The following is a 57,671-nucleotide window of genomic DNA, read 5'->3' on the forward strand; positions in this document are numbered from 1 at the left end:
CTATGAGCTATGAGCTATGAGCTATGAGCTATGAGCTATGAGCTATGAGCTATGAGCTATGAGCTATGAGCTATGAGCTATGAGCTATGAGCTATGAGCTATGCCTCGCTCTTTACGGCAATGGCGGCGGCAATGGCGGCGCCGATGCCGGAGCCGTCCTTGACCAGATTCACAGTGACTTGTTCAGCCTGCTCTCCCAGGGCTGCCGCAAGAGCGGCACGAATGGTTTGAGCGTAGCCGGGGATTTTTTCGTATAGGGAGCCGTCGATGGCAATGGCATGGGGAGAAGAACACTCCGGGTCGATGTGGCGGAGAATACCCAGATAGGTAGCCGCAATCATTCGGGCTGAGCGGGCAATCAGCAGTCCGGCGATTTGTTTTAGGGCGGTGCGCTGTTTTAGGGAAGAGTTTGGCAGCTTAAGCCGGTCGTTGAGCCAGTCTGAGATATCGTCCAGGGCAGGAGTGTGGTCGGACAACAGCCGGGTTATATCTTCACTAGTCAGAGCGTAAGGGGTGGCAAGGGGCTGGCCGGGTTTGGCCCTGGCCATTACCTCAGGGAAGAGGTCAGTGGCAATGAGCCGCAGCAATTCTCCCAGATAGCGGCCGGAAGCCATTTTTTCCAGACGCTGCCGACCGGGGTTATCGCTGGTTTTATCAAGAATGATGTCATAGTAGGTGACCGGAAGCTGATCAAAATTGCCGGATTCCAGATTTAAAATCATCGGCTGGCCGGTAAGGGGGGAGTGGGATTCCAGATAGGCGGTGTTATGTCCGGTGCCACAGATGGAGCCGATATCGGTAGACGGATGCTGAAAGGCTCCTGTTAGCAGTGTGCCTGCCGTATCGTTCAGAATTGCCTTGGGGATTACGTTGGGGAACCTGCAGCGGATTAAAGCTTCCTGCAGCAGCTGGTTCACATTGCGGCCTTCCATTCCGGCGGCCTTGATTTCTTTGGTCCAGTCAAGCAGAACGGCATGGTTAATGCTCTGCTGCCGGGAGGGAAAAGAAAAGGTATGTCCCAGATAACAAACAACACCGGGCGGAGCCAGTCTGCCAATGGCGGCGGCAATTGCATTAAATAGTGCTTCCGCCGAAGTATGGGGAGAAAGATAATCTTGCAGCGGCTGACAGGAACGGACCCGGACATCGGACCGCCCCTGGCCCAGCAGTTCAATCAGCAGCACCCGGACATTGGTACCGCCGAAATCCAGAGCCAGGTAGATGCCGGTTTCCTGTCCGGTAGGTTTGGCTAAATAGGAAGGCAGCATTTTAAGCGGACTGGATTTTTCTGTCAGACCGTCTTCTATGGCCTGGGTAAATGATACGGCTATTTGTTCAAGATGTTGATCGGAAATGGTTAGATGATTAGTTAAACGGGTGAGAAGAGGAGAAAAGGTAGTCATAATTCAACCTCCTTGCTTCTATTATACTACCTTCCTACTTATTTAGCATTTTCGCTGTTTCCCGTTTTGCCAATAACCGGCCGAAGCTTTTGCTTACGACGGCGTCAGTTAAAACTTCTTTTTTGTGTCTCTACCATGCAAATTGCAATAACAATGAGAATGGCTTCAAAAGCAACTACAACAATATCTAACGCTGCCAGATACCCATATGCTTTGGTTAAGTATCCCATTAACGGACCGGAAAAAAATGATAGAAAATAACTAGAGGCACCGACAATTCCTGTTGCTAAACCAATTTGATGCGGTTTGACGCCGTCTTGTGCAATTGTATATCCTAACACATAGATTGCGTGAAGTCCGATTCCCATCAGCCCGCCTACGAAGTATAATAAAAATGTTGAATTTTGCGGGATAAAGTGAAAGATGAGTACAGCGCAAAGGGTATTCAGAATTGCCAAAAATGTAATCATTGGTTTACGGCCAAAATGATCGGCGAAATAACCTAAAACAACAGAGCTTAATCCGCCGACGCCATAGATAATTCCAAAAAATTGACCGGCATGAGCTGCGGAGAATCCTTTATAGGTCATAAATAAGTAAGGTCCCATGGATGCGAAACCCCAATAAGGGATAATGTTTAAAATTTGAATCAGTACACCGAGCCACACAATTCGGTTAGAGCCAACCGTATGTAACGCTTCCAGCAGATGAGTTTGTTTGATGTCTTTTGATTGGTCTGTATAACGTGCTTTGAATCCAAAAATTAGTATTACAGCAAAAGCAACGGTGACAGCACCCATTGTCAGCAGGCCGCCACTCCAGCTTCCGGTTGTTTCGAGGTTCCAGCCGTAATAGGATGGCCCTGCATAGGCTCCTATTGAGTAAAAAGTCATCATTAAACCGTTTAACATGGCTCTGGCTGCCGGGAAAATTGATCCTGCAACCGAATACATGACAATGTTCCAGATCCCTTCAGTTGCCCCAAACGAAAACCGCCAGACGGCTGCTTCGATGAAACTGTGGGAAGTAGTTACCAGCATAGTCATCGTGCCGATTCCCATCATTCCCATAATCAGCATCCGCTTACGCCCAAAGCGATCCGCTAGATAACCTGCTGGAATATCAATCAATGCCTGACCTAAAGTGAAAATAGTACCTAATGTGCCAATTTGGATTGTTGTTAGTGCAAGCTGACTTGCAACTGATTTTAGTCCAACGCCGAACGATAGGCGATTTGCCGAATAAAAAGCATAGCCTAGCGCAAGTAAGAATAATTGTAACCAAATAATTTTAGGCAGTTTAAATAAATTTTTTTCCGACACAAGTAACCTCCTGTTGTACTGTTAATTTGCTAATGGTAAACGCCCCTAACGGTTTAAAATCGTTAGGGGCGTTTTACCGTGGGACCACCCTATAAAATAATAATTTTTATAAGCTATTTTCTTCTGTTTTAAAGTAAGTGCTACTCTTTAGTTTCCTTTGATGCCCAATAACCGGCTAAAAGGGAACCGGAGAAATTGTGCCAGACGCTGAAGATCGCTCCGGGGATAGCGGCAACGGGGTCGAGGTGGGCAATGGCCAGCGCCACCGCCAGACCGGAATTCTCCATGCCGATTTCAAAGGAAATCGCTTTTGCTTTTTTGTGGTTCATCCCCACTGCCCGGGAAGCACCATAGCCGATCCCCAGGCCGCAGACATTATGCAGGATAACAGCGAGGAAGGCGATGACTGCCACCGTAGCCAGCTTAGCGGCGCTCAAAGCCACCACGATAGTGATGATGGCAATAATCGATACCACCGAAATCAGTGGAATAATTTTTATCACCTTGTCGACAAAGTCAGAGGCAAAGGCCCGAATAACAATGCCCAGGGCCACCGGCAAGATCACAATTTTCAGAATATCTACCAATAGCGCCTCGGCTTGGATCGGTATCAGGGTACCGGCCAGCAGCAAAAAAATGTACGGGGTCAATATCGGCGCCAATACAGTATTAATACTGGAAACGGTCACCGAAAGGGCCGTATCGCCCTTGGAAATAAAAGTCATTACATTGGAGGCAGTGCCGCTGGGGCAGCAGCCGACCAGGATTAGTCCGGCTGCCAGCATCGGCGGCAGTCCCATAAGTTTGCCGACGGCAAAAGCAACCAGGGGCATAATGCAATAGCGGAAGACCACTCCACAGAGAACATCTTTGGGCCGGGTGAACACCAGTTTAAAATCATTCAGTGTCATGGTCAGGCCCATTCCCAGCATAATCAAGCCAAGAAGATAGGTGATCCAGCCGCCGTAGCCTTTAAACGGAGCGGGAAAGAAAAAAGCAATGACTGCAAACAGAATGACCCATACCGGGAAAAACCGCGTAATAAATTTAACTATTTTCTCAATAGTATCCATAATTTCCCTCCTATTTCAATACGGCACCGGTATTGGCCGATGTGACTAGCTTAGCATAGCGAGCCAGATAGCCGCTGGTGACTTTTGGCTTTGGCTGGGACCAGGCAGCTTTCCGTTTCGCCAATTCTTCATCGCTCACCTTTAATTCCAGCTTTCTGCCGGGAATATCAATTAAAATACTGTCTCCTTCTTTAATTAAGCCAATCGGCCCGCCTTCCATGGCTTCTGGTGAAATATGCCCGACACAGGCGCCGCGGCTGGCACCGCTGAACCGTCCGTCGGTTAATAGACCGACTTTCAGACCCATCCCGGTAATCACGGCGGTAGGATTCAGCATCTCCCGCATTCCCGGTCCGCCTTTCGGTCCCTCGTAGCGAATGACAACAACGTCGCCGTTATGAATTTTTTTAGCGGTAATGGCGTCGATCGCCGCTTCCTCCGAATCGAATACTTTGGCTTTGCCTTCATAGACCAGCATGTCTTCCGCCACAGCGCTTTCTTTGATGACCGAGCCGTAAGGGGCGAGGTTGCCGGTCAAAATGGCGATGCCGCCTTTATTCCGGTAAGGTGTTTCCACGCTCCGGATTACGTCCGGGCGGGTAATGGCCGCATCTTTGATCCGATCTTCCACCGTACCGCTGACGGTCAGCGCGTCGGTGTGAATAATGCCCAGTTTCGTCAATTCTTTCATTACCGCAGCAATGCCGCCGGCTTCGTTTAAATCCTGCAGGTGGTGAGAACCACCGGGGCTCATTTTGGTAATATAAGCTGCTTTGCCGCTGATCTCGTCGAATTTTGTCAAGGACAGATCCAGTCCCGCCTCATAGGCGATGGCTGGCAGATGCAGCACTGTATTAGTGGAACCGCCGGTAGCCATGTCTACGGCGACGGCATTTTCGAACGCTTTCATCGTCATGATATCCCGTGGTTTGATGTCCTTTTTTACCAGTTCGACAACTAGTCCGCCGGCCCGTTTCGCCAGCATCCGGCGGGCGCCAAAATATGCCGCCGGGATTGTGCCGTTGCCGGGAAGACCCATGCCCAGGGCTTCTGTCAGACAGTTCATCGTGTTGGCGGTGAATAGTCCGGCACAGGAACCGCAGCCGGGACAGGCGGATTTTTCCATGGCATCCAGTTCGGCAGCGTTGATTTTGCCGGATTCAAACAGGCCGGCTGCTTCAAACATGGTGCTGACGCTGACGTCTTTTCCCTGGTAACGGCCGGCCAGCATTGGTCCGCCGCTGACGACGACGCAGGGAATATTCAGACGGGCAGCCGCCATTAACATTCCGGGGACGATTTTATCACAGTTGGGAATGAGGACCAGACCGTCGAATCCGTGGGCAATCGTCATGGCTTCAATCGAGTCGGCGATGAGCTCCCGGCTAGCCAGGGGGTATTTCATGCCTTCGTGGCCCATGGCGATTCCGTCGCAAATGCCGATAGACGGGAATTCGATCGGCGTACCGCCGCCGGCGGCAACTCCCAGTTTTACCGCCTCGGCGATTTCCCGCAGATGGATATGGCCGGGAATGATCTCGTTGAAGGCGTTAACGACTCCAATGAGCGGCTTTTCCAGATCTTCCGGCGTATACCCCATCGCGTAAAACAACGAGCGGTGGGCAGTTCTGGTGGAGCCTTTTTTAACAATGTCACTACGCATTATAATTCCTCCTAAAATAATTAATAAAAAACCTCCTGTCTCTTCAAGTCAAAGACTTAAAGGGGCAAGAGGAATTTCTCACGGTACCACCCTTTTTCGCAGACAAAATCATCTGCATCTTATCAGGTCTAACAACCCTAGCAAAGTAACGATTGCACTCTTTTGGAGCCAAATCCGGCGCAGCCTACTTATTTTCAGCTTTGCAGTTCAGGAGCGAGAGTTTGTATATTTCCATTACCGGTTCGCACCAGCCACCGGCTCTCTGCAATGAAAGATGTACACATGTCTCCGTCATCACTTTTGTATTATGTATTCATTTATAATACTGTAAACTTTATTACAGTATAGGATTAATATTGTCAATTGTCAATATTAAATTTATCATTTTTATGAGCCATGAGCCATGAGCCATGAGCCATGAGCCATGAGCCATGAGCTATGAGCTACTTTTCCGGCAGCAGGACATGTTCCAGCAGAATACACAGCAGCATACCCGCCAGAAAGCCGTTGCTGAAGATGTAGCGCAGCCAAACCGGCAGACTGATAAAGGTGGAAGCCGGCAATGTCAGAATACCGGTTCCGACCAACAGCGGAATACCGACGACAAATACCCGCCGCCCGGTTAATTGAATCCGGGCGTAGTCCTGGAGCCCGAAGCACAGCATTTGGCAAAAAGATGCCAATAGTACGGAATAACCCACCGGGGCAGGGATGGAACTGAGAAATTGGCCGATTGATGGCAGCAGGCCCATGAGCATCATTAGGATGGAGAACAGCAAAAACGGCAGCCTGGCACCAACTCCCGTCAGGCTGACCAGGCCGGCGCTGCCCGAGTAGGGTACCAGGCCGACGGTAGCGCCGATTCCTGATAAGATATCGCCAATTCCGGTACAGGTTACGCCCCGGTCATAATCTTTTTTTTCAGCTGTGATGTCCAGGGTTCGCTCCATGGCCAGGATACTGGCTACCGAATTGGACAGTACCAGTATGCCGGTTAAAATGCAGATTAAAATGATCGCCGGATCAAAGGTGGGCGTACCCCAGGCGAATAAGGCAGGAATTTCTGCGATATTGCGGCTGTTCCAGCCAATACTGGGGGATATCCCCAGTAAAGCAGCGGCGATCCAGCCGATGGCGGTGCCGATGAGAATGGCAATGCTGCGAAAAAAGCCGTGGCATTTTAAATTCACCAAGATCACGACGGCAATGACCAGCAGAGATACGAACATCGCGGGAAAGCTGACGGCGTCCCCTTCCCGGGTGATGCCCAGCATACCCCGGAGAAAGGGGCCTGACAGCTGCAGCCCCAGCAATACCAGTACCGTTCCGGTAACCGGAGGGGTAAACAGTTTCAATGCCCGGCTGATTAACCCGGTCATGCCCATAAGAACCAGCACCATTCCGGCGATGATCATGCCCAGTTCCAAATCGCTGCGGAGCAGGGCGATATCTTTGCCCATGGTGGGAGCCATATAGCCAAGCGTCAGAAAGATGCCCCACCACATACCGGCCGGCCCTTCAATAATTGGCAGTCGGTGGCCGTATAGAACTTGGAGAATCGAGGCGGCTGAGGCAAAAAACATGATCCGCTGGGACAATTGGGCGCTGCCTGCCGGATCAAGCCCCAGAGCCTGACCGACAACGACAGGGATAACGGAGACGTTGACTAGGTTAAACGCCAGCCACTGGAAGGAATATAACAACGTACGGGAGGCAGGCAGCCGATCGTTCAGCTGGTATAAAATAGACATGGGATATTCCTTTCTGCAAAAGCCAAAGCGTGATACTGAAATAGAGGATATATATATTGTAACACAAATGAGAATTCGTGGCGAAATTAGGCGTATAAACCAAAAGCCTGCATTCCTAAAGAGTGCAGGGAGTTTTGGCAGCTAAAAACTTATTTTTTTGCGGACATGAGACTTCTGAAGAATATGAGCTACCGGATTGGGTCAGTATAGGTGTCATCGCGAGGCGTTAGCCGTGGTGATTTCAAAGCAGGATAGGCGACGGGCAAAGCCGGCAATCCGGATTGCTTCGCTGCCGCTCGCAATGACAGAATTTAGTGCCAAGTCCCAAGTCCCAAGTTCTACGTTCCAAGTGCTATGCGCCCTAAGCCCTAATTCTTTACCGTCGCCATCATGTCCCGGAACAGGGGTTCCCAATAAGTCCGGTCACTGTCGGGGCACAATAGGGCCAGACCTGTCAGATGCCGGTCCTGGGTGAAAACATAAACATTGGCGAACATGGGCAGAGGGAGTTTTTCGGTGACAATCAGCAGAGAGGTTAAATTGATCGCGTTGGTTTTGCCGACAGCGGCAGGTTTCAGGGGATACCACTGCAGCAATTGGGCGCCGTTTTCGGTTATGCTTTTACCAACCATTTCTTTGACGGCACCGGAAATCAGCTGCAAGCTTTTGGTATTGGCGCTGGCTTGAGTAAAAATATCCGCAGCAAGTCCCATATCTTTTGTGTCCTTGTAGATAATTAAGCGGGCATAATGCCGGGTGTCGTTTATATTGGCGGTTATATCGTATTGTGCGGCTATGGCAGCGGTTCCTTCGACTCCTTTTGCTTCGGTTGCTTCCACCGGCAGGGGCAGCAGCAGCGTACCGATGTCGGCAATTTCCAGGGGGGTGCTGATTGCAACCGGGGCGGCAAAAACGGGACGACCGCAAAAACCAAGCAAAACTAAGCAGAAAACTGTAATAATGAAACGATGTAGCCGGTTCATTGTCAATCCTCCTCTTTTTAGTAGTCAATGCAGAATATATTCCCGGCAGCAGTCAAAAATCCCTGCTAAATGGGAAATTAATGAAAAGAAATCGATACATGCGATAGTAAAGAAATGATTTAATTAGATATTTTTCTGAACAGGCAGGATTTGCCGGCAAATTTGCGAAGTAACAAAATTAACATATTTTGCAAGGGTAAGGATGGATGGAAAATGATTAAGCAATTATGGGAAATCCGGGAAGAGGTTAGAAATCGCTGCCCCCTTATTGTAAATCTTACTAATAACGTAGTCACAAATTTTACGGCCAATGTTCTGCTGGCGGCGGGAGCGTCGCCGATTATGTCCGAAGGAGCGGCGGAAGCGGAATCGCTGGCCGGAAGCTGCGATGCCCTGATTTTAAATATCGGCACGCTTCATACCCGCCAGATTTCTTATTTTTTGAAGGCCGGTGAATATGCCAATAAATTTAAAAAGCCGATTGTTTTTGATCCGGTGGGAGTCGGCGCGACTCCTTACCGGAATATGGCCGCCGCGCAGATTATCAATGATATCAAGCTGAGTCTGATTCGCGGGAATTATGGGGAAATCGGCTTTTTGGCCGGTACCGCCGACCAGGTAAAAGGGGTTGACAGCGCCAGTTCAGAGGCCAATGTGGAAAGTCTGAAGCAGCTGGCAGTCCAAACCGGGGCACTGGTTGCCGCTACCGGGCCGTTGGACTATGTCACCGACGGGGAGCGGGTATTTTCCAATGGCACAGGAGATCCCCTGCTGCAATTGGTTACCGGCACAGGCTGCGCGCTCAGTTCTCTGACCGGGGCTTTTCTGGCGGTGGCGGAAGATAAGCAGCTGGGGGTTTTGGCAGCCCTGGCTTTTTATGGGGCGGCGGCAGAGAAGGCGGCTGATAAAGCAAAAGGTCCGGGCAGTTTTGCCGTTAAATTTATGGATGCGTTGTATAATTTGACATATAAAGAGTTTCGCAAACTGGCTGCGGCGAAAACGGCAGCCCCGGGATTGGCGCCGGAGAATGGACCGGCGGAGGAAGCGGGAACGATTGTCGGCGGCGAAGGGGATTTTAACGAAAGGAAGTGAACCGATGGCCGATTATACCGAAACAGAATTGAAACTGCAGGTAACGGCTCCCGGAATCTGGGACGAGCTGCTGGTATCACCGCTGCTGGCTGCTGATGATGCTGAGCCGGCCGTCACCCGGAGTTTGGAAGCCAGGTATTATGATACAGCCAATCAGGCACTGCAGCAATCACGGCTGACTTACCGCGTCCGACGGGAAGGGGACCGCTGGGTGGCTACTGTTAAAGGGGATGGAAAGTCTGCCGGGGGGCTTCATTGCCGGCAGGAATGGAATGTGGCTGTTGAGGATGATGCGCCGGATATTGAGCCCTTTATGGCTACTCCCGTCGGTTTCCGGCTGCGGCAGGCCGTAGGCGGGGCAGAACTGCTGCCGCTGTTTATTACCCGGTTCCAGCGGCGAATTTTTAACATTTCCACTGCTGACGGCAACCGGATCGAGGCGGCTGCCGATCGGGGCGAGATTGTGGCTGGTGAGACAGACCGGCGGGAACCGATATTGGAAGTGGAGCTGGAATTGAAACAGGGCCAGCCGGTCGTCTTGCTGCAGCTGGGGGCGGAGCTATCCCGCCGATTTCCCCTGCTGCCGGAGCCGAGGAGCAAATACTACCGGGGATTGGTGCTAGCCGGTTTAACCAGGCGGGAGGACGGGAAAAGTCATCCGCCGGTTCGCTTGGCAGACAGCGATCCTTTAGGATCCTGTTTGGAACGGATCATGCCGGAATGGGTCCAACAGGTATTGGCGGTTCAGACGGAATTTCTTCGGCGGCCGAAAGAACCAGAAGCCCTGCATGAATTGCAGACGGCGTTACGGCGGCTGTGTTCTTTGTTGGCTTTCATTCAACCGCTGCTGCCGCCGAAGGAGTATATCCGGCATAAGGCGGCGCTGCAGCAGTGGGACCGGGAACTGGAACCCTTGCGAAAAATTGAGGAGCTTTGGACCGAATGGAGGTCAATTTGTCGGCAGACAGGAAATGAATTGGAACAGGTATTGGCGCTGGAACATCATCGCCAGGCCGAACGATTGGCAGCTTCGCTGGCGGCCGGAAGGACAACGCCCCTGCTGTTGGAGCTGTGGGGCTGGCTGCTGAAGTTGCCCTGGAAAAATTCGCTTCCGTCAGAGGTGTCATTGGATACGTTTGTCAGACAACGGCTGCCGCAATGGCTGGAATAATAGGCAAAGCCGCTGAAGCGCCTTTTCGGCACTTATCGCATAGCGCAGGGCTTTGACTAAAAGATTTTATAAAAAAATCAGCAGGCAGTCCGTGTGAAGGGCTGTCTGCTGTATAGAGACATGACTTCGTACTAAGCGAGGCCATGCCAAGTGGGGCTTAGTTATTTTGTACCGCGGGCTTCGTCCTGACTGACGGCGGCCTGGGCGGCTGCCAGCCGGGCAATGGGAACCCGGTAGGGCGAACAGCTGACGAAATCCAGACCAATTTGATGGCAGAATTCCACCGAACTTGGTTCGCCGCCGTGTTCGCCGCAGATGCCGATCATCATGTTGGGGCGGGTTTTTCGGCCGCCGGCCACGGCGATTTGCATCAATTTACCGACACCTTTGCGATCCAGTACGGCAAAGGGATTATCTTTTAAAATTTTCTTATCCAGGTAATAAGGCAGGAATTTGCCTTCGGCGTCGTCGCGGCTGAAGCCCAGACAGGTTTGAGTCAGGTCGTTGGTGCCGAAACTGAAAAATTCGGCAACTTCAGCCAGCTCATCGGCCAGCAGGGCGGCCCGCGGCAGTTCAATCATGGTGCCAATGCTGTAATGGAAGCTGACGCCGTATTGCTGCATGACTTCCCGGCCGATACGGTCGATTTTTTCTTTAAAGAAGGACATCTCGTCCTTGCTGATCGTCAGAGGAATTTCAATTTCCGGCAGTATGTGAAAGCCTTCTTTTGTCAGGCGGGCAGCGGCGTTAAAGATGGCCCGCATCTGCATTTCATAGACTTCCGGAAAGGTGATGCCCAGACGGCAGCCGCGGTGTCCCAGCATCGGATTGAATTCATGGAGCTGTTTTACTTTTTTCAGTAATGCTTCTTTTTCCGCCAGCAGTTTTGGATTTTTACCCAGGGTGCGCAGTTTGGTGGTTTCCACCAGCAGTTCTTCCTGGCTGGGCAAAAATTCATGCAGCGGCGGATCCAGCAGGCGGATGCATACCGGGAAGCTTTCCATGGCTTTTAAAATACCATAGAAATCACCTTCCTGCATCGGCAGAAGGTGGGATAAGGCTGCCTTTCTGTCTTCCGGGTTTTCCGCCAAAATCATCTGCTGTACATATGGCAGGCGATCCTGCTGCATAAACATATGCTCCGTGCGGGTAAGACCGATGCCGGTAGCGCCGAATTGGCGGGCCCGCAACGCATCTTCCGGCGTATCGGCATTGGCGCGGACATCCAGGTGTTTGGCTTCATCGGCCCAGGCTAATAAGTCCAGATATTCTTTGGACAATTCCGGGTCTTTCATGGGTACTTCGCCTAAAATAACCCGTCCGGTAGCGCCGTCAATGGACAGTAGATCTCCTTCCCGGACCGTGAGATCACTGATGGCGATTTCTTTTTTCGCATAATCAATTTTCAGAGCTTCACAGCCGCAGACGCAGGGCTTTCCCATGCCCCGGGCGACGACGGCCGCATGGCTGGTCATTCCGCCCCGGCTGGTCAGTACGCCCTGGGCGGTAATAATGCCGTGAATATCATCGGGAGTGGTTTCCGTTCGTACCAGCAGGACTTTTTTTCCGGCCTTGCCCAACGCTTCCGCGTCGTCCGCGTCAAAGACAACGGTTCCCGAAGCGGCGCCGGGGGAAGCGGGTAAGCCCTGAGCTACAATGTTGAGGGCTGCCGAACTGTCGATTTGGCGGTGGAGCAACTGAACCAGCTGATCCGGTTCTACCATTAACAAGGCTTCTGTTTTACTGATCAGTCCTTCGTCCACCATGTCATGCGCCACTTTTACGGCGGCCTGGGCGGTACGTTTGCCATTTCGGGTTTGCAGCATGTACAGCTTGCCTTTTTCAATGGTGAATTCGATATCCTGCAGGTTGCGGTAATGTTTTTCCAAAATACCGGCGGTTTGGGCGAACTGCTGATAAATAGCCGGCATTTCGTCTTTTAGTTTGGCGATTGGCTGAGGAGTCCGGATACCGGCTACGACATCCTCGCCCTGAGCGTTGGTCAGATATTCGCCATACAGAATATTTTCCCCGGTAGAGGGATTGCGGGTGAAGGCTACGCCGGTACCGCAATCGCTGCCCATATTGCCGAATACCATGGACTGGATGTTAACGGCGGTTCCCAGATCGTGATCGATTTTATTCAGGTTGCGGTAAATGATGGCCCGATCATTGTTCCAGGAACGGAATACGGCCTCCACAGCCATAAACAGTTGTTCGGTTGGGTCCTCGGGAAAGGGCCGGCCGGTTTTTTGTTCTACTAAATCCTTATAGGCAACGATAATATCCCGGAGGGATGTAGCGGAAAGTTCCTGATCATACGTTACGCCCTGACGGCTTTTCTGCCGACTCAGGATAGATTCAAAGTCGTGTTTGGGAATTTCCAGCACGACATCGGAAAACATTTGTATGAAACGGCGGTAGGCATCATAAGCGAAGCGCGGGTTATCTGTGTTTTTTGCCAGTCCGGTGACAGTTTGTTCATTCAGTCCCAGATTTAAAATCGTATCCATCATGCCGGGCATAGAAAATACGGCGCCGGAGCGAACCGATACCAGCAGCGGATTGGCAGTGTCGCCGAATTTTTTGCCGGTGGCTTGTTCCAGATGCCTTAACTTGTTTTTGACTTCGTCCGTCAGACCAGCCGGTAGTTTTTTGCCTGCGGTATAGTATTCTTTGCAGGCGTCGGTGGTAATTGTCATTCCCGGCGGCACCGGCAGATGAATATTGGTCATTTCCGCCAAATTGGCTCCTTTTCCTCCCAATAGGGAACGCATGCTAGCGTTGCCTTCCTCAAATAAATAGACAAATTTTGGCACTAACGATCGACTCCTTCACGGTAATATTCCAGCACTCTGGCGGCTGTTTCCTCAGTAGCTTTATTGGTAACGTCGATAATCGGGCAGCCGATTTTGCGCATAATAGTGTCGGCGTAATCCAGTTCTTCCAGAATACGCTCATAATTGGCGTAATCGGCATGAGGTGATAAGCCCATGGCCCGCAGGCGTTCCTGACGAATTTCGTAGAGTAAGGCCGGTTTAATAGTTAGTCCGACGACCCGCTGAGCCGGAACCTGAAATAGTTCCGGCGGCGGCGTAACTTCCGGCACCAGCGGTATGTTGGCCGCTTTGATTCCCTTATGCGCCAGATACATGCACAAAGGGGTTTTAGAAGCCCGGGAAATTCCGGCTACGACGATATCGGCCCGCAATAGGCCCCGGGGTTCTTTGCCGTCGTCAAATTTGACGGCAAATTCAATCGCCTCCACCTTGCTGAAGTATTCATCATCCATTTTGCGGATGAGCCCTGGCTCGTATTTCGGCGGCAAATCGCTGACGCTTTTTAAGGCTTCGATGATCGGTCCCATTACGTCCACAGAAATCAGATTCAGTTCCTGAGCTTTTTTCTCCAAAAACGATTTTAAATTTGGCCGCACCAGTGTATAGATAACAATACCGCCGGCTTCTTTAGCTTCCAGCAGCGCCTCTTCCACCTGACGGGCGGAAATCAGATAAGGTACTCGGCGGATATCAATATGGCCGGAATCAAATTGACTGGCTGCCGCGTTTACAACCACTTCACCGGTTTCGCCAATGGAATCGGACAAAATGTAAACGATGGGCATTTTATGATGTTCCAATTGCAGGCTAATGTGAAATCCTCCTTCTGCACCGTATTAGTTTTTATGCTCCACAAGCTGGACAAATAAACGGGTAATGTTGGTTTTGGTAAACCGGCCCACTACCTGATATTTGTCGCCGGCTTCGGTTTCCGCCACTTCTACTACCGGCAGGGAATCAACCTGGTGATTGATAAGCTTTTGCGCTGCCCGCAGCACCGATTCCTGGGGAAAGGTCATTACCAGGTTAGGCATGCGGGTCATGGTTACACCCACAGGTAATTCATTAATACTTTTGCCTCCCATGGCTGCTTTTAAAAGATCTTTGCGGGAAATAACTCCTTCCAAAAACCCGTCGGCCGATACGACGTACATCGTACCCACATCCTCAATAAACATGGTAACAATGGCATCGTATACGGAAATGCTGTCCCGAACCACGATGGGACGGGAATGTATATCAGCCACCCGGATATTGCCTAAAATCCCGGCAACCAGATCGGAAGGATCTTTGCCGGTACAATAGTAGCCAACCCGGGGGCGGGCACCCAGTAAGCCGGAACGGGTCAGAATCGCCAAATCAGGCCGCAGAGCCGCCCGGCTGAGGTTTAATTGTTCAGCAAGCTGACTGGCGGTAATCGGACCATGGTTTTTGACGATTGCTAAAATAGTCGACTGTCTCGGTGATAATTCGATGTAAGTCACCTGCCTTTAGTAAAAGTGCTACACTAATTAAATAAAATACTAAATATAATATACTACATTTAATTAATTATACCTGCAATAATCAAAAAAATATTGTATATGGGAAGAAAACGGAAAATCGCAGGATTTAGTTTGTTAAAGGCGAATAGATAATCCATTAATTGGTCAAGAGAAGGAAGGGATTGGGATGCCGTTTTTTCTGCGCCGGATGTTTTTAGTATGGGTTTGTTTTACCGTGCTCATGTGCTTTGCCGCTTCGACTAAGGCGGAAGCTTTTTCCCTGATTAGCGAACAGGAAGAAATATCCATTGGACGGGATGTGGGAAAGCAGCTGGAAAAGCAGTACGGCTTGGTGGACGATCCGGCACTGCAGGAGCGGGTGACCCGGATTGGCATGAAGCTGGTTGCGGTCTGTGACCGGCCCAATCTGCCTTACAGTTTTAAGGTTCTTAACTCCAAAGAAGTGAATGCCATGGCGGCACCAGGCGGATTTATCTACATATTTAAAGGACTGATTGACATGATGCCCACCGACGATGAACTGGCCGGCGTGATGGGTCACGAATTAGGCCATGTGGTAAAACGGCATACGGTCCATCAGATTGAGAAAAATATGGGGATGGGTATTTTATTTGGTGTTGTTTTTGGCGACCGGGGCGCTTTTTTACAAAATTTGGCGATGAATGCGATTATGGCCGGCTACAGTCGGGAAGATGAGCGTCAGGCCGATCAGCTGGGTTTCCTCCATTCCTATAAAGCCGGCTACAATCCTTACAGTATGCTGATCGGGCTGCAGAAATTATCGGATATGGACCCGGATCAGGCTCAGCATAATGATTTATTTTCCGATCATCCGGAGGGCCGGGCGCGGGTGGCTATGATTCAGGAGACAATGAAAAGCTACAAAATTCGTCCCACCGTCGCGGCGGCTGCCAACGGAGGAGCTCAGGTGGTGGATGGCAACTGGCAGCTGCCGATGATCCAGACGACGAGGAATGGCAATAAACCTCTTATCCGGGCCTATTTTGCCGCCGGTGTTTTGTATCGGTTGTCCCAACTGCCGGATTATAGCGCCGATAAATATATTACGGACAGTGATGATACGAATTTTACGATTTATTATGACGACGAAGCGGTCATTACCCTTACGCCAGAGGATGGCAGTGTTCAGGGAATGAGCGCTATGGATCTGGCAAGCCTGTATATCAACAGCCTGCAGCAATGGAACCGTTAGGGAAAAAACGGGAATAGTCTGGAGAAATGAAGCATATATTTGTGTTGCGTTGCAAATTTGGCAACCGGAACATAGATATATGCTTTTTTATTGCAAATGTAATTTGGGGCAACAGCCAAGACATGAGGAGGAGTATGATGCGAAAAAAAGAATGTGTGGCTATGCTGCTGGCCGGCGGTCAGGGCAGCCGACTGGGCAGTTTGACCAAAAAACTGGCCAAACCGGCCGTCCCTTTTGGCGGAAAGTACCGGATTATTGATTTTGCACTAAGCAATTGCCGCAATTCAGGACTGGATACGGTAGGCGTGCTGACCCAATACCAGCCGCTGGCGCTAAACCGGTATATCGGCCTGGGCAGTGCCTGGGACCTTGACCGGAAAGACGGCGGCGTTTTTTTGCTGCCGCCTCATACGAAAGAACTGGCGGCGGAATGGTACCGGGGAACTGCCGATGCGATTTACCAGAACATCAATTTTATAGAGCAATTTAATCCCAGCTATGTGCTGGTATTATCCGGGGATCATATTTATACTATGGATTACGCGCTGATGCTGGAATTTCATAAGAAAAACCGGGCAGAGGGGACGATTGCCGTTATGGAAGTTCCCTGGGACGAAGCCAGCCGCTTTGGTATCATGAATATCGGCGATACAGGCAGAATCAGGGAATTTTGCGAGAAACCGGACCAACCCCGCAGTAATCTGGCTTCTATGGGAATTTATATTTTTAATTGGAAAGTATTAAAGCGGCAGTTGGAAGAGGATAGCAAAGAACATCTTTCCGGTCACGATTTCGGTAAGAATATCATTCCCCGGATGATATCCAGCGCTCATTCCCTGTACGCATATCCTTTCACCGGCTACTGGAAGGACGTGGGAACGGTGGAAAGCTTCTGGCAGGCGAATATGGATCTGTTAGCGGATAAGCCAAGGCTGGATATTTATAATCCGGACTGGCGTATTTATTCCGTTAATCCTGCCCGGCCGCCTCATTATGCGGGAGTGGGGGCTAAGGTCACGTGCTCCCTGGTGGGAGATGGCGCTTCGATTTACGGGGAAGTCGATCATTCGGTTATTTTTCCCGGAGTGAATATCAGTGCCGGGACGGTTGTCCGTAATTCCATTGTCATGCCCTATGTCCAGATTGCAGCGCGGGTGCAGATGGAACGGGCGATTATCGGCAGGCGCACAATTGTAGAAGATGGCGCCAGGATTGGCTGGCAATTGGTTGGGGATTTCCCGGAAATAACGGTGGTGCCGGAGCATAGTCTGATTGCCGCCGGCCATTTTTATGGCCCGGCAGGACTGATTCAGCAAAAACAGGTGGTTTAGCCGGTAAGCGGGATCACCGGTGGAAAATTTTAGAAACGGGGTGCCGGAATGGAGAACGTGATGGGAATTATTAATGGAAATGAACGAAAAGAATTGCTGCGGGAAATCACAGGGCATCGACCGCTGGCTGCCATACCCTTTGCCGGGCGATACCGGATTATTGATTTTATATTATCCGGCATGGTCAACTCCGGCATTCAGAATGTGGGTATTTTAGTACGGGATCCATATCGCTCCCTGATGGATCATTTACGCTCCGGCAAGGAGTGGGATCTGGCCCGCAAACGGGACGGCCTATTTATTCTTCCGCCGTCCTCAGCAGCTAAAATTGGCGATACTGGCGATATTGAAAATCTGGTTCATAATTTAGATTACATCACCAGCAGCCGCCAGCAGTATGTACTTTTGACCGGCAGCTCCCTGGTGTGCAATATCAATTATCGGAAGGTTTTTCAGTTTCATCTGCAGAGCCATGCAGATATTACGATGCTGTACAAGGAAGAGGAGGGGGTTGAACCGGGATACAGGACCGTATTAACGTGCCGTAAAGACGGACGGGTAACCGGCATTGCCGTGAATCCGCCGTCGGCCGTGACGGGCAAGCTGTCCCTGGGGATGTGCCTGATGGCTAAAAAACTGCTGGTGGAATTGGCAGTCGGCTGCAAATCCCGGGGCGGTCAGGACCTGCTGCAGGACGGATTGATCCGGAACCTTGACCGGCTGCATATTTACGGCTATCCCTATAAAGGGTATCTGGCCCGTATTGACTCGATTGCCAGTTATTACCGCCATAATATGGAACTGCTGAACCCGGAGAAACGGCAGGAATTATTTTTCAAGTCCGGCTTGGTGTATACCAAAGTAAAAGACGGGGCACCGGCAAAATACAAAGCAAGCGCCGGCGTGGTCAACGCGATGATCACTAATGGCTGCGTCATTGCGGGACGGGTGGAAAACAGTCTGCTGTTTCGGGATGTGACGATTCATTTTGGCGCCTGCGTCAAGGACAGCATTATTATGCAAAAGGGCAGTATTGGCGAAAATGCTGTATTGGAAAACGTCATTTGTGATAAAGATGTGACCATTACTGCCGGGAAACGGCTTAAAGGGAAACAAAGCGTACCTTTGGTAATCGCCAAAGGTACGGTCATTTAACAGCGTAATAACCACTCGCTGGCGGGTGGTTATTATTATTAACAAAAGCTGACGAAATATGGCAGGATTTTACGGTTCAAAGGAGAAATTCTGAAATAATAAAATATTTTGGATTAGGATGAAAAATAATGGAGGGTGCCATGGAGAAAGAACGGATGACGAATCAGCAGGAACAGGCCAGAAGAAAATTCAAAGCCGTATTCATCCACAAATTGCAGACAATGCAAGGTAAAAGCTTGGATGAGGCGACTCTCCATGATAAGTACACTGCTTTAGGCCATGTTGTCCGGGATTTTATCAGCCACAATTGGATGCAGACCAATCGGCAGTATAGTGATAACGGAGAAAAGCAGGTCTATTATTTTTCTATGGAATTTCTTCTGGGGAAACTGCTGGACATGAATCTGATTAACACCGGGTTGAAAGATATCTGTCAGGATGCCTTGGCTGATTTAGGCATAGATCTGAAGGGATTGGAAAGGGAAGAGCCGGATGCCGGGTTGGGCAATGGCGGCTTAGGCCGCCTGGCTGCCTGCTTTTTGGATTCGCTGGCTGCTTTGGGATTGCCCGGCCACGGCTGCGGCATTCGCTACCGCTATGGATTGTTCGAACAGAAGATTGTCAACAAGCAGCAAGTGGAGCTGCCGGATAATTGGCTGAAGGACGGCTATCTGTGGGAATACCGCAAAACCGATAAAACCGTCACCGTGAAGTTCGGCGGCAATGTTCGCACCGAAAAGAAGAAAGACGGGCAGCTGGTCTTTTATCATGAAAATTATGAGGCAATTTTGGCTGTTCCTTATGATATACCCATTATCGGCTACCGGAACAATACCGTCAATAATCTCCGGCTGTGGAATGCCGAACCGGCTCAGGTGGAATTCGATTTATCGTCTTTTAATAAAGGCGATTATTTAAAAGCGGTGCAATATAAGCAGTCGGTGGAGAGTATATCCACCATATTGTATCCAGAAGATACCTTTTATGAAGGCCGCTTACTGCGGCTGAAACAGCAGTACTTTTTCGTTTCGGCCGGACTGCAGAGTATCGTCCGCCGTTTTAAGAAAAAAAGTTATCCGATCAGGCAGCTTGCAAAATATGTGGCCGTTCACATCAATGATACCCATCCGGCGGTGGCTGTTCCCGAGTTGATGCGAATATTAATGGACGATGAGGGACTGGGCTGGGAGGATGCCTGGAGCATTACTACTCAAACCATATCCTACACCAATCATACCATTATGCCGGAAGCGTTGGAAAAGTGGCCGGTGGATATGTTTCAGGCAATGCTGCCCCGGATTTACATGATTGTTCAGGAAATTAACGAGCGGTTTTGCCGGCAATTGTGGGAACAATATCCCGGGGAATGGGATAAAATTCATAACATGGCCGTTCTGGCCGACGGACAAGTTCACATGGCCCGATTGGCCGTTGTCGGCAGTCACAGTGTAAACGGGGTAGCGGCCATTCATTCCGCTATATTAACGCAGCATCTTTTTCCCGATTATCATCAATTTTATCCCGGGAAATTCAATAATAAAACAAACGGTATTGCCCACCGGCGCTGGCTGTTAAAGGCCAATCCGGGACTCGCGGGATTGATTACCGATACCATTGGCCAGGGCTGGATCAGACAACCGGAGGAACTGATTCGCTTGCTGGCAAGCCGGGAAAATGCCGCCTTCCGGGAACGGCTGGCAAAAGTAAAGCGGCAGAATAAGCAGGCCTTGGCCGGATTTATCCGGGATAAGTATAGTATTGCCGTGGATCCATCTTCGATCTTCGATGTGCAGATTAAGCGTATTCATGGCTACAAGCGGCAGTTATTAAATATTCTGCGGATTCTCGATCTATATAACCGGCTGAAAGCTGACCCGGCGCTGGATGTTCTGCCCCGTACCTGTATTTTTGCCGGCAAGGCGGCTCCCAGCTATAATATAGCGAAGCAAACTATCCGATTAATTAACAATATGGCAGCGGTGATTAATAATGACCCGTCCATTGACAATAAGCTGAAAGTGGTTTTTTTGGAAAACTACAGTGTGTCTCTGGGGGAAATATTGTTTCCGGCCGCCGATGTCAGTGAGCAGATTTCAACAGCCAGCAAGGAAGCATCCGGCACCGGCAATATGAAGTTTATGATGAATGGTGCCATCACCATTGGCACATTGGACGGAGCGAATGTTGAAATCCGTGAGGCGGTTGGGGATGACAACCTGTTTATTTTTGGGCTGACGGCAGATCAGGTTTTTGAATATTACAGTCATGGCGGGTACTCTTCCCGGGAACTCTATAATAGTGATCCCCGCATTAAAGCAGTGCTTGATCAGCTGGTTGACGGAGCTTTTGCCGGTGAAGCGGGAGAGTTCAAACTGCTTTATGAATCGCTGCTCGATCATAATGATGAATTTTTTGTGCTGAAGGATTTTAGTGATTACCTAAATGCTCAGACCAAGCTGGAACAACGATACAGAGACCAAACAGCCTGGTTGAAAATGAGTGTTGCCAACATTGCCCATTCTGGAATCTTTTCCAGTGATCGCAGCATTGCCGAATATGCTCGGGAGATCTGGAACATCCATCCGGTGGAAATTATCCGCTAGTTTGGGAGGAGGAAAAAGGAATGAATCTGTTGCCGCTAAGTGAGCAGAACATTTATTTGTTTCACGAGGGCACCCAGTATCGAAGCTACCAAATGCTAGGCTCCCATGTCACCCGGCAGAATGGAGTATCCGGCGTGAAGTTTGCCTTGTGGGCTCCCAATGCGGTGCGGGTAGGCGTGGTGGGAAATTTTAATGGCTGGCAGGCCGTACGGCACGAAATGCAGCGGATTGATCAATCCGGAATTTGGTCTTTGTTTATTCCGGAACTGGAAAGCGGTGAACTTTATAAATATGAGATTGATACTTTCGATGGGCGCAAACTGCTGAAAGCCGATCCTTATGCATTTAGAGCCGAACTTCGTCCCGGCACGGCTTCCCGGGTATGTGAGCTTTCTCATTATTCCTGGCAGGATGCTGCCTGGCAGCAGGTCAAACGGCAGCAGTCGATTTATGAACAGCCGGTGTTGATTTATGAGGTTCATTTGGGCTCATGGCGCCGGAATGATGACGGCGAGTGGCTTTCTTATCGGGAAATGGCAGATCAATTGGCCGATTATGCGGCAAAAATGGGCTATACTCATGTGGAACTGCTGCCGGTGGGGGAACACCCCTTTGATGGGTCATGGGGTTATCAGACAACGGGATATTATGCGGTGACCAGCCGCTATGGTCCGCCGGAGGATTTTATGTATCTGGTGGATCGCTGTCATGACCGGGGCATCGGAGTCATCATGGACTGGGCTCCCGGTCATTTCTGCAAAGATGATCATGGATTAAGGCTGTTTGACGGTACGGCTCTGTATGAACCAGCTTGTCCGGAAAGAGGGGAAAACCCGGAATGGGGCACCGCTAACTTTGACTATGGCCGGCCGGAAGTCAGGAGCTTTCTGATCTCCAATGCGCTGTTTTGGCTGGATATTTATCATATTGACGGTATCCGGGTGGATGCCGTGGCGAACATTTTGTATCTGGATTATGCCAGGGAACCCGGTCAGTGGACGCCAAACCGCTACGGTGGCAACGGTAATCTGGAAGGTGCCGAATTTATTCGCAAGCTCAATGAAACCGTGTTTCTCTTTTATCCGGAAACCATGATGATTGCCGAAGAGTCGACTACCTGGCCGCTGGTTTCCCGGCCGACTTACGCGGGGGGACTGGGCTTTAACTTTAAATGGAATATGGGCTGGATGAACGACATGCTGCGCTATATGTCCATGGAGGGAATTCATCGACAGTGGCATCATGAATTAGTGACATTTTCCCTTATGTATGCTTTTTCCGAAAATTTTATTCTGCCGTTATCCCACGATGAAGTGGTGCATGGCAAAAAGTCGCTGCTGGATAAAATGCCGGGGGATTATTGGCAGAAGTTTGCCGGCCTGCGGGCTTTTTACGGCTATTGGATGGCTCATCCCGGCAAAAAGCTGCTGTTTATGGGCGGCGAATTCGGCCAGTTCATTGAATGGAAATATAATGACAGTCTGGACTGGCACTTGCTGGATTATCCCATGCATCACAAACTACATCAATATGTGCGGGCTTTAAATCGGTTTTATTGCCGGGAAGCAGCATTATGGCAGATCGATTTTGATTGGCACGGCTTTGCCTGGATTGACTGCCAGGATGCCAGCCAAAGTATCGTCAGTTTTATTCGCCAGGGGAAGCGCAAAGAAAATTTTTTGATTGTGGTCTGCAATTTTACGCCTGAGGTCCGGGAAGAATATCGGATTGGCGTGCCCCAGCCAGGTAGTTACCGGGAAATCTTTAATAGCGACCGGGAAGAATACGGCGGGTCGGGACAGGTCAATGAGGGAGAAATCAGCAGCGAAACGGTGGAATGGCATAACCGGGAGCAATCCATTGTTTTGCGGATACCTCCCCTGGCAGTGATTTATTTACAACCGGTGAGTGGTTTTTCACATCGGAACCGGAGCAAGTAATCCACGACAGAGGGGAGTCTGCTTATGAACCATAAGGAATGTATGGCTATGCTTCTGGCCGGCGGACAAGGGAGCCGGCTGGGAAATCTCACCAAACGGTTAGCTAAACCGGCAGTGCCTTTTGGCGGCAAGTATCGTATTATTGATTTTGCTCTCAGCAACTGCAATAACTCAGGAATTGATACGGTTGGCGTGCTGACTCAATATAAGCCGTTGGCTCTGAACAGCTATATTGGCATAGGCAGCGCTTGGGATCTGGACCGGAGAAACGGCGGAGTATTCGTACTGCCGCCTTATGTCAAGGAAAAAGGCGGGGAATGGTATAAGGGTACGGCGGATGCTATTTATCAAAATTTGAATTTCATTGATTCCGTAAATCCCGAATGTGTACTTATTCTATCCGGTGATCATATTTATAAGATGGATTACTCTGTTATGCTGGAGTTCCATAAGGAAAAACAGGCAGATGCCACCATTGCTGTTATTGCCGTACCCTGGGAAGAGGCCAGCCGGTTTGGCATTATGGCAGCCGACGAACAGCAGCGGATTACCGAATTTGCCGAGAAGCCGAAACAGCCGAAGAGCAACCTGGCTTCCATGGGGATTTATATTTTCAACTGGCAGATTTTAAGACGATATTTGCTGGCCGACGGGCAAAACTCCGCTTCCAGCCATGATTTTGGCAAAGATGTCATTCCTCAGATGCTGCATAGCGGGCAAAAATTGGCGGCGTATCCCTTTAGCGGCTACTGGAAAGACGTCGGAACAGTGGAAAGCTACTGGGAGGCCAACATGGATTTGTTGGCTTCGCGGCCGGAACTGAATATTTACGATTCATCCTGGCGTATTTATTCGATGAATCCGGCTCGGCCCCCTCAGCATCTGGGACCGGAGGCCAAGGTAACTCGTTCTCTGGTTAATGAGGGCTGCTTGGTTTACGGCGAAGTGGATCATTCGGTTATTTTTCCTGATGTTCATATTGGCGTTGGCAGTAAGATTACCGACTCTATCCTTATGCCGGGAGCGCGGATTGGCAGGAACGTTATGATCAAGAAAACAATTATCAGCGGCGATGTTCAGATCGGCGATGGCTGCCGGGTGGCCGGTCCGGGAGAAGGAACGGATCAGCCGATTCTCGTGATTGCCGAGGGAGTCGTTGTTTCGGCAGGCACCGTGGTAACGCAAAATCTGGCCGGCAGTATGGAGTTAGAGGCGGCGGTCGAAAGGAGGGAATGAGGCATGGACTTAATGGGAATGATTAATCTCAATGAATCGGAAGAGTACTTGCAGGAATTGACCCAACACCGTCCTTTGGCGGCCATTCCTTTTGGCGGTCGGTATAGGCTGCTGGATTTTGTCCTGTCTAATATGGTTAATTCCGGTATTACCAATGTGGGAATCTTGTTTCAGCATAAATATCGGTCCCTGATTGATCACCTGCGATCCGCCAAAGAGTGGGATCTGGCCCGCAAACGAGACGGGCTGGTCATTTTGCCGCCGGCTTATTCCAATTTCAGCCGGCCGGTGGTTCATGGCGGCGATGTGGAGAATTTTTACAGCAATCTGGACTATGTTCGCTACAGCCGGCAGCCGTATGTAGTTATTGCCGGTTCCGCCGCCATTTGTAATTTGGACTACCGTCCGGTGCTGGAGTATCATCTGGGGCAAGAAGCCGATGTCACGGCTGTTTATACAACCGAAAATTGTTCCCGCACCAATTGCCGGGGAGCCGTTACCCTTAACGTGGACAATGACGGGAAAGTTATGGATATGCAGGTTAATCCGGGTAGCTTTGGCCGGCAAAAACTGTCTATGGGAATGTTTATAATGAAACGGGAACTGCTAGTGGAACTGATAGAAGACTGCATGGCCCATGGCGGCTATGATTTTGTTAAACACTGCCTGATTCGAAATCTGGAAAAACTGCGCGTTTTCGGCTTCGCTCATTCCGGTTACAGTGCCCGGATTTATTCGCTGGACAGTTATTTTCGTCACAGCATGGAACTTTTGCAGCCGGCGGTCTGGCAGGAGCTTTTCTTTCATGCCGGGCTGATTTATACAAAAATTAAGGATGAGCCGCCCTGTAAATATACGGAGACGGCTAAAGTCAGCAACTCGCTGATCGCCAACGGCTGCCTGATTGAAGGAACCGTGGAAAACAGCGTTTTGTTCCGGGCCGTTCACGTGGACAGGAATGTTCATATCAAAGACAGCATTATTATGCAAAAGAGTCAGGTGGATAAAGGGGCTGTTTTGGAACATGTGATCTGCGACAAAAATGTACATATTACAGCCGGCTGCCGGCTGCGAGGAGTCGTCAATTATCCCATGGTAATAAAAAAAGGAATGGTGGTGTAGTCAAATGAAAGTGTTGTTTGCCGCCGCTGAAGCCGTACCTTTTGCCAAGACGGGCGGCTTGGCTGATGTGATCGGGTCTTTGCCCAAAGAGCTTCGCAGACAAGATGTGGATGTACGGGTCATTTTACCCCAATACCAGGATATTCCGCAGCGCTACCAGCAGCAGATGGCACCGGTCCGGCAGACCACAGTGCCTGTTGGCTGGCGGCAGCAGTACTGCGGTGTGAAACAATTGACATACCAGGGGGTTGTCTTTTATTTTATTGACAATGAATATTATTTTAATCGCTCCGGCTTTTACGGCTATTATGATGATGCCGAGCGGTATGCCTTCTTTTGCCGGGCCGTTCTGGAAGTCCTGCCGCTGATTGATTTTCAGCCGGATGTGATTCATTGCCACGATTGGCACACCGGTTTGATCAGCGTCTTTCTCGAAGCCTACTATCGGGATAACGCATTTTATGATCACATTCATACTTTGTTTACGATTCATAATCTGCGTTATCAGGGAGTGTTCAGCAAAGACATCTTTGCCGATATTCTTGCTCTGGACTGGAGTTACTTTACTGCCGACAAGCTGGAATTTTTTGATCAGGTGAACTTTATGAAAGGCGGTTTGGCATTTTCAGAGCTGATCTCCACCGTCAGCAAAACCTATGCCCAGGAAATACAGTATCCTTATTTCGGCGAGCAGCTGGATGGGATGCTGCGTCGGCGCCGGGATGATCTGACCGGCATCGTCAACGGTATTGATTACGATCAATATAATCCAGGTACTGATTCGCATATTGCGGTTAACTACAATGCGGATTCTTTTCACTTGAAGCAGGCCAACAAGGCCAGTTTGCAGGATTTGCTGCGTCTGCCGGTGAAACGGGGTGTTCCGCTGCTGGCCATTGTATCCCGCCTGGTGGATTCCAAGGGACTGGATTTGGTGGCTTGCATCATGGATGAGTTTGTTTCCCGGGAAGACGTACAGCTGGTAGTTTTGGGCACAGGGGAAGCGAATTATCAGCAAATGTTTCAGCATTTTGCCTGGCAGTATCCGGCAAAAGTGTCGGTCAATCTTTTTTTTGACAACCAGCTGGCGCAGCAGATATATGGCGGAGCGGATATGCTGCTGATGCCATCCAACTATGAGCCCTGCGGTATCAGCCAGCTGATTGCCCTGCGCTACGGCACGATACCGGTGGTGAGGGAAACCGGCGGCCTGAAAGATACTGTTCACTCCTATAATAAATATACAGAGCAGGGAAATGGCTTTAGTTTCGCGAATTATAACGCTCATGAATTTTTATATACGATGAAACGGGCTCTGGGCTTGTTTTACGATAAACCGGTATGGGAAAAAATCGTCCGCAATGCCATGGCAAGCGACTACAGTTGGCAGCGGTCAGCTAAACAGTATGTTGAACTGTATCAGCGGCTGGTAAAAGGAAGATAATATAATAGCTATGAGCTATGAGCTATGAGCTATGAGTCTACAGCCAACAGCCAAATACTATCGAAAGTGAGGGATTTGCCGGTGTGGCAGAATCAGGTAGTTCATAATTCGCAGTTGCTGGCGTATCGCAGCCCCTTTGGGGCTGTTTCTTGTCGGGAAAAGATTACGTTCCGGCTTAAGGTTCCCAGTGATGCCGGTGTGGAAGATGTCGAACTGCGCACTTGGCTGGATGGAACAGGAGAAGAGAAGTTTGTGATGAAGCCGGTAAAGCAGAATGAAGGGGATCTGTTTTATCAGGCGGTCGTCACGGCTCCGGCTTCGCCGTCCGTATGGTGGTATTACTTTCTGCTGAGCAAAGACGGGAAGATCTGTTATTACGGCAACAGTCCCGACGGCTTAGGCGGCGCCGGTCAGGTTTATGACCGGGAACCCCCTTCTTATCAAGTAACGGTGCATCAGCCGGACAGCGTTACTCCCAATTGGCTCAAAGAGGCAGTCATTTATCAGATTATGCCGGACCGCTTTTACAACGGTGAACCGGAAGGGAAAATCTTACAACCGAAGCAAGGCAGTGTGGTTCATCCCTACTGGGAGGATACTCCTTACTATACCAGGGACACGGTTACCGGGGAAATCGTAGCGTATGATTTTTTTGGCGGCAATCTGCGGGGAATACTGGCTAAGCTCCCCTATTTGCAGCAGCTGGGCATTACGGCGCTCTATCTGAACCCGATATTTGAGGCTGTCAGCAATCATCGCTATGATACCGGCGATTACCATCAAATTGATGCCATGCTGGGGGATAACGATTTGTTTGCCGAATTGTGCGCCAAGGCGGCGGAAAAAGGCATTGCGGTTATTCTTGACGGTGTGTTCAGTCATACCGGGCGACAAAGCCGTTATTTTAACGGCAACGGGACTTATCCTGATACGGGGGCCTGTCAGTCGAAGGAGTCTCCCTATTATTCCTGGTACCGGTTTCGGCACTGGCCGGATGATTACGAATGCTGGTGGGGAATAGACGATTTGCCCAATGTGGAGGAAACGGAGCCTTCTTACCGGGAGTTTATCATCAGCGGTGGCGGCAGTGTGCTGAAATACTGGCTGAGTCAGGGAATTAAAGGCTGGCGGCTGGATGTGGCCGATGAATTACCGGAATCCTTTATCCGCGAGTTTGCTAAAACGCTGAAGGAAGAAGATCCGGATGCGGTGCTGATCGGCGAAGTATGGGAGGACGCTTCCCATAAGGTCAGCTATGGCGGTATGCGTCATTATCTGGGCGGTGGCGAACTGGATTCGGTGATGAACTATCCTTTTCGGGAAATCACTCTGAAGTTTTTACTGGGAGAACAGGATGGAGCGGCGACTGCTCGCGCCTTATTCAGTCTGTATGAGAATTATCCCAAGCAGAACTTTTATGCTATGATGAATTTAATCGGCAGCCATGATGTTCCCCGAATATTGACACTGCTGGGAGAAGCACCGCCGCCGGAAAACCTGACTGGGGGACAGCAGGCCCGCTATCGTCTGCCGGCGGACCGGCGGCAGCTGGCAGTCGCCAGACTGAAGCTGCTGGTACTGTGGCAAATGACCTTTCCCGGCGTGCCTTCGGTTTACTATGGAGACGAAGCCGGGCTGGAAGGCTATAAAGATCCCTTAAACCGGGGGACTTATCCCTGGGGGCGGGAAGATCAGGAGATCTTAGCTTGGCATCAGCAACTGATTCGTCTGCGGCACCAGCAAGATGCCCTGAAGACGGGAGAATGGCTGAACGTATATGCCCAAGGCGATAGCTACGGCTATCTGCGCCGGATTGTCAATGGCCGGGACGTATTCGGGCAGCAAAAGCAGGACGGCATGTTCCTGATCCTCTTAAACCGCAGCCGGAACCAATCGGTAACCGTTACCGTGGACTTGGCCCAATGGTGCCGGGGAATTTTGCGGGACGTATTGCAGGAAGGACGGGAGTACCCAATAAAGGACGGAAAACTTATTTTGACGCTGCAGCCACTGGAAGGTAAGCTGCTGACCCAGCCGGATCAGCCGGCTCTCAAGCGGGGCTGTGGCATTCTGCTTCATCCCACAGCTTTGCCATCCAAGTATGGAATTGGTGATTTAGGTAAAGAGGCCTATGAATTTATTAACTTTTTAGCCGAAAGCAAGCAGAAATTATGGCAGATACTGCCCTTAAATCCAGTGGGCTACGGTGAATCGCCTTATCAATGCTTGTCGGCTTTTGCCGGCAACCCTCTGCTGATTTCATTGGGCAAGCTGGTAAGGGGCGGGCTGCTGCCGGCTTCGGAAGTGAGGGGCCGCCTGGATTTTGATCCTGACAGAGTGGAGTTTGATCGGGTGTGGGACTATAAAGAACGACGGCTGCGCCTTGCTTATGAAAATTTTCAGGCAGCTGACAAGCCCGGCGGGTACCGCAGCTTTATGAACGCCAACAGCAGCTGGCTGGAGGATTACGCTTTATTTATGGCGCTAAAGACATATTTTCAGGGGGCTGCCTGGAACTGCTGGCCAGAGGAAATCGCTTTTCGCCGCCCAGAAGCTATGACAAAATACCGGAAGCTGCTGGCGGCAGAAATCGACTATCATAAATTTTTGCAATATGTCTTCTTCAGGCAATGGGCATCCCTGAAAGGCTACGCCCATCAGTGGGGCATTCAAATCATCGGTGATTTGCCGCTGTTCATTTCTCAGGACAGCAGCGATGTATGGGCCAATCCCGGGTTGTTTGCATTGGACGAGGCCGGCTGCTGCGCCAAGAAGGCCGGCGTTCCGCCGGACTATTTCTGCACTGCCGGTCAGTTGTGGGGCAATCCTCAGTATTGCTGGGAAGAAATGGTCAAGGACGACTATCAGTGGTGGCGGGAACGGGTATCATTGCTTTTAAAACAGGTGGATATCATCCGGATTGATCATTTTCGCGGTTTTGAAGCCTACTGGGAAATTCCGGGCAGCGAGAAAACGGCAGTTCACGGAACCTGGGTTCAGGGGCCGGGAGAGAAGTTTTTCGCCACATTGGAAAAGTATCTCGGCAAGCTGCCGGTTATCGCGGAAAATCTGGGGGTGATTACGCCGGCGGTAGAAGACTTAAAGCAGCAATTTAATTTCCCCGGGATGAAAGTGCTGCAGTTTTCTTTTAGTCAGGACGAGCAAGGCAGCTGTCGGCCTTTTGCCTGCACCCGGAATACGGTGGTGTATACCGGAACTCATGATAACGATACTACGGTCGGCTGGTATCAGCAGCTGCTGGCCGATCAGCCGGAACTGGCCCGATGTATCGGGGAAATGCTGGGGTTGTCGGAACAGGAAAGTCTGAATGAAACGGCGGTTTGCCGGCAGCTGGTGGAATTTGCCTATCAAAGCAACGGCAATACTGTAATGATACCCATGCAGGATATTTTACAGCTGGACAGCCAGGCCCGCATGAACCTGCCGGGAACAGTAGGCGGCAACTGGCGCTGGCGCTGTCCGAAGAATCGGTTTACGCCCGAGGTTGTAACTTGGCTGGCGGATTTGGCGCAGCGTTACAAACGCTAGATGGTATAATTGGCCATGAGCCATGAGCCATGAGCCATGAGCCATGAGCCATGAGCCATGAGCCATGAGCCATGAGCTATGAGCTATGAGCTATGAGTACATTAGAGAATCGGGAGAAAAACAGTTATGTCAGGGAAAATACGAATTATTAATATCGAACAAGGAATGCCAACCGTTCCCCAGGCTCAGCAGACGCTGTTGGTAGAACTGCGCCGGGCCAAGGCGGAGCGGGTAATAGCGGTAAAAATTATCCACGGCTACGGTTCCAGCGGTGTGGGGGGCAAGCTGAAAAACGCTATTCGCAAATCATTGGCTTTGCGCCAGAAAGAAGGCAAATTAGCTTCTTTTGTCGCCGGTGAAAATTGGAGCGTCTTTGATGAACAAGCCAGAATAGTGTTGGAGCATTGTCCGGAGCTTAGGCGGGATTCGGATCTGGAGAATGGCAATCCCGGGATTACGGTAGCGGTATTGTAAGGGGATTACATGGAGGTTTCGCCATGGATAAGGATGCCGAATTCAAAGCAGAGCAGCGGAAAATTTATTTGCAGACTGGGCTGGTGTTGGCGTTTGCTTTGCTGCTTGTTATTAATACCGTCGGCTTGCTGGCGGGAGCCGTTTTTTACAATGAATTCTGCGTAATCAATACCAGGGCCGGGCTGGAACGGTTCAATCCGCTGCAGGCCAAACTGGCGGCAGGAAGACGCAACAAAGGCTGGCAGGATGTTGCTATCGTTTCCCGGTTTGGCTACGTGCTTAAGGGAACGTATCTGCCCAGCCCGACGCCGTCCAACAGGACAGTTGTTTTTTTGCATGGCATCACTGCCAGCCGGCTCATGGGATTATGGTACGCCGATCTCTATCTGGATGAAGGTTACAATGTACTGCTCTATGATGCCAGGGCTCACGGTGAAAGCGGTGGATCGGCGGCAACCTGGGGTTTTTATGAAAAATACGATTTGGATCAGTGGATCGACTGGCTGCAGGAACGTCAGCCCTACGGTGTCATCGGTGTCCAGGGAGTTTCTATGGGGGCGGCCACAGCCTTGGAACATGCCGGGTTGAACCAATCTTCCCGGCGGGTCAGCTTCTATGTTGCCGACAGTGCTTATTCGGATCTGGAGGAGTTGCTGACCCAGCAGATCGGGGCGACGATTCCCGGGTATAGTTCCCTTTGGGTTAAGGCCCTGCTGAAATATTCCAGCGCAGCGGCTTATCTGGATTCCCGCTTTTACTACCATGAAGTTTCACCTCTCCGGGCTGTGAGCCACGTGACAACGCCTATCCTCTATCTGCATGGTGAGGCGGACGCTCTTGTTCCGGTTGCCATGTGTTCCCAACTATTTGCTGCCACACAAGGCCGCAGCGAAATGCATACCTTTCCCGGAGTCGGTCATGCTATGGCTATTTTTACTCAAAAGGCCGAGTACCGCCGCTTGCTGCATGATTTTTTACAAAAAACAGAGAATGATTAAATAACTGTTAATTTTGGATGTTTTTTCTTTACAAAACAGCCTCTTCGTTATAAAATATGACTGCATGGTTTTTGACTATGTAGTCATATTTTATAACGAAGAGGCTGAGAAGAGGCTGAATGGTATTATTGACAATTGGGCTCGTAAAGCAGATAATGGTTTTGGTACTGATTTTTTTTTTTCGGTATCAATAGTTTCATTTGTGGAATGTTATCGCTGATTGGAGGTGAGGCTCCATGCAGCAACGGATTATGGCAGCTGCTGTAGAGGAAATGAACGAGCGGGGAATTAAATTTACCATGGGGGATTTGGCCAGACGGCTGGGCGTCAGCAAACGTTGTCTCTATGAATATTTCGCATCCAAGGAAGAGTTGATCCACGCCATTGTCGGGGTGGTTTTGGCGGATATTCAAAATCAGCGGAAAGAGGTTCTTGCTGACGGGCGGTTAAATTTTGAAGAAAAACTAAGAAGAGTTTTGACGGTGCGGCCAAAAGTTTTTTGCCTGCGAGAGGAACGCGTGTCTATGGAGATTAAACGTTTGCTGCCGGCGGAGTGGGAACGGATTGAGCGATTTATGAGCCGGAATTGGCGTACTATAGAAGAGTTTTTGCAACTGGGAATCCAGCAGGGATATTTTCGTTACATATACGTGCCGATTGTTGAAAAAATGATAAAAGGCACATTTCGCGAGGTTGATAACTACTGCTTTTTAGCCCAGAATAATGTTTCCATGTATCAGGTGAATGAGTACATGGTGGATATCCTTTTATATGGAATTGTTTCCCCCAAGCAGGGGTAACGGATCAAGCAGATTTTTGTTTTATGGCTTAGATAGAATAGTAACAGGAGTTGGAGGTGGGGTAATGTCCCAGTTTGTAAACAAGAAATGGTCGTATTTTGTTATGGCAATAGCACTTTTCAGTATTGTGCTGGCAACAGGCTGCAGCCGTCAGGCGGCAAAAACCGGTCCGCAGGCGGTAGAGGTAAAAGCAGCCCAGGTAATTCAGCGCGATACCCCGGTTACATATGAATTTGTCGGCCAGGTGGCCGCCAAGGACGAGGTGGAAATACGGGCGAAAGTTGCAGGAAATATCGTGCAAAAAATGGTACAGGGCGGGGCAACGGTACAGGCGGGGCAGCCCTTATTTTCGATTGACCAGCGCCAATATAATGATGCGCTGCTAAATGCCAGAGCGGCATTGGTTCAGTCGCAGGCGACATTAGGCCAATATCAAAGAGATTTGGCCCGCGATGAACGGTTGGTGGCGCAGGGGGCAATTTCTCAGCAAGCCTATGACAATGCCGCTACAGCGGTAGACCAGTATGCTGCTGCGGTGGAAGCCAATCAGGCAAAAGTCGCTCAGGCAGAGCATGATATTCAAGATACGCTGGTAGTATCTCCTCTTAGCGGCAGGATTAATGTGAAGGATTTAAGTTCCGGCAGCTTTGTTCAGGCGGGATCCACGACAATCGCCACCGTGTCTTCGGTTGATCCGGTATTTGTTCAGTTCAGTATCAGTGAGAATGAATACTTGCGGTTTTCCCGGGCAGGCCGGGGAAATTCGCCGGCAGAATGGTTCGGGGCATTGACCTTGATTCTCAGCGATGGTTCTCAGTACCCAATCACCGGAACTATTGACCAAGTCGATCGGGGGCTGGCGCAAAATACGGGTACGCTTACGTTAAAGGCGGTATTTGCCAATCCTCAGCAGATTCTCGTTCCGGGAATGTTCGCCCGGGTGGTGGCTCAGGGGGAAATTCGCCAGGGAGCGCTGCTGGTTCCCCAGCGGGCTGTTCAGCAAATGCTGGGTAAGTATTTTGTTACCGTAGTCGATGGGGAAGGTAAGGCGGAATCCCGGCCGATTAAAGTAGGGCCGCAGGTGGGTACCATGTGGATGGTGGAAGAAGGCTTGAATCCGGGAGAAACGGTAGTTGTCGACGGCTTCCAGAAGGCGCAGGCGGGGACACCGTTAAAAGTAACAATGATTGGACCGGAAGAGTTAGAGACTCCGGTACAGCAATAAGGTGGTGTTTCGGTGTCTAAGTTTTTTATAGAACGACCTATTTTCGCGATTGTTATCGCCATTATCATCACTATGATTGGCGTTATTGCGGCGATTAATTTACCGGTGGCTCAATATCCGCATATAACACCGCCTCAGGCATCGGTAAGCGCGACCTATACGGGGGCCAATGCCCAGGTAGTTGAGGAAACCATTGCCCAGTTGATCGAACTGCAGGTTAATGGAGTAGAAAACATGATTTCTATGATTTCTACCAGTTCCGACAACGGCAAATATTCCCTAAATGTGAAATTTAATGTCGGGACCGACGGCGATATTGATACCGTCCAAACCCAGAATCGGGTTGCCGCGGCCAATGCCGGACTGCCTAACGAAGTAAAACAGTCCGGCGTGACAACCCGCAAGGTGTCGTCTGATTTGGCGATGGTCTTTAATATGTATTCACCCAATGGCACCTACGATCAAACCTTTTTGAAAAATTACGGCAGTATTAACGTAATTGAGGATTTAAAACGGGTGAAAGGTGTCGGCGATGTCGGCGAGTATGGTGCGGATTTCAGCATGCGTATTTGGCTGAAACCGGATAAAATGGCACAATTGGGCGTTACAACGACAGAGGTGTCCAATGCTATCGGCGACCAGAACGTTCAGGCTCCGGCCGGTATTATCGGTCAGCAGCCTTCACCGGCCGATCAGCAGTTTCAATATACCGCCAGAGTTCAGGGACGGCTGGTCCAGCCGGATGAATTCAAGAAAATTATCATTCGGGCCAATTCGGACGGCAGTTTTATCCGCTTAGGCGATATTGCCGAGGTGGATTTAGGCGGGAGGGGTTATTCCTATTACGCGACTATTGACGAGCAGCCGTCGGCGGGGTTTGCCATTCAGCTATTAACGGATGCGAATGTACTGGAAACTGTCGGGGAATGTAAAAGAGTATTGGCAGAAGCTTCCAAAAAGTTTCCGGCGGATATGAAGTACAAAATAACAGTAGATACAACGGACTTTGTTACCGAGTCGATGAAGGAAGTCGTCATTACTTTTTTTGAAGCGTTATTACTCGTTGTGCTGGTTGTGTTCCTGTTTTTGCAAAGCGGCCGGGCAACGCTTATTCCCCTGCTGGCAGTTCCGGTTTCTTTGCTGGGTACGTTCGGCGCGTTTATGATTTTAGGATTTTCCATTAATACGCTGACATTGTTCGCCATGGTACTGGCTATCGGGCTGGTGGTCGACGACGCCATTGTTGTTATCGAAGCCGTTGAGCATCATATGCGCTATTCCGGCATGTCACCACATGATGCCACGGTACGGGCTATGGAGGAAGTGTCCGGGCCGGTTGTGGCCATTGCCTTCGTGCTGGCGGCTGTTTTCATTCCGGTTGCTTTCTACGGCGGTACGGTTGGCGTTTTATATAAGCAGTTTGCTCTGACGATTGCCGTTTCCATGGCATTGTCGGCACTTGTTGCCTTATCTTTAACGCCAGCCCTCTGTGCGTTGTTATTGAAACCCTATAATCCGGAACAGCATACCGGATTGCTGGCAAAATTTTTTGATAAATTCAATTCGTGGTTTGAAAGTACGGTGGAGAGTTACGGACGGGGCGTAGGCAGGATTGTTAAACGGGCTGCTGCCAGTCTTTTAATCGTAGGCGGATTGCTGATATTGGTCGGCGGTCTGTTTAAGATTCTTCCGTCATCCTTCGTTCCGGCAGAAGATCAGGGATTTTCCATTACGCAGGTTAGCCTGCCGGATGCCGCCAGCTTAAATCGGACGATAGACGTTTCTAATAAAGTGGTAGATATGATTCGTTCTCAGCCTGGCGTTGAGAGTGCCATGGCGGTTAATGGCCTGGATTTATTGGCGAATGCCAATAAATCCAGCAGCGCTACTATTTTTACCAAACTGAAACCGTGGGCTGAGCGGACAACTCCGGATAAAAAAGTAGAGAATATTGTTCTTGGCACGATGATCGGCGGCAGCCATATTCCGGAAGCGACGACCATATCCTTCAACGCTCCTGCCCTGCCGGGATTAAGTTCTCAAGGCGGGTTTACCCTGATGCTGGAGGATCGGGGCGCTCATACGGATGCCGAACTGGATGAAATCAATAAGAAATTTCTGGCGGCAGCGAAGCAGCGTCCGGAAATCGGCATGATTTCTTCCAGCTATAATGTCAGCACACCGGGATATCAATATGTGGTAGACCGGGAAAAAGCCAAGATGCTGGGCATTGCGATTGATGATATTTACCAGGCCTTACAGGTATTCCTAGGAGGCCTTGAGGTCAATGATTTTAATGCTTTTGGCCGCAGCTATAAAGTTATCATTCAAGCCAACCCCGAGTTTAGAGATAAACCGGAGGATATTCGCTACTATTATGTAAAAACTTCATCCGGGACAATGGTTCCTTTAAATACCGTGGTGAAGCAGCAGGCAACCGTCGGCCCGACTGCTATTAAGCGGTTTAACGGCTATCGGGCGATTCAGCTTAACGGCAACCAGGCCACCGGCTACAGTTCCGGGCAGACGATGACGGCACTTGAGGAAATAGCGGCACAGACGCTGCCGAATAATATCACCTACGAATGGTCCGACCAAAGCCGGGAGGAAAAGATTTCCGGCGGCCGGGCGCCGATGCTGTTTGCCTTAGCGTTGTGTTTCGTTTTCCTTTGCCTGGCAGCTCTCTATGAAAGCTGGAGTATTCCGCTGGTTGTCTTGCTGTCGGTACCTACGGGTTTGTTTGGCGCTTTCCTTTTCCAGTATATTCGTCACCTGGAAAATAATCTGTATATGCAAATTGGTTTGATCATGCTGATTGGTTTGGCGGCCAAGAATGCCATTCTGATTGTGGAATTTGCCAAGGTACGGGTGGATAAGGGGATGAATCCGGTGGATGCGGCCATTGAAGCGGCGAAACTGCGGCTGCGTCCCATCCTGATGACTTCCCTGGCTTTTATCATCGGCTGTATCCCCTTGGCAGTTGCCACCGGCGCCGGTGCCGGCGCCAGAAATTCCATGGGAACGGCAGTCGTCGGCGGCATGCTGATGGCTACATCCATTGGGATATTCCTGATCCCCATGCTGTTTGTCTTTATTGAAAAACACTTTACTGAAAAATTGCAGAACCGCAGGCAAGAGAAGCGGTTAAAAGATTCTACCACGGTTGAACCATAAGAAAAAAGCACGAGCAAGGTATTCCTGGCTCGTGCCTTTTTATATAGTTTAGTTTAATTTTCTGCTGGTAAAAAGAGATAGTAATCCGTATGTGTTTGCTTTTTTGGCACGCAGTAATCATATAGATAATATTCACAAAAAAAAATTAATATATTATGAAATATTCCCAAAGAAGTTTATTGACCGGCGTCGGGAAGTTTGTTATGTTAAATATATAAAAAAGATTTACGCTGGGTCAAAGAAGACTGCCTGCGCCAGTACATAGCGGCAGGCAGCTTTTTTTATTGATCAAGAGTAAAAAAGGAGGGTATTTTTATGAACAAATACGGCCTTTACATTAACGGGGAATGGGTGAAAACCGGGGAAGAATGTGCGGTGGTCAATAAAGCGACGGGAGAGACAGCCGCGGTAGTTGCGGTCGCCGGAGAAAAAGAGGTTGCCGCTGCGGTAGATGCGGCGGAAAATGCATATAAAAATGTCAAGCTTGAACCTTACCGCCGCTATGAAATTTTACTTGCCGCCAGCCAAATTCTGCTGCGGGAACAGAAAAAGATCGCGGCTGCTTTGTCGGCCGAAGTGGGAAAACCGTTAAAAGACGCCATGACCGAAGTGGCCCGGGCCCGTCAGACGCTGATTCTTTCGGCGGAGGAAGCGAAAAGGATCACCGGGGACATGGTTCCCCTGCAGGGGGCGCCGGCCTGCGGCAGCCGGATGGCTTTCACAATTCGCGTTCCTGTGGGCATTGTGTGCGCCATTACTCCCTTTAATTTCCCCTTGAATCTGGCCTGCCATAAAATCGGCCCTGCTTTGGCTGCCGGCAATGCCGTGGTGTATAAACCGGCGACAGCCACTTCCCTGTCTGCCGTTCTGCTGTGTGAAATTTTCGCCGAGGCCGGTCTGCCGGCCGGGTATTTGAATCTTGTTATGGGCCCGGGGGCGAAAGTCGGCGATCTTTTAATCCGGGAGCCGCGGATTAATTTCTACAGCTTTACCGGCAGCCCGGCTGTCGGCAAGTCTTTGTTAAAAAATGCAGGTTTTCGCCGCGTTGCCCTTGAACTTGGCTCCAATTCTGCCAATATTGTCCATGAGGATGCCGATGTGAAGAAGACGGCTGAATTATGTGCCCGGTATGCTTTTACCAATGCCGGACAGGTATGCATTTCCTGTCAGCGGGTCTATGTACATAAGGACATCTATCAGCAATTTTGTCAATATGCAGCTGCCTATACGCAAAACCTGGTGCTGGGCGATCCCCTTGATCCCCGGACCGATATCGGTCCGATGATCAGCGAGCAGGAAGCTGATCGCGCCGACGCCTGGCTAAAGGAGGCTGTTGCGGCAGGAGCCAACGTGCTGACCGGCGGCAAGCGAAGCGGCGCCTGGTTTGAGCCGACAATTTTAACCGATGTGACCGCGGATATGAAAGTGGTCTGTCAGGAAATTTTTGCACCGATCGTTTCTTTCATTCCTTATGAGGACATTGAAGAGGCTATTGTACAAGTCAATCATTCCGTTTACGGACTACAGGCAGGGGTATTCACGAATTCTTTGGCGATTGCCAGGACCTGTGCGGAAAAAATTCTGGTGGGCGGCGTAATTATTAATGACGGCGCTACGTTCCGGACAGATAATATGCCTTATGGCGGTGTGAAGGAGAGCGGTATCGGCCGGGAAGGTCCCGCCTATGCCGTCAAAGAAATGACCGAGGAAAAACTCATCGTCTTTAATTTTTAAACGAAAAAATAACAGGAGGCGCACTCATTATGGTCAGCTGCCGTGAAATCGTTACGTTGTCATCTTTGCATAAAAGTGAACTTGTAGCCGGGAAAAACGGCCTGGACCGTTTGGTGCGCTGGGTTCATTTTATTGATCTGCCGGATGTCATTCCCTGGGTGCAGGGCGGGGAACTGCTCATCATAACCGGCATCGGCTTAGAAGGTGACAGCAGCCGGCTGACCGGATTGGTGCAGGGGCTGATTAGGAAAAAATTGGCCGGACTCATTGTTAATCTCGGACCCTATATTCAGGAAATCCCTGCTCCGGTACTTGAACTTGCCGATAAAGCCGGCTTTCCTATTTTTTCACTTCCCTGGGAAGTGAAGCTGGTGGAAGTTACTCGGGAGATCTGCAGCTATATTGTATTAAAGCAGACCGAGAAGCGTTCTGTCAGCGACTTTTTTGAACAACTGCTGCTGCAGCCGGTGGAAGACGCCGATCGACTGATTCAGCGGGCCGCCGTATACGGTTATGCTTTAAACAAGCCCCAGCAGGTGGCTGTTTTGAATCCATCCCGGCTGCCTCAGCATATTGAACAGGAGAAAATTCACGATGAGCACAAGCTGGTATCTCTCAAAACACAGATAGAGCAATATGTGAGAGACAGCTTGACCATCCGGGGGAAAAAGATTTTGTCGATGCTTTGGATGGGCACTGTCGTGCTGCTGCTGCCCGCCGATAAAAAAACGGACAATTCTCGTCACAATGTGGCACTGGTGGCCGATATTGTGGAATGCCTAAATAAAAAATTTGACGGGCTGGGCTTTGTCGCTAGTCTGGGAGGGAGGGCCGAAACATTGTATGAGGTGCAGCAAAGCTATTCCCAGGCCAACAAGGTTCTGTGGCTCGCTGAATCCAATGCTACGGCAAAATCCGTCTATGCCTATGAACAGGTAGGCATTTACAAATTGCTGTTTGAAATTCCGGCGGAAAAACTTCGTGAATATTATCTGGATGTTATTGAACCGCTGAATCAATACGACAGTAAATATAAAATGGAGTTAACGGCCAGTCTGTTTGCTTTTTTTGAAGAAAACGGCAATGTGGTCAAGACGGCAAAACGATTGTTTGTCCATCGCAATACCCTGGACTACCGGCTGAAAAAAATTGAGGAAATAACCGGCCGCAGCCTGAATCATCCGTATGACCGCTTAACATTGCAGCTGGGTGTGATTGTCGGCACCCAGTTAAAGCAGAGAATTCAGCTGGACACGCTTTCCTGACTGGGCAGGATTCCTAAAAGCAATCATTATTACCATGAGTTATGCACATGGACGCCGCTGGGCGGACTTGCTAAAATAAAAGCAATCAAAACACCTCGCGAGGGCGGAGAGGAGAGGCAAAGACGCCGGGAGTATATCCTTTTGATATAGTTTCAGCGTCTTTTCTAATGATTTTTTAGGAGGAATGATTCATGACTAAAACGGAAGCGCTATTAAAGCGAAAGCAGGCCGCTGTAGCCAACGGCATTGCCAGTTCTACTTCTGTTTTTGTGGAAAAAGCCAGGGGGGCGGTGATTACCGATGTGGAAGGCAGAGAATATCTGGATTTCTATGCCGGTGTAGGCGTTTTGAATATTGGCCACTGTCCGCCGCCGGTTGTGGCGGCGATAAAAAAACAAGCCGATAAATATATCCATTCCTTCTTCGCAGTGGCTATGTATGAACCATATGTGGCCCTGGCGGAAAAAATGAATGAGCTTGCTCCCGGCACAACGCCGAAAAAAACAATGTTTGCCAACAGCGGGGCCGAAGCCGTGGAAAATGCCGTCAAGATTGCCCGCCAGGCGACAAAAAAGACCGGCATTATTGCCTTTGAGAGTGCCTTTCATGGCAGGACGTTTATGACAATGGGGCTGACAAGCAAGGTGAAACCTTATAAATTCGGCTTTGGGCCTTTGCCGTCTGAAATTTATAAAGTACCCTCCGCCTATTGCTATCGCTGTCATTACCGGTCTACTTATCCGGGATGCGGCCTGCATTGCCTGGAAAATTTCGAACGGTTTTTTACCGCGGAAATTGATGCTGAGCATATCGCAGCCATGATTATTGAGCCGGTCCAAGGGGAAGGCGGTTTTATCGTTCCACCGCCGGAATTTTTGCCCGGACTTAAATCGATTTGCGAAAAGCAGGGCATACTGCTGATTATTGATGAGGTGCAAACCGGTTTTGCCCGCTCCGGGAAAATGTTTGCCATAGAAAATTGGGGCGTGGAGCCGGATATCATGACTACGGCAAAATCTATTGCGGCCGGTGTTCCCTTAAGCGCTGTTACCGGTAAAGCGGCGATTATGGATGTACCGGGCCCCGGAAATATCGGCGGCACCTATGGCGGCAATCCGCTGGCCTGTGCGGCGGGACTGGAAACACTGAAATATATCGAAGACAATCAGCTTTGCCGGCGGGCTAAGGACATCGGCAATATAACCATGACACGTCTTAAGGCTTTGCAGGAGCAGTGCAATGCCATCGGCGATGTCAGAGGGATTGGCGCAATGATTGGCATCGAACTGGTTAAGGACCGTCAAACGAAAGAACCGAATAAAGAAATGACGGGTAAAGTTATCAAATGCTGTTTGGAAAAAGGTTTGATATTGATTGGCGCCGGTATTTTCAGTAATGTGATCCGTCTGCTGATTCCCCTGGTTGTGACCGACGAGCAATTAGACAGAGGACTTACCATCCTTGAACAAAGTATATTGCAGGTGGCGGCAGAATAAACCGGATGTTTATTTCGTGTATTTTGCACAAATAATTATCAATCATATTGTGATATATTCTTATAGACAGTATAGATTGCTTCTGCTATCATATATTTATAGCGGAAGATCATTTTGGTATAGTGACTACAAAAAAATAGCTGAAGCAAAGATGCTAAATGGCGAAGCGAACAGGCTTCCTCGGTCATTTAGCATTTTATTTTTTTAATGAAGAAAGCAAAGATGCTGACGACAGTTCCTTTGCTTTCTCTATTTTTAAAATCCCGGGAGAAGACGGCGAGGTGAGAACGTGTTTAATATCTATAAGCTTGAAAAAAAATTTGATGAGCTGGAAGTATTAAAGAATATCAGTATGTATATTGAGGATGGCGAAGTGGTCTGTATCATCGGCCCATCCGGCTCCGGGAAAAGTACGTTTCTTCGCTGCCTAAACCTGCTTGAAATACCAACAGGCGGGAAGATGTATTATAAGGGTACGCTGCTTGATGCCGATTTGAACCGTAAAATGCTGCGCAAAGAAGTGGGCATGGTTTTTCAGAAATTTAATTTGTTTCCCATGTTTACCGTATTAAAGAATATTACTTATGCGCCGATCCATATCAACAAAATGAAACGGGAAGCGGCCCGGGACCTGGCCATGGATTTATTGGAAAAAGTCGGGCTGGCGGATAAAGCCAACGTATATCCGCCGACACTTTCCGGCGGGCAGCAGCAGCGGGTGGCCATTGCCCGTGCTCTGGCGATGCAACCAAAGATGCTGTTGTTCGACGAACCTACCTCGGCTCTTGACCCGGAACTGGTGGGAGATGTGCTGACGGTTATGAAGCAATTAGCCGCCGACGGCATGACCATGGTAGTAGTAACTCATGAAATGGGCTTTGCCCGGGATGTTGCCGACCGTGTAATCTTCATGGACAAAGGATATATTGTGGAGGAAGGCAAACCGGACAAAATATTCAACCATCCGGAGCATCAAAGAACAAAAGAGTTCCTGGCGAGAGTGTTGTAAGGAGGGAAATTTGATGAATCCTTTAAGCCAATTGCATTTTTCCAAAGCAGCAGAACTATTAATCCCTTCTCTCATCAACGGCCTGGGAGTTGTTGTTCAAGCTACGATCTTCGGATTTTTGCTGGCGACGGTGTTAGGATTAATAATTGCCATAGGCAGACTTTCCAGGATTAAAGCCGTTCAGGGCTGTTTATATCTTTTCTTGGAACTGATCCGCGGTACGCCATTATTAGTACAGCTTGTTTATATCTATTACGTGGTGCCTTTATTATGCAATCTGCTTGCCGAAATGTTCGGCTATAAGACCGATGTACAGATATCATCGCTGACAGCAGGTATTTTTGGCCTTGGCATTAATTACGGGTGCTACATGTCGGAAGTTATTCGGGCCTCCATCCTTTCCATTGATCAGGGGCAGACGGAAGCGGCCCTGGTTTTAGGGTTTGGGAAATATCAGGCGTTGCTCCGTATCGTTATGCCTCAAGCCTTGCGCAGCATTATCCCGTCCCTGGGCAATTACCTGGTTATGATGGTCAAAGACACATCGCTGCTGGCCTATGTTGCCGTAAACGAGCTTTTGCTGCGCACCCAGAATTTTGCCTCCCAGACCTTTTTGACGATTGAGTCTTATTCTTATTTGGCTCTGGCGTATTTAGTTATTAGCGTGCCTTTATCCCATTTAGTGAAATTTATTGAATATCGACTGAACCGGAAATAAAAACAGCGCATAATTCGGCAGCGCGAAGGGGGACGCGAAGGAGCGGACAGGATAACAAGAACGACGGAAACTCTGACAAAGTTAGCGACAGCTATAAAATGAAAGGATGACGTGTAATGAAGAAAATGTGTAAAAAGTTTACTTTTCTAGCTCTTTTTCTCTTTCTGATATCCCTGCTGGCGGCAGGCTGCGGGTCTTCCTCACAGACGGGACAACCCAATGCAGGGACGGTCAAAAAGGATTCCGCTGCCGGTCTTACCCTAGATGCATTAAAAGAAAAAGGAGTATTGGTCGTCGGCTCCTCCAATGACGCTCCCTTTGCCTATATTGATGCCAACAATCAGCAGTTCTCCGGCGTGGATGCTGAAATTATTAAGGAAGTTTGTAAACGTCTTGGCATAAAAAAAGTAGAAATGAAGCAGATTCCTTTTGAAAATCTGCTGATTGAATTAAACAACGGCACGATTGATATGGTTACCGATGCCATGTATATTAAACCGGAAAGATTGGATAAAGCCTTGTTCACCGATGTTTGGTATAAAGAAGGGGAAGCGGTTGTCGTCAAAAAAGATTCTCCGATTCAAAGCAAGGAAGAATTGAAGGATAAAGTAGTCGGTGGTCAGAAAGGAACTGCTTTTCTCGAAGTAGCCCAAAAATGGCTTGAAGCAGGAAAAGTCAAGGAGTTAAAAATCTTCAGCAATCAGTCTGAGCTTATGATGGCGGTGAATACCGGTAAAATCGATGCTTGTGTAACCGATGGCATTGTCGCCGGATATACTTTGAAACAGAATTCCAGCTTGAATTTGAAAATCTTAAGTCCCTACGAAGCAGAAGCTGCCGGCAAAATTGGTGCCGCCTTGCGCTTCTCCGATAAGGAACTGCTGACAGCAGTGGATAAAACCCTCAATGACATGAAACAAGACGGAACGCTGTTGAAAATTCTGCAGCAATTCGGTTTAAATGAAGATTACTTTGTGCCCGTTGATGAGGGAAAAACCAAGAATATAAAATAGTTACCGGTCCATTGGTCTCTTTGCTTGGCGGATGCTCTTTTATTCAAGCAGAACCTGCAGGCATCAATGCCCTTACCACTTTTGATAAAAGCGGCAAGGGCATTGTTTTTTATTCCGTTGGCAGCAAGAATATGCAATTTTTTCATTTAACTTTTGGTAAAATAGTAGTGAATCATTACGATGAAGGTGGATGTTATGGGGAAAAAAGCAGGACTCGTCAGATTTATAAAATATCCGGAATTATCGAATCTTGGAATTGTCCATGGAAAGAATATTTCCCATTCCTTGCTGCGACATGCCCATAGTACATTTTGTGTCACTGCGATCATAAAGGGTGCAAGAAAATGTTCAGGCAGAGATAATGATTTTATTATTGCCAGGGAAAAGGTGACACTAATGGGACCGGGAGTTGTTCATGCCTGCCAATCTCAGACAGAAAGATATAGCTATGTTACGGTCTGTGTCAATCCAAGTTCTATTCATGAAGCATTAGAACGGCTGGATAGACCGGCGTGCGTAAATCTGGATATGCCACTTACCGGCGTGGATGATCATGCTTTATATAGCTCAGTTGTTTCTCTGGCCATGAGTATTGAGTACTTTGTCAGCGATTTAGCGGTAGAAACAGAGTATTATAACTTTATCGGTTCGCTTCTTCCTTATTTTTCGAATCAAAAGCTGATTCCCGCTGTTTTTGGACGTAACGATAAAATGGTCAATACAGTTTGCGAATACGTAACCGATAACTATGATCAAAACATTTCGCTTAGGGAAATATGCCGGCTTGTTAATTTAAGCCCATTTTATTTAACGCGAATTTTCAGTGAAACTGTTGGGGTACCGCCGCATCTTTTTCTGAATTTGGTTAGGATTCGCAAAGCAAAGTCGCTGTTGGGTTCTTGGCCCTCTTTGACCGACGTGGCAGCAAAAGTGGGCTTTTTCGACCAAAGTCACTTTATTCGAACGTTTAAAAAAATTGTCGGGATGACTCCGAAGGAATATAAACAGGGAATTACCCAAGGCTAGCCCTTTGCTTTTTTTACAATAGTAAACAAAATCTTCATTGTTATCATTAGTACACCGATTGAATATACGTTGTCGGTGTATTTTTTGCCTGCGCAAGAGTATTTGATTCAGGCAAGAAAGTACAATTTTGTAAGTGGGTACTTACGATACAATGAAGTTGAGCTAAATAATGTTTGGGGAGGAATAAATTATGGAAGAACGTATCATTGAACAGTTTTGTACTGGTAAAGTAGCTTGCCTAAGTAAAACAGTACAAAGTGAGGCATTAGATTGGAACGATCACCCGTCATTTCAGGGAGTTGCATTGAAACATTTGGTCAGGGGCGAGGATACAAACGGCCAGTTCAGCGCTCATTTGGTGAGGGTGATGGCAGGCTGCGAAATCGGGCAGCATACCCATCCTGGAAAGTGGGAGCTGCATGAGGTTGTTGCCGGGAACGGGTATGGTGAGCTCTTAGACAAAAAAATTGAATATAATGCCGGGACGGTTACAGTTTTACCGGCGGATATGCAGCATAGAGTAGTAGCAGGTAATGAGAGTTTATATATTTTAGCGAAGTTTGTTCCGGCTTTAGTATGAAACTTAGTTTCATTTCACCATATATACCCTACGGCGATAGGGGGATGAGCTTGGCTGCCGCCGATGCGCCCCGCGCTGTCGCGTCCTATTTTAAGAATGATCGGGCTGGTATATGTGCTCTATTTCAGATTGATAAAAGGTAATTTTTTCGTCCAATTTTTGTAAGTGCGCTTGGGACTGAGAAAATTTTTTCCCCAAAGCCGATCGATGCGTTATTAACATGGACATACGTTCACGGAGTGTAGGATTACCCATAGCCCGCAGCGCAGCATATCTCTTGATTTCCTTGATAGGCATGCCGGTATCCTTCAAGCGTTTGATAAACTCAACCCATTTTGCATCGTTTTCCGAGTACATGCGTCGACCGTTTTTTTTACGATCTGGAGTAATCAAAGATTCTTTTTCATAGTAACGCAAAGTATATATACTAATATTTGTTAATTTAGAAAACTCTCCAATCGAATAATTCATAAAAATATGCCTCCCAAAACCTTGACATAGAGTTAACTCTAGATTGTATAGTGTGATTATAACAAATTTAAGGGAGGATTTTCAAATGCAAGATGCAAAGGAAAAGTATACGGTAATCACCGGGGCCAGTTCCGGCATTGGATATGCGACCGCAAAAGCTTTCGCAAAACGGGGTGAAAATCTGATTGTCATTGCTCGGCGCATAAAGAACCTTGAACGTCTTAAAAGCGAAATAGCAGACGAAAATCCCGCATTAAAGGTGGTAATCAAAACAGTTGATTTGTCTTTAAGCGAAAATGTTTATAGGTTGTATCAGGAATTGAATGAATTTGAGATTAAAACATGGATTAACAACGCCGGATTCGGGAATTACGACAGCGTAGCCCATCAGGACGTAAAAAAAATCGAGACAATGCTTCACGTAAACGTTGAAGCCCTGACAATCTTTTCAACACTTTATGTTCAAGATTATCAGAATGTTAGAGGAACGCAACTTATCAATATTTCCTCTGCGGGTGGTTATACAATCGTTCCAACAGCAGTTACTTATTGTGCAGCAAAATTTTACGTGAGCACATTCACTGAAGGCCTGGCAAAAGAGCTGCAGGAAGCAAATGCTGAGTTGCAGGCAAAGGTTTTGGCACCTGCGGCGACGAAAACAGAGTTTGGAAAAGTGGCCAACGACGTGAATGAGTATGATTATGATAAATTATTTGGAACTTATCATACCAGCGAGCAAATGGCAGGATTTTTGCTTCAACTGTATGACAGTGACAAAATAGTGGGAGCCGTCGATAGGGAAACCTTTAAATTTCGTTTATTGGAACCGCAGTTTCCTTACGCTGGCAGTTCCGCTCACAATCAAAAAGTTTAAGAACATTTAAATGTTAAGGTTACGGTCAACTTACAAAAAAACCGTAAGGTTGGCCGACAAGCAATTATGCTTTTAAATCCTTCAAGCTTGCGGGGCTGGAGGATTTTTTTCATGCTTATCCGACTTTCTATAAAAGTTATCCACCGCAATCAAGCGGCCGGGCATGACCGGCGAAATTTAAATTCTGGCTCGCAGGTGTTGATGCCGCAAAAAACCAGATCGTCTATGGGGTCCTTTCTGACCTTAAGCGGCGCCGTATAAATCATATCCAGTTTTTATAAGAACGAACTCCTTTCCCATGAAAAGCGCCGCTATTGGGACGAACGCGAATTTGACGAATGCAGCATCGCCCATGAGTGCAGCCGAAGCTATTACGAAACGCCAGAGAAGTGGCTTTGCCGCGAGGAACCCCTGCATGAGATCATGACCGCGCTGGAAAGCTGCACGTCAAAACAGCGTTATTGCTTCCTGCTTTTTGCTCTGTAAGGTTTCAGTGGTTCCCAAATTGGTAACATCTGCGGTTGTTCTCAATATGCCGTTTGGGATTCTATCAAAGCTGTCCGAAATTCTACTGAACAGGAAAACCGACGCGGAGCGCAAAGCTCGGACGCACCGTCTCAGTGAGCACGGTGCCATTCTTGAAAGCGTCTTTCCCGAATTTTTCCATGTGGAAGCAGTATGCCGACAACAAGCCGGTTCGCCAGCGAATTATCGCCTCAAAACCGAGAGTGCGGGAAAAAATTCAGGAGGCGCACAGCCTGGAACTTGCCTTGTATGACGCCGCTGTATGGTACTTGGATGAGCTGAAAGATAGCGGCGAGAAGCTCACGCCGAAACATTGGCAGGCCAAAGCAGAACGCCTCACCGCCCAAAACAGCGCCTTGTATCAGCGGATGAAAGCCATGCGCACGGATATTCAGACAGTAGAGAAAATCCGCCAGACCGCCGACAAACTTGCCCGTTCGGAGAAGCCCAGAGATCGGATGCAGGAACAAGAGCGATAAAAAGCGCCGCATAGATTTCTCTATACGGCGTTTCTTCATTTTCCAAATAAATCTGCGTGGGTGCCGGTACGGGCCAAGGTCAGAACAAGCACATCATTCTCGATCCGATAAACCAACAGCCAGTCCCCTTGAATGTGACATTCCCGGTATGCCGTCCAATTGCCGGACAAAGCATGATCCACATACTTTTCGGGAAGAGCTTTTTTATTGGCAAGCAACGAAACGGTTTCCTCCAAGAGCTTAATCGGATATCCCCGCTTGATAGCAAGTTTGTAATCCTTTTTGAATTTCGAGGTGAATTTGACGGTGTATTTCATTTTTTCAGGTCTGCGAGAAGCTGATCCAAGTCAGTATACCCTTTCACATTCGGATCTTTTGCAATCCTTTCCGCCTCCAGCAACGCCGCGATCGTTTCGGCATTCGGCTGATTGAGCGAAATATCAAAAGGAATCCGTCCCTCACGAAGTGACTGACGTACAAAGATATTGAACGCCGTTGAGAGGTTCATCCCCAATTCTGCGAAAAGGGCATCGGCCTGCGCTTTTAAATCCGCATCCATGCGGATGCTGATATTAGTGGTATTCGTATCAGCCATAAAATCATCTCCTTTAACACTACTTATATTATATATCAATTGCACGAAATATACAACAATTTGCACGTAAATTGACGTAAAAAATTAATTTTTGAGGGGAAGTAACTGTGTTATCTAAAATGGAAATTGTCTGATAGTATTCAAGGAGTAAAAATTATACCAATTATGCTAAGGCTATCATAAGATAGCTACTTTTAAGGAGATATATATAATGATGAGCGATAGAGGTAGTTCAAATCATTGAGTCAATGAAAATATGTAATATTAAATATGATCTTGATTGGTTGGACAGCAATCTCTTTATGCTTGCCTTGGGCCAATTCAAATGGAGTTTAGTGCATCCCCGCATAATTTTTTAAATTGGAAACTTGATGAATTGTTAAATGATATGCTCTCTACCGCTCAGAGTATAATAAGCAACTATGTTCTTGATTACACGCAGATGGCTGAGCGAAGTAGAAATTATCCTATTGCTGTATTGGGAACGGTTGCCGTCTCCAAATCATCTTATCATCCAAATACCAAAATGTCACAAGATGATTACATACAAAAATATGAGGATTTCTTTAAAAAGTATGAAGCATTTAAACTATGTGTTCAAGAACTCCGTACTACAACTGATTTAGCTTAGGAAATGGATGAATGAACTTGTATATGTAAAAATATAAATTTGCTTGTAGATAAGATAGGAGGGTACTCTATGCCATTATTAGAAGAAATTGAAAAAATGGATATTAACCAGATCGTAAAAAATTATGACGAGTTAGATAGACATACATCTTATGGAACGGATGCTTGGTGGGAAATTTATATAAGCAAAAAGGAAGAAGAATCCAATAATTAGCAAGATATATGTTCTATTTGACAATTGCACGACTATTGTTAGTCTGGTTGTTTCTTTTGTTAGCCTCTGGATATCTTTGACAAGAGTAATACATCTGCCCATTACGTTTAGACAGCCAATTGCTACTGAAATTTTCCTGTCAATCCGATTATGATATCGAAAAAGATAATAAAATAAAAGCTCTGTAACGGAAATGCTTTTACTGTTGCAGGGCTTTTTTGTGCAGATGGTTTTAATAAGAAATCGGGTCGTAAAACATCCGCGAGTTATGGGAAATCATGAACTCGCGGATGTTGTTTTTACTCTTTCAGCGGACGATCATTACCGGACAGTTTGCATAATAGAGCACATATTGACTCACGCTTCCCATGAAATGCTGCTTTAACTTGCCAAATCCTCTACTGCCCATAACAATAAGGTCATACTGGCCTTCTTTACAAGTATCAATAATTACTTCTGAAGGCTGTCCGATTTTAACAATAGTTCCCACTGCTATTTCTTTTGGCACCAGATGTATCGCATCAGCCAGGAGATGATAGCCTCCTTCTTTGAGTTCACCCGGCACATAGCCGCCGGTGCTTACCTGCTCAAAGGTCGAAATTTTTTTGTTTAAATCAACGACATGCAGAAGGGCCAGCGTTGCTCCGCAGAGTTCAACCAGATAAACAGCCTGCATTAAAGCCCGCTTTGCATGTTCCGATCCATCAAACGGCACTAATATTTTTTTGAAATTGGTCATTGCTTACCCCTCCGCAATTATTGAATTTTTTTGTTCCTTTATTTTCATGAAAGCTGCGCGGGCCCGATAAAAACAAAAGCAGAAGACAAGTGCTACTACGCCCAGATAAATCAGCAAAGCACCAAATTCTTTGGAACAGTCCATGAATGAAGCACCCCGCGTAAGAATATCACGGGTAAAGTGATATTCCCAGGTAAGCGGGAAAAAAATATGAGTAATAATTCGTACCCATTCCGGCAAGGCAGAAACCGGACCGGTCGGGCCGCCAAAGATAAATCCTCCGGGTATAAAAAGAATCATGCGGCTTGCTGCAACCCCCGGATTCGCCGCCGTCCAGCCAAAAAGCAGGCTGAACATACCAAGTGCCGGTATATAAAAAATAAGGGAAAGCAGAAAAACAAAAATATTTCCTGAAAAAGTCAAATCACCTAAAATTCGTAAAATAGCAAGCCCGACAAAAATTGCCGTAACGAGACATACGCTATAAGGAAAAAGGCGCGTTATCAATGAAAATGGACTGCTGTCCTTGAATTCAACGACCAGTTTCTTTTCCAGACGAAGCCTTGGTATTATCCCAATCGTTGCAAAAACAAAGAACATGGAAGAGAAAAAGAAAAGGAATCCCAATACTTCCCCGTTGCTGTTCGAATTTACCGGATTGAAAAGTTCCCGCTCATTCAGAGAAATACTCGCCGCTGCCGCCGCAACCGCTGCCGGATTCTGCGCTGCTCCTGTTTGGTTCTCGCTAGCAATGATCGTATTCAACGCATCTTTTACGCCTACAGTCTGAGCACTGTTTGTATTATCATAAAATACACCCATGCTGGCTGCCGACTGGCTGTAGCGGTTCTTTTCCAAATCCTTGGGCAGATAAACAACGGCTATATTCTTATCCCGATAAAACAGACTCGTGGGTTCTGCCGGCATATTAAGTACGGCCGATATCTTGATAAACGGCGAAGCATTCATTTTTTTAATAATTTCATGGCTGTATTTGGAATTATCAAGATCAATAACTGCAACATTAGCGTCTTGAGTATAATTATTCGCAAGAAATATACCAATCACTACTGTTACCACGATTGCTACCACGAGAGAGACCTTTTCATAAGGCATGCCCTTACCGGAAACGAAAAACGCTAACTCATCTTTTAGTGAATGCATCTTCTGTCACCTCGACTGTCATACCCGGCAATATTCCCGCTTGTGCGTCTGTATAGATACGAACCTGAAAGGCAGATAAATCAGCCTGCCCTTTTTCTCGCGACATTTTAAGATCGGCAAAACCGGGAGCTGCGGTAATAAACCGGACTGTTCCGGCAACATTCCGGTTGTTCGCCAGCGTTTTACCGACAATCGGATCGCCTTCAGCCAGTCTTGTCGCCTGTTTTTCACTTAAATAAATATCATAGTAGTATCTTTTGCTTTCTAATAAAATGACGGGCGTATTTGCAGTAATCATTTCGCCTTGCTTTACTATAATTTTTAAGATTTTGCCATCTTCCGGTGCCCGCAAAGTAAGCCGTTCCTTACTTACTTCCAATTCAGCCAACTGTACTTCTAAAGCTTTTTTCTGCTGTATAAGATTCTGGACATCATTCTGCTTATTGGCCAATGCCTGATGCTGCTGCTCAATGGTCGGCAGGTTCAAGCTATCGGTATTGCCGTTATCGATTGTGCCAGCGAGCAATTTCCCGAGAAGCTGCTGCTGCTGCGCCGCATTTGCCGCGGCAACGTTGAGAATTGCCTGGGCATCGTCAAGCTCTGACTGGGAAATAGCCCCCGATGCGGCAAGTGCAACTTTTCGATTATAATCGAGCTGTTTGTTTCGATACGTTGCCTTTGCGCCAGCAAGAGCCGCCCGCTGCTCGTCGATCTCGCGGAAGTTTTGCTCTTCGTTTGTATCTGTCTGTGCATAACCAATGCGGATAGACCCATTCAGCGAATTGATCTGTGCGTCCATCTGCGCAATCTGGGCTTTCAATTTCGCAATGGAAAGATCGACATCCGTGCTGTCGAGAACCATAAGCACATCGCCTTTTTTCACTTCCTGCGACTCCTTTACCGCTTCGTTAATAAGGCGGCCGCTGACCGAATCAAAAGATACCTTGACCTGCTCTGCTGTAAGAATACCATCTTTGTTTTTTACGGCCAGTGCTATCGCATCATTCCCTTTGTAAAGCAACACAAGCCCGGCGGAAAAAAGCAATACTAAACATACCATTCCAATTCGTAATGATTTCTTTTCCAAATCCATAACTATTTTCCTACCCCCTTAACATTAATTAGTCAACTAACCATAAGCTTATAAAATTGTCAAATATAAATACAAAAATGTCCATATAGTAAGCTAACTAACTAAATGGATAAAAAACTACTACGGACATTTAATCACCAGCAATTCTTTTTAATAAATCAATGAGTTCTTCTTGTTCTTTTTCCGAAAGCCGTCCCATCAATTTGGTAATACGCAGATAATGTCCCGGCAATACTTCGTCCATGAAGCTGCGGCCCTTTTTGGTAAGGTAGATCTTTTTGCCCCGGCCATCATTCGCATCGGAAAAAGAATATGTAAGTCCGTCACGCATCATGCGGTGCAGCATAGCACTGATCGTCGCCCGGGTCACACCGGCGCTTTCCGCCAGCTGTGAGGGGGCCATTCCGTCAACTGCCTGATGAAGAAGAATCATCACATGTAATTTTCCTTCCGACAACTGATAGTTTCTTTCTAAAACATCAAAAATCGAATGCTGAATTTCAGATGATGTTTGTAATACCCGTAGCATAACCATAACCGATGAAGGATTTATTTCGGGAATAATCTTCGCTTCTCTTTCCAACATCTCGCGTGAGGGAAGTGTTCCTATCTTCATAACAGCCTCCAGATAAATAGTTAGCCAATTAATTATTAGTATATAAAAAAATTTTTTGTTTGTCAAAATGATCTTCCGTTTTTTGCCATAACAATTGATTCCACGGCGAAAGCCCCTGAGGCACTCAAAAGCGAAGGGGACGTTTTTTTGCTGCTTAGGATTTCGCTGGCTGTAAGAACGCGAAGACTCACCCTGTGGGATACGCTGCCAGTAGCGGGGGAGCCACAGCCCGTAACTTTTTGGCCGCTTTAGTTTAAATTATGGGGATTTATTGTGGTAAAGATAAGATGGGTCCCCGAAAAGTTTGCGAAGCAAAATGTGCGTCCCCTACGCTTCTTATTCCCTAATAGTCTGATAACCGACGCCTAATTCACAGCCTTGTAGCAGCTTTGCCACAAATCATAATTTTCGGGGTTATCAATAAACTCCGCCAGGAAATCAATAGAGCTTTGGGACAAAGCTTCATCGCGCTGTTTGACGCAGTAAAGGTATCGTTTTAGGGTTAAACCTTTTATATGTGCTGTTTTGACAGGAAGCTGCGCTTCTATGTTGACAGCGCTTTTACAAGATAATACGGCAACTCCGTAGTTCTTGGCTACTCCCTGCTTAATAGATTCTGTATTGCCAAACTTCTGACAGATAGGAGTTGGCGCTCCTGCTTTTTTCAGTGCATCTTCGAAAAATTCTCTGGTAGCGGAGTACGGCTTGGAAGAAATAAGGAAAGTTTGGCTCTCCAGATCTTCGATCGTTATAGTATCTTTTTCGGCCAAAAAATTATCCTTAGATAGAATTAAAACCAACTCATCTGTTTCAAACGGTAAGAGCTTTAACCCTTCAAATTCCCAATGAATTTTGTGCTGTGAAATAAATCCGAAGTCTAATTTGAAATGCCGTACCTTTTCCAGGACGACGGTAAAATAATCAATAAAAAGATCAATATTGGTGCCATAGCTGTTTCCGTGAAAAGTGCTGACCAAAACAGGCAGAACATAGTTGGCAATAAAGCTGGTAGCTCCCACCCTAACCTTGCTGCTGCCGGCGGTGTTTGTTTTAGACAGTTCTTTTATACAGTCATGGTTAAGCTTTATTATTTTTTCGCTGTATTTTAATAATATAATGCCGTTTCGGTTAATCTTTATATTTCTGCCAACTCTGTCAAAAAGGCGTACGCCATAATAATTTTCCAGCGCAGATATTTGTTTAGATATTGCCGCTTGTGAGCAGTACATTTCATCGGCAGTTTTAGAAAGGTTTTCCGTTTTTGCCAGCGATAAAAATGTAGTCAACTTTACAATATCCATTATAGCCTCCCATTTATAAATCATCTTTCCCAGTAGCCTGACTGTCTAAAGTATAACTCCTGGTTATAAATGTTACAACTTATATGATTTGTTTATGATTATATTTCTTTATATACTGTTGTTGAAAATAAAAAATGCGAGGTGATAATATGACTGCAAGTACAGCAGCCGTTACTAAGAAAAAAAGTATCGTTGATAAGTGGATGCAGGTGGCCGGTCTGCCGGCAGCTTTGATTGCCTTTGTGTTCCTGCTGACGATGCCTACGCCGGCCGGACTGCTTCTGCAAGGTAAAGCGGCCATAGCGGTATTCTTCTCAATTTTTATCCTCTGGGTAACCCAGTCGCTGCCTACCTACTTAACGTCTCTTATTGGAATTGTCCTTTTAGTCATAACAGGAGCCTGGAGCGAGAAAGAAGCGCTTGGTGTATTCGGCTTGGATGTAATGTGGGTTATGCTAATGGCCTTCTTCATTACATCGGGCATGGAAAAGAGCGGTTTTGCCAAAAGACTTGCCCTTTGGATAATATCCAAATTTGGCCATACTGCCAAAAGCACGTTGGCTACCTTGGCGGTAACTAATCTGATATTGGCTTTTTTAGTACCTTCTACTACGGCCAGAGCCACCCTGATGCTTCCGATCTCGCTTCTTATTCTCAAAGTGTACAAAGCTATACCGGGAGAAAGTAATTTTGGCAGACAATTGGTTATACAGCAGCTGCAGTTCAATAATATCTGCACAACCGGCATCTTGACCGCAACAGCACCGCAAATCATGGCGGTAGGGCTTATCAAAGACTTAACGGGTGCAAATGTTACCTGGATGGACTGGTTTGCCGCTTCCTTCCCCGTTGCCGTGCTAACGGTTCTCACATCTTTATTAATCGGTAACTTTTTATTTAAAAGCGAGGTTAAAGCTCCTCCGCTTGAGAATGGTCAGCAGCCCTCAGATGCAAAGAAAGAATTTAAGGATCAGTATAAGGCGTTGGGTAAGCTTAGCAAAAATGAGATAAAAGCGTTGATTATCTTTGCCCTTACGGTATTTTTGTGGGCAACCGACGGCCACCACTACGCCATGTTCGGAATGCAGATCAGCTTAGTGCTGGTAACCTTGATTTCCGGTATTTTATTTTTCATGCCTTATATTGGCATCGCAAATTGGAAGGATGCAAACGTGCCCTGGAATCTGGTTCTGTTCAGCGTTGGCGCATATTCCGTCGGACTGGCACTGGATGCTTCCGGCGGAGCCTCCTTTATGCTAAACTCCATATTCGGTTCGCTGAATTTAGCTTCGCTTGGATTCTTCAAATTATATGCAATCGTAATCTTTATCGCCATGTTTTCTCACTTGGTTTTTACCAGCAAAACAGTGCGCACGATTATTTTGATTCCAACTATTATCGGCATAGCAAAGGCTGCCGGTGTAAATCCTGTGGCATTGGCACTACCGGCAAGCTTTACAATCGCTGATGTAATAACACTGCCTCCCAGCAGCAAGCCGAATCTTATATTTTATAGCACCGGGTACTTTAGCGTACTTAACCAGTTTGTCTATGGCATACTTGTGCTGCTGGTTAAATGGATTCTGCTGGTAATCGCGTCGCTGACGTGGTTTAAATTTTTAGGTATTTGCTAGGGAGGAGGAGATAGCATGAAAAAATTAATAAACTGTATGACGTGTTTAATCGTAATTCTGAGCTTTACATTTACTTCAGCCGGCAGCGCATCAGCGGCGAATGACTCTTTGAAAGCCGGTCAAATACTGAACTATATGGAAACATTTACTCCTGCTGAAAATTATGATGCCGATTTGACAGTGACTGTAGAGGGAGTTTCCAATACGGCCGGTGAAGTCTATGTTTTCATGCGCCAGGCCGATATGATTCAGACGGATATGAAGGTGAAAATGGGACAGGTCACTGCAGCCGATGGCAAACCCGGCAAGGTTGGCTCCTCATCCTATCTGATATATAAAACTTCTTCGCCGGAAGAAAAGTATGCCATTGAGCTGACATTTACGTGCCGCGATTTTTATAATGGGGCTGCATATAAGCCGGATACCGGGGTTGCCGGACAGGTTTTATTAAAGTATAAAATTGTAAACACTCAAAGCTACGATATTGTGAACTACAAAGTAAAGGTCTATTTAGCCAAAGGACGGGAATTTTTACACGTTTCCTCTCCTAAGAAAAACTATCTTGTAGGCAAGGATCCCCAGTCGGATTTGCGCTATTTGGAATATGATCTTTCAGGATCGGTAGAAAAACCGGCATTCAAGCAGGCAATGGAAGTCAGCATCAATGCGGTCCACGGTACGCCGGTAAAAGGCGTTCCGGCTGGAATACTGTGGGTGGCAGCGATTGGTCTCGGCGCAGCCTTCTTCATATTGGAATACAAAAAAGTATTTAAGACTCCGTTAGCAAAATCGTAAGGCGACAGTAAAAAATTGTAAAAAAACTACGAGGTGAAACATATGTATAAACATGTGGTTTGGGATTTTGATGGAACGCTTTATAATACTTATCCCGGCATTACAAAAGCATTTTTTCGCGTTGTTACCGAAGAAAATATAAAAATTGACATAAAAGAGCTGGGGGCGCAATTAAGGGTTTCTATCGGGAACACTCAAAAACGGCTCAACAAGCAGTATGGGCTAAGCGATGATTTTGAAAAAAAATATTTGACTTATCGCAATCAAATAGAAGAAGAATGCATACCCACTTTTCCCTATGCAATTGAAATATGCCGAGCTATCTGGAAAAGCGGGAAGAAGAATTATTTATACACCCACCGCGATACAACCGCTCTGAAGCATCTTGAAAAATCGGGGATAAGAGAATGCTTTGCCGATTGTATCTCGATAGAAGATGATTTTCCCAGGAAGCCGGACCCGGCAGCACTGCTAAGTTTAGCTAAAAGGCACAACTTTTCTCCCGCCGAAGGTATTATGATAGGCGACCGCGATATCGACATTTTGGCTGGGAAAAACGCCGGCATGGCAGCATGTTTTTTTGCTGAAAACAAGACAACGGTTACTGCTTCTGACTACAATATTTATTGCTTA

49 protein-coding genes and 1 other annotated feature (1 of these 50 running past the window's edge) are annotated in these 57,671 nt (G+C 47.9%); of the genes, 32 read left to right on the top strand and 17 right to left on the bottom strand.

Annotated features, from left to right (window positions below; genetic code table 11):
• Positions 1 to 98: 98 nt before the first annotated feature.
• The 6 genes from ABFC84_01120 to ABFC84_01145 form a co-directional block, all read right to left on the bottom strand.
• Positions 99 to 1,403: a hypothetical protein gene (locus ABFC84_01120; protein MEN6411345.1), complete on the bottom strand. Its 1,305-nt coding sequence runs from the start codon at positions 1,401 to 1,403 to the stop codon at positions 99 to 101.
• 104 nt (positions 1,404 to 1,507) lie between these two features.
• Complete coding sequence (locus tag ABFC84_01125) at positions 1,508 to 2,725, bottom strand: MFS transporter (GenBank protein MEN6411346.1); 1,218 nt, start codon at positions 2,723 to 2,725, stop codon at positions 1,508 to 1,510.
• A gap of 140 nt (positions 2,726 to 2,865) precedes the next feature.
• Entirely contained in the window at positions 2,866 to 3,798 is a 933-nt protein-coding gene (locus ABFC84_01130; protein ID MEN6411347.1) for a bile acid:sodium symporter family protein, read from the bottom strand.
• Positions 3,799 to 3,808: 10 nt separating this feature from the next.
• Positions 3,809 to 5,461, bottom strand: a complete 1,653-nt coding sequence (gene ilvD / locus ABFC84_01135; GenBank protein ID MEN6411348.1) for a dihydroxy-acid dehydratase — start codon at positions 5,459 to 5,461, stop codon at positions 3,809 to 3,811.
• A 57-nt stretch (positions 5,462 to 5,518) separates the two neighbouring features.
• Positions 5,519 to 5,765, bottom strand: a binding site (T-box leader).
• A 139-nt stretch (positions 5,766 to 5,904) separates the two neighbouring features.
• Positions 5,905 to 7,212, bottom strand: a complete 1,308-nt coding sequence (locus ABFC84_01140) for a purine/pyrimidine permease (protein ID MEN6411349.1) — start codon at positions 7,210 to 7,212, stop codon at positions 5,905 to 5,907.
• Between the two features lie 368 nt (positions 7,213 to 7,580).
• Entirely contained in the window at positions 7,581 to 8,195 is a 615-nt protein-coding gene (locus tag ABFC84_01145; GenBank protein ID MEN6411350.1) for a hypothetical protein, read from the bottom strand.
• Between the two features lie 213 nt (positions 8,196 to 8,408).
• Here ABFC84_01145 and thiM point away from each other — a divergent pair, with 213 nt between their 5' ends.
• Together thiM and ABFC84_01155 are read left to right on the top strand one after the other, a co-directional pair.
• Entirely contained in the window at positions 8,409 to 9,287 is an 879-nt protein-coding gene (gene thiM, locus ABFC84_01150) for a hydroxyethylthiazole kinase (GenBank protein ID MEN6411351.1), read from the top strand.
• The gene (locus tag ABFC84_01155) at positions 9,223 to 10,458 is read left to right on the top strand and encodes a CYTH and CHAD domain-containing protein (GenBank protein MEN6411352.1); all 1,236 of its coding nucleotides are present in this window, start codon (positions 9,223 to 9,225) and stop codon (positions 10,456 to 10,458) included. Before thiM ends, ABFC84_01155 begins: the two co-directional genes overlap by 65 nt.
• Before the next feature lie 161 nt (positions 10,459 to 10,619).
• Here the strand turns inward: ABFC84_01155 and ppdK are convergent, their stop codons facing one another.
• The 3 genes from ppdK to ABFC84_01170 are packed head-to-tail and all read right to left on the bottom strand — an operon-like array spanning position 10,620 to position 14,782.
• Positions 10,620 to 13,277, bottom strand: a complete 2,658-nt coding sequence (ppdK, locus tag ABFC84_01160) for a pyruvate, phosphate dikinase (GenBank protein ID MEN6411353.1) — start codon at positions 13,275 to 13,277, stop codon at positions 10,620 to 10,622.
• Positions 13,277 to 14,083, bottom strand: a complete 807-nt coding sequence (locus ABFC84_01165) for a pyruvate, water dikinase regulatory protein (GenBank protein ID MEN6411354.1) — start codon at positions 14,081 to 14,083, stop codon at positions 13,277 to 13,279. The genes ppdK and ABFC84_01165 overlap by 1 nt, the downstream gene beginning before the upstream one ends.
• Before the next feature lie 51 nt (positions 14,084 to 14,134).
• Positions 14,135 to 14,782 carry a helix-turn-helix transcriptional regulator gene (locus ABFC84_01170; protein ID MEN6411355.1) on the bottom strand — a complete coding sequence of 216 codons (648 nt, stop codon included), beginning with the start codon at positions 14,780 to 14,782 and terminating at the stop codon, positions 14,135 to 14,137.
• A 187-nt stretch (positions 14,783 to 14,969) separates the two neighbouring features.
• On the opposite strand from ABFC84_01170, the gene ABFC84_01175 reads away from it, so the two are divergent.
• The 22 genes from ABFC84_01175 to ABFC84_01280 all read left to right on the top strand — a co-directional run bounded on the left by ABFC84_01175 (position 14,970) and on the right by ABFC84_01280 (position 45,908).
• A complete protein-coding gene (locus ABFC84_01175; GenBank protein ID MEN6411356.1) occupies positions 14,970 to 16,016 on the top strand; it encodes a M48 family metallopeptidase in 1,047 nt (348 codons plus the stop codon).
• Positions 16,017 to 16,153: 137 nt separating this feature from the next.
• Positions 16,154 to 17,347, top strand: a complete 1,194-nt coding sequence (locus ABFC84_01180; GenBank protein MEN6411357.1) for a glucose-1-phosphate adenylyltransferase — start codon at positions 16,154 to 16,156, stop codon at positions 17,345 to 17,347.
• Positions 17,348 to 17,407: 60 nt separating this feature from the next.
• A complete protein-coding gene (gene glgD / locus ABFC84_01185; protein ID MEN6411358.1) occupies positions 17,408 to 18,502 on the top strand; it encodes a glucose-1-phosphate adenylyltransferase subunit GlgD in 1,095 nt (364 codons plus the stop codon).
• Positions 18,503 to 18,657: 155 nt separating this feature from the next.
• Entirely contained in the window at positions 18,658 to 21,105 is a 2,448-nt protein-coding gene (locus tag ABFC84_01190; protein ID MEN6411359.1) for a glycogen/starch/alpha-glucan phosphorylase, read from the top strand.
• A gap of 20 nt (positions 21,106 to 21,125) precedes the next feature.
• The gene (gene glgB / locus ABFC84_01195) at positions 21,126 to 23,045 is read left to right on the top strand and encodes a 1,4-alpha-glucan branching protein GlgB (GenBank protein ID MEN6411360.1); all 1,920 of its coding nucleotides are present in this window, start codon (positions 21,126 to 21,128) and stop codon (positions 23,043 to 23,045) included.
• Positions 23,046 to 23,069: 24 nt separating this feature from the next.
• Complete coding sequence (locus ABFC84_01200) at positions 23,070 to 24,281, top strand: glucose-1-phosphate adenylyltransferase (GenBank protein MEN6411361.1); 1,212 nt, start codon at positions 23,070 to 23,072, stop codon at positions 24,279 to 24,281.
• A gap of 3 nt (positions 24,282 to 24,284) precedes the next feature.
• Positions 24,285 to 25,403 (top strand): glucose-1-phosphate adenylyltransferase subunit GlgD, encoded by a 1,119-nt coding sequence (gene glgD, locus ABFC84_01205; GenBank protein ID MEN6411362.1) that lies wholly within the window; start codon positions 24,285 to 24,287, stop codon positions 25,401 to 25,403.
• Positions 25,404 to 25,407: 4 nt separating this feature from the next.
• Positions 25,408 to 26,847, top strand: coding sequence for a glycogen synthase GlgA (gene glgA / locus ABFC84_01210; GenBank protein MEN6411363.1), 1,440 nt, complete (start codon positions 25,408 to 25,410; stop codon positions 26,845 to 26,847).
• Between the two features lie 24 nt (positions 26,848 to 26,871).
• Positions 26,872 to 30,396 carry a bifunctional glycogen debranching protein GlgX/4-alpha-glucanotransferase gene (locus tag ABFC84_01215; GenBank protein ID MEN6411364.1) on the top strand — a complete coding sequence of 1,175 codons (3,525 nt, stop codon included), beginning with the start codon at positions 26,872 to 26,874 and terminating at the stop codon, positions 30,394 to 30,396.
• Between the two features lie 126 nt (positions 30,397 to 30,522).
• The gene (locus ABFC84_01220) at positions 30,523 to 30,870 is read left to right on the top strand and encodes a Smr/MutS family protein (GenBank protein MEN6411365.1); all 348 of its coding nucleotides are present in this window, start codon (positions 30,523 to 30,525) and stop codon (positions 30,868 to 30,870) included.
• Between the two features lie 23 nt (positions 30,871 to 30,893).
• Entirely contained in the window at positions 30,894 to 31,868 is a 975-nt protein-coding gene (locus ABFC84_01225) for an alpha/beta hydrolase (GenBank protein MEN6411366.1), read from the top strand.
• Positions 31,869 to 32,104: 236 nt separating this feature from the next.
• Complete coding sequence (locus ABFC84_01230) at positions 32,105 to 32,668, top strand: helix-turn-helix domain-containing protein (protein MEN6411367.1); 564 nt, start codon at positions 32,105 to 32,107, stop codon at positions 32,666 to 32,668.
• 64 nt (positions 32,669 to 32,732) lie between these two features.
• The gene (locus ABFC84_01235) at positions 32,733 to 33,893 is read left to right on the top strand and encodes an efflux RND transporter periplasmic adaptor subunit (GenBank protein MEN6411368.1); all 1,161 of its coding nucleotides are present in this window, start codon (positions 32,733 to 32,735) and stop codon (positions 33,891 to 33,893) included.
• 12 nt (positions 33,894 to 33,905) lie between these two features.
• Positions 33,906 to 37,067: a multidrug efflux RND transporter permease subunit gene (locus ABFC84_01240; GenBank protein MEN6411369.1), complete on the top strand. Its 3,162-nt coding sequence runs from the start codon at positions 33,906 to 33,908 to the stop codon at positions 37,065 to 37,067.
• Positions 37,068 to 37,382: 315 nt separating this feature from the next.
• A complete protein-coding gene (locus ABFC84_01245; GenBank protein ID MEN6411370.1) occupies positions 37,383 to 38,801 on the top strand; it encodes an aldehyde dehydrogenase family protein in 1,419 nt (472 codons plus the stop codon).
• A gap of 29 nt (positions 38,802 to 38,830) precedes the next feature.
• Positions 38,831 to 40,066 carry a PucR family transcriptional regulator ligand-binding domain-containing protein gene (locus tag ABFC84_01250; GenBank protein ID MEN6411371.1) on the top strand — a complete coding sequence of 412 codons (1,236 nt, stop codon included), beginning with the start codon at positions 38,831 to 38,833 and terminating at the stop codon, positions 40,064 to 40,066.
• A 191-nt stretch (positions 40,067 to 40,257) separates the two neighbouring features.
• Positions 40,258 to 41,562, top strand: a complete 1,305-nt coding sequence (gene gabT / locus ABFC84_01255) for a 4-aminobutyrate--2-oxoglutarate transaminase (GenBank protein MEN6411372.1) — start codon at positions 40,258 to 40,260, stop codon at positions 41,560 to 41,562.
• 289 nt (positions 41,563 to 41,851) lie between these two features.
• A complete protein-coding gene (locus ABFC84_01260; GenBank protein ID MEN6411373.1) occupies positions 41,852 to 42,571 on the top strand; it encodes an amino acid ABC transporter ATP-binding protein in 720 nt (239 codons plus the stop codon).
• 13 nt (positions 42,572 to 42,584) lie between these two features.
• Positions 42,585 to 43,289, top strand: coding sequence for an amino acid ABC transporter permease (locus tag ABFC84_01265; GenBank protein ID MEN6411374.1), 705 nt, complete (start codon positions 42,585 to 42,587; stop codon positions 43,287 to 43,289).
• 116 nt (positions 43,290 to 43,405) lie between these two features.
• The gene (locus ABFC84_01270) at positions 43,406 to 44,302 is read left to right on the top strand and encodes an ABC transporter substrate-binding protein (GenBank protein ID MEN6411375.1); all 897 of its coding nucleotides are present in this window, start codon (positions 43,406 to 43,408) and stop codon (positions 44,300 to 44,302) included.
• Positions 44,303 to 44,497: 195 nt separating this feature from the next.
• Positions 44,498 to 45,328 carry an AraC family transcriptional regulator gene (locus ABFC84_01275; protein ID MEN6411376.1) on the top strand — a complete coding sequence of 277 codons (831 nt, stop codon included), beginning with the start codon at positions 44,498 to 44,500 and terminating at the stop codon, positions 45,326 to 45,328.
• Positions 45,329 to 45,518: 190 nt separating this feature from the next.
• Complete coding sequence (locus ABFC84_01280; protein MEN6411377.1) at positions 45,519 to 45,908, top strand: cupin domain-containing protein; 390 nt, start codon at positions 45,519 to 45,521, stop codon at positions 45,906 to 45,908.
• A 90-nt stretch (positions 45,909 to 45,998) separates the two neighbouring features.
• Here the strand turns inward: ABFC84_01280 and ABFC84_01285 are convergent, their stop codons facing one another.
• Complete coding sequence (locus tag ABFC84_01285; protein MEN6411378.1) at positions 45,999 to 46,379, bottom strand: MerR family transcriptional regulator; 381 nt, start codon at positions 46,377 to 46,379, stop codon at positions 45,999 to 46,001.
• Positions 46,380 to 46,464: 85 nt separating this feature from the next.
• Between ABFC84_01285 and ABFC84_01290 the strand changes: the two genes are divergently transcribed.
• The 3 genes from ABFC84_01290 to ABFC84_01300 all read left to right on the top strand — a co-directional run bounded on the left by ABFC84_01290 (position 46,465) and on the right by ABFC84_01300 (position 48,257).
• Positions 46,465 to 47,253, top strand: coding sequence for an SDR family NAD(P)-dependent oxidoreductase (locus tag ABFC84_01290; protein MEN6411379.1), 789 nt, complete (start codon positions 46,465 to 46,467; stop codon positions 47,251 to 47,253).
• A 111-nt stretch (positions 47,254 to 47,364) separates the two neighbouring features.
• The gene (locus ABFC84_01295) at positions 47,365 to 47,514 is read left to right on the top strand and encodes a hypothetical protein (protein MEN6411380.1); all 150 of its coding nucleotides are present in this window, start codon (positions 47,365 to 47,367) and stop codon (positions 47,512 to 47,514) included.
• A gap of 404 nt (positions 47,515 to 47,918) precedes the next feature.
• Entirely contained in the window at positions 47,919 to 48,257 is a 339-nt protein-coding gene (locus ABFC84_01300) for a hypothetical protein (GenBank protein ID MEN6411381.1), read from the top strand.
• A gap of 35 nt (positions 48,258 to 48,292) precedes the next feature.
• Here the strand turns inward: ABFC84_01300 and ABFC84_01305 are convergent, their stop codons facing one another.
• Both ABFC84_01305 and ABFC84_01310 read right to left on the bottom strand, forming a co-directional pair.
• Positions 48,293 to 48,574 (bottom strand): type II toxin-antitoxin system YafQ family toxin, encoded by a 282-nt coding sequence (locus ABFC84_01305; GenBank protein MEN6411382.1) that lies wholly within the window; start codon positions 48,572 to 48,574, stop codon positions 48,293 to 48,295.
• A complete protein-coding gene (locus tag ABFC84_01310) occupies positions 48,571 to 48,852 on the bottom strand; it encodes a type II toxin-antitoxin system RelB/DinJ family antitoxin (GenBank protein ID MEN6411383.1) in 282 nt (93 codons plus the stop codon). The genes ABFC84_01305 and ABFC84_01310 overlap by 4 nt, the downstream gene beginning before the upstream one ends.
• A 280-nt stretch (positions 48,853 to 49,132) precedes the next feature.
• Here ABFC84_01310 and ABFC84_01315 point away from each other — a divergent pair, with 280 nt between their 5' ends.
• Positions 49,133 to 49,483 carry a hypothetical protein gene (locus tag ABFC84_01315; GenBank protein MEN6411384.1) on the top strand — a complete coding sequence of 117 codons (351 nt, stop codon included), beginning with the start codon at positions 49,133 to 49,135 and terminating at the stop codon, positions 49,481 to 49,483.
• Positions 49,484 to 49,552: 69 nt separating this feature from the next.
• A complete protein-coding gene (locus ABFC84_01320; GenBank protein MEN6411385.1) occupies positions 49,553 to 49,696 on the top strand; it encodes a hypothetical protein in 144 nt (47 codons plus the stop codon).
• A gap of 307 nt (positions 49,697 to 50,003) precedes the next feature.
• Here the strand turns inward: ABFC84_01320 and ABFC84_01325 are convergent, their stop codons facing one another.
• From ABFC84_01325 to ABFC84_01345, 5 genes are all read right to left on the bottom strand, one after another.
• Positions 50,004 to 50,435, bottom strand: a complete 432-nt coding sequence (locus tag ABFC84_01325) for a universal stress protein (protein MEN6411386.1) — start codon at positions 50,433 to 50,435, stop codon at positions 50,004 to 50,006.
• A 3-nt stretch (positions 50,436 to 50,438) separates the two neighbouring features.
• On the bottom strand, positions 50,439 to 51,599 hold the full coding sequence (locus ABFC84_01330) for an ABC transporter permease (protein MEN6411387.1): 1,161 nt from the start codon (positions 51,597 to 51,599) through the stop codon (positions 50,439 to 50,441).
• Positions 51,580 to 52,692, bottom strand: coding sequence for an HlyD family efflux transporter periplasmic adaptor subunit (locus tag ABFC84_01335; protein MEN6411388.1), 1,113 nt, complete (start codon positions 52,690 to 52,692; stop codon positions 51,580 to 51,582). Before ABFC84_01335 ends, ABFC84_01330 begins: the two co-directional genes overlap by 20 nt.
• Positions 52,693 to 52,822: 130 nt before the next feature.
• Positions 52,823 to 53,308 (bottom strand): MarR family transcriptional regulator, encoded by a 486-nt coding sequence (locus tag ABFC84_01340; protein ID MEN6411389.1) that lies wholly within the window; start codon positions 53,306 to 53,308, stop codon positions 52,823 to 52,825.
• 365 nt (positions 53,309 to 53,673) lie between these two features.
• Entirely contained in the window at positions 53,674 to 54,609 is a 936-nt protein-coding gene (locus ABFC84_01345) for a LysR family transcriptional regulator (GenBank protein MEN6411390.1), read from the bottom strand.
• A 149-nt stretch (positions 54,610 to 54,758) separates the two neighbouring features.
• On the opposite strand from ABFC84_01345, the gene ABFC84_01350 reads away from it, so the two are divergent.
• The 3 genes in view from ABFC84_01350 to ABFC84_01360 are tightly spaced (at most 42 nt apart) and all read left to right on the top strand, a layout consistent with a single transcriptional unit that may run on beyond the window.
• Entirely contained in the window at positions 54,759 to 56,243 is a 1,485-nt protein-coding gene (locus ABFC84_01350) for a DASS family sodium-coupled anion symporter (protein MEN6411391.1), read from the top strand.
• Positions 56,244 to 56,258: 15 nt separating this feature from the next.
• Entirely contained in the window at positions 56,259 to 57,038 is a 780-nt protein-coding gene (locus tag ABFC84_01355; GenBank protein ID MEN6411392.1) for a hypothetical protein, read from the top strand.
• Positions 57,039 to 57,080: 42 nt separating this feature from the next.
• Positions 57,081 to 57,671 carry the 5' portion of an HAD-IA family hydrolase gene (locus ABFC84_01360; GenBank protein MEN6411393.1) on the top strand. Its footprint extends 36 nt past the window's final position, so only the first 591 of its 627 coding nucleotides appear in the window; it begins with the start codon at positions 57,081 to 57,083; the stop codon falls past the right edge of the window.

It is taken from the genome of Veillonellales bacterium, assembly GCA_039680175.1.
Classification (GTDB): Bacteria; Bacillota; Negativicutes; order JAAYSF01; family JAAYSF01; genus JBDKTO01.

Bases quoted from the DNA above. Each gene is read 5' to 3' on its own strand.
- ABFC84_01265 (MEN6411374.1), top strand. From the start codon at position 42,585: ATGAATCCTTTAAGCCAATTGCATTTTTCCAAAGCAGCAGAACTATTA.
- ABFC84_01225 (MEN6411366.1), top strand. From the start codon at position 30,894: ATGGATAAGGATGCCGAATTCAAAGCAGAGCAGCGGAAAATTTATTTG.
- ABFC84_01310 (MEN6411383.1), bottom strand. From the start codon at position 48,852: ATGGCTGATACGAATACCACTAATATCAGCATCCGCATGGATGCGGAT.
- glgB (MEN6411360.1), top strand. From the start codon at position 21,126: ATGAATCTGTTGCCGCTAAGTGAGCAGAACATTTATTTGTTTCACGAG.
- thiM (MEN6411351.1), top strand. From the start codon at position 8,409: ATGATTAAGCAATTATGGGAAATCCGGGAAGAGGTTAGAAATCGCTGC.
- ABFC84_01120 (MEN6411345.1), bottom strand. From the start codon at position 1,403: ATGACTACCTTTTCTCCTCTTCTCACCCGTTTAACTAATCATCTAACC.
- ABFC84_01190 (MEN6411359.1), top strand. From the start codon at position 18,658: ATGACGAATCAGCAGGAACAGGCCAGAAGAAAATTCAAAGCCGTATTC.
- ABFC84_01355 (MEN6411392.1), top strand. From the start codon at position 56,259: ATGAAAAAATTAATAAACTGTATGACGTGTTTAATCGTAATTCTGAGC.
- ABFC84_01285 (MEN6411378.1), bottom strand. From the start codon at position 46,379: ATGAATTATTCGATTGGAGAGTTTTCTAAATTAACAAATATTAGTATA.
- ABFC84_01230 (MEN6411367.1), top strand. From the start codon at position 32,105: ATGCAGCAACGGATTATGGCAGCTGCTGTAGAGGAAATGAACGAGCGG.
- ABFC84_01155 (MEN6411352.1), top strand. From the start codon at position 9,223: ATGGACCGGCGGAGGAAGCGGGAACGATTGTCGGCGGCGAAGGGGATT.
- ABFC84_01345 (MEN6411390.1), bottom strand. From the start codon at position 54,609: ATGGATATTGTAAAGTTGACTACATTTTTATCGCTGGCAAAAACGGAA.
- ABFC84_01325 (MEN6411386.1), bottom strand. From the start codon at position 50,435: ATGACCAATTTCAAAAAAATATTAGTGCCGTTTGATGGATCGGAACAT.
- ABFC84_01270 (MEN6411375.1), top strand. From the start codon at position 43,406: ATGAAGAAAATGTGTAAAAAGTTTACTTTTCTAGCTCTTTTTCTCTTT.
- ABFC84_01320 (MEN6411385.1), top strand. From the start codon at position 49,553: ATGCCATTATTAGAAGAAATTGAAAAAATGGATATTAACCAGATCGTA.
- ABFC84_01330 (MEN6411387.1), bottom strand. From the start codon at position 51,599: ATGCATTCACTAAAAGATGAGTTAGCGTTTTTCGTTTCCGGTAAGGGC.
- ABFC84_01175 (MEN6411356.1), top strand. From the start codon at position 14,970: ATGCCGTTTTTTCTGCGCCGGATGTTTTTAGTATGGGTTTGTTTTACC.
- ABFC84_01180 (MEN6411357.1), top strand. From the start codon at position 16,154: ATGCGAAAAAAAGAATGTGTGGCTATGCTGCTGGCCGGCGGTCAGGGC.
- ABFC84_01250 (MEN6411371.1), top strand. From the start codon at position 38,831: ATGGTCAGCTGCCGTGAAATCGTTACGTTGTCATCTTTGCATAAAAGT.
- ABFC84_01300 (MEN6411381.1), top strand. From the start codon at position 47,919: ATGTGGAAGCAGTATGCCGACAACAAGCCGGTTCGCCAGCGAATTATC.
- ilvD (MEN6411348.1), bottom strand. From the start codon at position 5,461: ATGCGTAGTGACATTGTTAAAAAAGGCTCCACCAGAACTGCCCACCGC.
- glgD (MEN6411362.1), top strand. From the start codon at position 24,285: ATGGACTTAATGGGAATGATTAATCTCAATGAATCGGAAGAGTACTTG.
- ABFC84_01145 (MEN6411350.1), bottom strand. From the start codon at position 8,195: ATGAACCGGCTACATCGTTTCATTATTACAGTTTTCTGCTTAGTTTTG.
- ABFC84_01295 (MEN6411380.1), top strand. From the start codon at position 47,365: ATGCTTATCCGACTTTCTATAAAAGTTATCCACCGCAATCAAGCGGCC.
- ABFC84_01245 (MEN6411370.1), top strand. From the start codon at position 37,383: ATGAACAAATACGGCCTTTACATTAACGGGGAATGGGTGAAAACCGGG.
- glgA (MEN6411363.1), top strand. From the start codon at position 25,408: ATGAAAGTGTTGTTTGCCGCCGCTGAAGCCGTACCTTTTGCCAAGACG.
- gabT (MEN6411372.1), top strand. From the start codon at position 40,258: ATGACTAAAACGGAAGCGCTATTAAAGCGAAAGCAGGCCGCTGTAGCC.
- ABFC84_01280 (MEN6411377.1), top strand. From the start codon at position 45,519: ATGGAAGAACGTATCATTGAACAGTTTTGTACTGGTAAAGTAGCTTGC.
- ABFC84_01340 (MEN6411389.1), bottom strand. From the start codon at position 53,308: ATGAAGATAGGAACACTTCCCTCACGCGAGATGTTGGAAAGAGAAGCG.
- ABFC84_01350 (MEN6411391.1), top strand. From the start codon at position 54,759: ATGACTGCAAGTACAGCAGCCGTTACTAAGAAAAAAAGTATCGTTGAT.
- ABFC84_01220 (MEN6411365.1), top strand. From the start codon at position 30,523: ATGTCAGGGAAAATACGAATTATTAATATCGAACAAGGAATGCCAACC.
- ABFC84_01335 (MEN6411388.1), bottom strand. From the start codon at position 52,692: ATGGATTTGGAAAAGAAATCATTACGAATTGGAATGGTATGTTTAGTA.
- ABFC84_01165 (MEN6411354.1), bottom strand. From the start codon at position 14,083: ATGCCCATCGTTTACATTTTGTCCGATTCCATTGGCGAAACCGGTGAA.
- ABFC84_01130 (MEN6411347.1), bottom strand. From the start codon at position 3,798: ATGGATACTATTGAGAAAATAGTTAAATTTATTACGCGGTTTTTCCCG.
- ABFC84_01140 (MEN6411349.1), bottom strand. From the start codon at position 7,212: ATGTCTATTTTATACCAGCTGAACGATCGGCTGCCTGCCTCCCGTACG.
- ABFC84_01215 (MEN6411364.1), top strand. From the start codon at position 26,872: ATGAGCTATGAGTCTACAGCCAACAGCCAAATACTATCGAAAGTGAGG.
- glgD (MEN6411358.1), top strand. From the start codon at position 17,408: ATGGGAATTATTAATGGAAATGAACGAAAAGAATTGCTGCGGGAAATC.
- ABFC84_01290 (MEN6411379.1), top strand. From the start codon at position 46,465: ATGCAAGATGCAAAGGAAAAGTATACGGTAATCACCGGGGCCAGTTCC.
- ABFC84_01200 (MEN6411361.1), top strand. From the start codon at position 23,070: ATGAACCATAAGGAATGTATGGCTATGCTTCTGGCCGGCGGACAAGGG.
- ABFC84_01275 (MEN6411376.1), top strand. From the start codon at position 44,498: ATGGGGAAAAAAGCAGGACTCGTCAGATTTATAAAATATCCGGAATTA.
- ABFC84_01305 (MEN6411382.1), bottom strand. From the start codon at position 48,574: ATGAAATACACCGTCAAATTCACCTCGAAATTCAAAAAGGATTACAAA.
- ABFC84_01235 (MEN6411368.1), top strand. From the start codon at position 32,733: ATGTCCCAGTTTGTAAACAAGAAATGGTCGTATTTTGTTATGGCAATA.